This is a genomic window from Metasolibacillus meyeri (assembly GCF_003049505.1).
Taxonomy (GTDB): domain Bacteria; phylum Bacillota; class Bacilli; order Bacillales_A; family Planococcaceae; genus Metasolibacillus; species Metasolibacillus meyeri.
Genome location: NZ_PYWN01000034.1, coordinates 1 through 57,671 on the forward strand (window position 1 = coordinate 1; position 57,671 = coordinate 57,671).

Genomic DNA, 57,671 nt, shown 5'->3' on the forward strand with positions numbered 1-57,671 from the left:
TACTGTTTTAAATTATTTAAAATATATTGAAATTTATTTAAAAAATAATAATTGATATATTATAATTTAAAATAAATGGAATTATAATTAAATTATAAATATATTTTATATTGATGTATTTTGATCTTCTTACTACTTAAAGTGATACATATATATGAAAAGAAGGTGATTTTATGAAAAAGGTAATTTTAACAATCGTTGCAGCTATTATACTAACTGTAGGTACTATGGCAGCTAGCTCTACTAATGAATCTGCTGAACCTGGATACTGCGTAGGGCCGTGCTTAAACACAAATTAATTTATTTTTATAAATTTAGATGATTCGAATATTTTTAAAGTGATAAGTAGTTAGAAAAATACTCAATGAAAATATATTTAAAATTAATATGCTCTCCAATAGATAAACAGATTAAATGATAAAATCTATCTATGGGAGGGCTTTTTATCATGGATTAGTAATGTTTTTCCTATTACAACAGCAGCAGATACAGCTACAGAAAACGCTCAACTTTATAGTGAGTGAGATGAATAGCTATATTGTCTTTTACTCAGCAGATGTCTCAACACTTGTTAGGAAAAAGGAACTCAGTCTATGAATATCACGCTATGTGAGCAATGAATGTATGACTAATATCATGTTGTTCCAAAGCTTATGATAGATGTCACATATTTTGAAAAGAGGTCTGTATAGTGTAGGACAGGTAACAGATAGATGATGAGCTTTAAATCTAGCGTGTGGTTTTATCCAATCGTTGTGACTAAGTAATGTTGGCTTGGGAAATGAAATTGAAGTATAGTTAAGTAAAATTTATAATGAAGCAAAATAAATGGCTTAAGCTCTATATTTTCAGAGCTTAAGCCATATAAAACTAAATTTTTAAACGTTCTGCTAAAAATTTGCCAATACCATCCTCATTGTTGGATAGTGTGATTTCATTCGCGATATTTTTTAATGGCTCGATTCCATTGCTCATTGCAACGCCTATGCCAGCATAATCAAGCATTTCTAAATCATTATCCTCATCACCAAAAGCAATAATACGTTCTTGTGGAATTTGCATTTCATGTGCAACACGAGAAATACCTACTGCTTTATTTAAGCCTTTACGAACAACCTCGATGACATTGAATGGGGCTCCCCAACGGCGATGCTCGATTAATTCAGCATGTACATCCTCTAAATGCTGTCGAATTGTTGCGACATGTTCATCTGTTGCTTGAATAAGTAAGCTAGTTGGGTCTTGTAATAAATGTGTTTTTAAATTACCAGTTGTAATACGGGGGTTACCCATCCCTAAAATATGCATCATTTGTTCGTCTTCATTATGCAAATATACGTCGTCTATTATTTCAGCAATTAAATTTTCATAATTAAATTTATCAACTGAATCAACGACATCATGAACAACGCTCATTGCAAGTGGTGAGTGTAATTGTTGCCAAGCGCTATCCGTAGGGTGGTGCACATAGGCACCATTAAAATTAACAATGGGCGTTTTTAAATTAAGCTCTTGATAGTAGATTTCACTTGCACGATAAGGGCGCCCTGTTGCAATCATGACAGCATGTCCTTGTTGCTGTGCCTTCATCAAAATATCCTTTGTATATGAGGAGATTTGTTGTTTATCTGTTAATAATGTACCGTCTAAATCTAAAACGATTAAATGTTGCTTCATAATAATTTCAGTCCCCTTTCATTAGCATGAACAGGTAAAAATACTTGTAAAGCTAAATGGTGAAAATAAATAATCAGTATATACCGATTAAAGTGTCATTTTATTTTACTTTGAATACCTATGATACGTCAAAGTTTTGTCATATCATTCAATTTTTGTTACTCTAAATAGAGATATTGTTTGTGGGAGTGAAATCGAGTGATTGTACAACGTGAAGTATGGGAGCACATACCATTATTACATGTGCATACGAAAGAAATGACAGTGGAAAGCCCTAGCGTTATTTTTATTCATGGCTTCGGTAGTGCGAAGGAGCATAATTTACATTTTGCTTATCAATTAGTGGAAAAAGGAGTACGTGTTATTTTACCTGATGCTCATTTACATGGGGAGCGTGCAAAACCGAATACGAGCACACAGCAACTAGAGCCAGCATTTTGGGATATTGTTACACGTACAGTTGGAGAAGTTGAAACCATTGATAAAACGCTTCAAAATAAAGGCCTACTTGCGAATAATACAATTGGCATTGCAGGTACTTCAATGGGAGGTATCGTGACGGTGGGCTGTTTAAGCCAATATGACTGGATACGAGCAGCGGGCGTTTGTATGGGCGCGACAAGCTATACAAAATTTGCTGAACATCAGCTGACACAGTTTGCAAAGGCGGGCGTGAAATTACCTTTTACAGATGAACAGCTTGCTGATACATTGTCCGCCCTAGCAGCATATAACCTAGAAAATAAAGGCGATGTTTTACAGCGAGTACCGACGATTTTTTGGCATGGCAAGGAAGATCAAGTTGTACCGTTTGAGATGAGTTATCCCTATTTTGAAAAGCATGGAGAAAACTCGCGCTCTGCATACATGATAGATGAAAAAGCAGGACATGCTGTATCAAGAGTGGGGATGCTTGCTGTCACGGACTGGCTTGCGCAGCATTTGGCATAAGCTTGGAGTTCTGCTATCATTAAATGTGAAACGAAAGGAGTGTTGAGAAATGGCAATTGATCAAGATATGAAAGATAGCATGTACGGTGCTTTAGAAAACGTAATTGACCCCGAGTTAGGAATTGATATTATTAACTTAGGTTTAGTATATGATGTAGATTTAAATGAAGAAGGTTTGGCAACAGTAACGATGACATTAACTTCAATGGGGTGCCCACTTGCGCCTGTGATTGTTGATCAAGTAAAAACAGCTTTAGGTGAGCTACCTGAAGTAAAGGAAACAGAAGTAAATATTGTGTGGACACCAGCGTGGTCAAAAGATATGATGTCACGCTATGCGAAAATGGCGCTAGGCGTTCGTTAAAACAAATGTAAAAGTCGATTTATACCAAAAAAATTTGGTGTAAATCGACTTTTTTAGTGGTGTAATTTAGAAAGCCCAAACAATGCAAAATCCTATTTTATTTATTCCATATTAGGAGGCAGTACTTCTATATCGAAAGCATAGCGTTAGGTACATATTTCTATACAGCCCTTAATCAATCCGACAAACCATTAATGGGCAATTTTCGCAATTAATTTCATTTTTTAAAAACTGCAAATCATGTACTGTAATATGACCTTTATTAAATGAAATGATGTTACGCTTTTTCAAATCATTAAGCATGCGGTTAATCAACTCGCGGCTTGTAGCACAGAGGTTGGCTAGCTCTGTGTTCGTTAAAGTGAAATTAATAAAAATAGAGCCATCCTCTTGCGTTTTACCATACGTATTTGTTAAGCGAATTAATGTTGAAAAGAGCGCACCTTTTTTTCCATGCAGCATTAAATCACGTAAGCGGCTTTGGTGTTTCATCGCTTCAATTTGTACCCATTGTAAATACTCCATCATTAATTTAGGGTGTTCTGTTACTAATAATTCAAATGTCTGCTGCGAAAGTGATAATAATGTTGCGGGCTCTACTGCTCTGGCACTAACCATATGATAGTTCAAATGACAAAATGGTGAGCTTTCTCCAATTAATACACCATTGCCACAAATACGCAATGTTAACTCTTTACCTTGTTCTGTCTCTTTACTAAGTTGAATAATGCCGCTTTTAATTAAAAATATGCTGTCAGCTTTTTCTCCTTCTTGGAAAAGCTGATGACCTTTATCTATTTTTACGGATGCACCATGTTCCTCAAAGAGCTGATAAATTTCGGTTGGAATTGTTTGAAAAGGCATGTATATACACTCCTTTCTTACATCAGTCTATAAACGATAGATGTCATTTTCTTCATTTGATTAAGGTTATAATAACATAATATGTATAAGGAAAATACAGCTTATTATTAAAATATAAATACTTAACTAAAGGTATGCATGATTCATCATTTGTAGAGTATTTTTTTGCAAAGTTTTTCGTAAAGATTTATAATTTTATTAGTCAGTAAAGGTCAAACTTTTTGGAGGGATATTTTATGCAATTTAAACAAACTGAAGATAACCGTCCTCCTTTAGAGCAATTTGGACGTAATTTAATTGAAGAAGTGAAAAAAGGGAAAATGGACCCAGTTATTGGGCGAGATGAAGAAATTCGCAATGTGATTCGCATTTTAACACGTAAAACAAAAAACAACCCTGTATTGATAGGGGAGCCAGGTGTTGGTAAAACGGCAATCGTCGAAGGCTTGGCGCAGCGCATTGTGCGTAAAGATGTACCGGAAGGGCTAAAAGATGCAGAACTATATGAGCTAGATATGAGCGCATTAATTGCTGGTGCGAGCTATCGTGGGCAATTTGAGGAGCGCTTAAAGGCTGTGTTAAAGCAAGTAAAGGATTCCGAAGGACGTATTATTTTATTTATTGATGAAATTCATACGATTGTTGGGGCTGGCAAAACGGATGGCGCGATGGATGCAGGCAATATGTTGAAGCCGATGCTAGCGCGTGGTGAATTGCATTGTATTGGGGCAACGACGTTAGATGAGTATCGCATGTATATTGAGAAGGATCCTGCGTTAGAACGCCGCTTCCAGCAAGTGCTAGTGCGTGAGCCTTCTATAGAGGATACGGTGTCTATTTTGCGTGGTTTGAAGGAGCGCTTTGAATTACACCATGCTGTACGCATTCATGACCGTGCTATTATTGCGGCGGCAGAATTATCGAATCGCTATATTACAGAGCGTTTTTTGCCAGATAAAGCGATTGATTTAATCGATGAGGCATGTGCGATGATTCGTACAGAAATCGACTCGATGCCACAGGAGCTTGATACAAGTAAGCGTCGTTTAATGCAGCTCGAAATTGAGGAGCAGGCGTTGCAAAAGGAAAAGGATGAGGCCAGTAAAAAGCGCCTTGAAATATTGCGCGATGAAATTACAGCATTAAAAGCCTCATCAAACGATATGATTAAGCAATGGGAAGCTGAAAAGGCCAGCTTGCAATCCATTCAAAATAAACGAGAGCAGCTTGATAAATACCGCCGTGATTTAGAGGATGCAGAAAGCAAGTATGATTTAAATAAAGCAGCAGAGCTACGCCATGGGAAAATTCCTACATTGGAAAAGGAGTTAGCTGAGCTTGAAGCATCATTAAATGATGAGGAAGCACGCTTATTACGTGAGGAAGTGACAGCTGAGGAAATTGCAGCAATTGTTGCACGTTGGACAGGCATTCCTGTAACGAAGCTTGTAGAGGGCGAGCGCGAAAAGCTTCTGCGCTTAAAGGATGTTTTACATGAGCGTGTCATAGGGCAGGACAATGCTGTGACGCTTGTTACTGAAGCGGTATGGCGTGCACGCGCAGGTATTAAAGAACCGACAAAGCCGATTGGGTCCTTTTTATTCCTAGGGCCTACAGGTGTTGGTAAAACGGAGCTAGCAAAAGCTTTAGCTGCACAATTATTTGATTCAGAAGATCATTTTATTCGCATTGATATGAGTGAATATATGGAGAAGCATAGCGTATCAAGGCTTGTTGGTGCACCTCCAGGCTATGTTGGTTATGAGGAGGGTGGTCAGCTAACAGAGGCAGTACGCCGTAATCCATATGCGGTTGTGTTGTTGGATGAAATTGAGAAAGCTCATCCAGATGTAGCGAATATTTTATTGCAGGTATTAGATGATGGGCGTATTACAGATAGCCAAGGGCGCAATGTTAACTTTAGCAACACGGTTATTATTATGACATCGAATATCGGTTCTAGCTACTTATTAGAAAATAGTGAGGAGGCAGAATCGCTTGTTATGACGGCACTGCGCCAGCATTTCAAGCCAGAGCTGCTGAATCGTGTCGATGATATTGTTACATTCCATGCATTAACGGATGAACATTTTTACGCAATTGCTTGGAAATATATTCAGCAGTTACAAGCACGTATTGCAGAGCAAGAAATTACGGTGAATGTGGATGATGCAGTCGTGCATTGGGTTGTGAAGGAGGGTGTCGATGCACAATTCGGCGCACGCCCATTGAAACGCTTTGTACAACGCCATATTGAAACAGCAGTTGCTAAGGCATTGTTGCAAGGAGATGTATTGCCGGGAGATACGTTGGAAGTAACTCTTGAAGAAGGAACTTTGCATATTGAGAAAAAGTAGGAAGTATTAAGCTCTATGTTATTTTCCTTTAAATATGGTAGTATAGCTTTTTATTCTTTGATATTAATAATAAATTGTATTAAGTAGTAGAGCACACGATTTTGAATCGTGTGCTCCTTTGTCTTTAGTCATTGGTATTATTTTGAAATGAGCATATTACAAAATAATTGATTAGCTGTTGCTTTAAGTGATAAAAAGAATATAGGAGGTGTTTATGTGAGCTTGGAACTAGAAATTTTAAATGAAACTATATTAGATGAAGCGAATAAAATCCTTTATAAATTAGGGCTGCATGATTTGTTGGGGAAATACGGAAATCCACATGTGAGTGGAAGTTATTTGTTGAACATGATGACATGGAGAGATTTAGATATTTACCTTGAATCAGACGAGATAAGTCAGGCTGATTTTTTTGAATTAGGTAAGGAGATTTCTATTAAACTAGAACCATTAAAAATGAATTTTAGAAATGAAAGAATTGGGAAAACATCTCATTTACCGCATGGGCTATATTGGGGGATTCATACACATCTTTTTGGTGAGCAATGGAAAATTGATATTTGGGCGATTAGTTCTGACGAAGTGAAGCAAAAACAAGAAAGTGTAGAAGAATTAAATAGGCAAATGGATGAGGATAAAAGAAAATCAATATTGACACTAAAATATCATCTACATCATCATCCTAAATATCGTAAAGAGTTTTTCAGTGTGGATATTTATGAAGCGGTCGTACATCATCAAGTGGTGACAGTGAAGCGTTTTGAAGAGTGGCTTTTTCAGAAGAACGGTATAATATTGTAATCAATTATAGCAATGGTTTGAAAGGTGATGTCTTGTGAGCATCCCCCGATTGTCTTGGCGTCCGTAGAAGCAATCGATCTGTTTCTAATTGTAGCGGTATATATAATAAGATAGGATTCATTATAACTATCACTTCCTTCACTTATTACTAAAAATTAATGAGAAGAACGACTATAAAAATAAAAGGGAGTGCCAACAAGGCATCCCCCTTTTATTTTTATTAATGACTATCAGTATCTGCTACTGGAGCGTTTGGAATAATTGCAGCAATGATAAATACTAGAATACTTACAGCTACAGAAAGAACTGCTGCTAAAGCGAAGTCAGGTGTAACACCTAAAATCGAGCTTACTACATAAGTTAACATTGATACAAGTAGGAATGACCAGAAGAATGTCATAATGTATTGCATTTGTTTCACCTCTATTTAGACTTTGTATATCGTTTCATTAAATCACATCTTAAATATAATACCACACGTTACGGAAAAATAAAATTACTGTTTGTTAAACATTTGTGAAGGTTGTTTGAAAAAGAATTTCTTGCGATTCGAAAAATTGTTAGCTATAATTAGTACCAAGTATTAATAATTAGTGTTAACCAAGAAAGGGGACGCTGTATGAATGCAGGGATTATCGGTATCGGAAAATACGTGCCAGAAAAAGTAGTGACAAATGAGGATTTAGAGAAAATTTTAGATACAAGCGATGAATGGATTCGTACACGTACAGGCATTGAAGCACGTAGAATTGCAGCTGACAATGAAAATACGTCGGATATGGCATATAAAGCAGCTTTAGCAGCAATAGAAAATGCAGGAATTACTGCTGAGCAAATTGGTTTAATTTTAGTAGCAACCGTTACACCTGATCAAGCATTTCCAACTGTAGCGTGTCAAATACAGGAGGCGTTAGGAGCGAAAAATGCAGCGGCAATGGATATATCTGCGGCTTGTGCAGGGTTTATGTATGGTTTAATTACAGCGAAGCAATTTGTAGAAAGTGGTAGCTATGACTACGTACTCGTAGTTGGCGTTGAAAAGCTGTCGAAAATTATTGATTGGCAAGATCGCAATACGGCCGTGTTATTTGGTGATGGTGCAAGTGCTGCTATCGTATCAAAAGTGTCTGAGGGGCGTGGCATTTTATCATTTGAGCTTGGAGCAGATGGTACAGGTGGCAAGTATTTATGTTTGGATGAACGCAAAGCGATTGCAATGAACGGTCGAGAAGTATTTAAATTTGCAGTTCGTCAAATGGGTGAATCTGCAATGAATGTTGTAGAGAAAGCAGGCTACAATAAGGAAGATGTAGACTACTTAATTCCACATCAGGCGAATATTCGCATTATGGAGGCAGCGCGTGAGCGTTTAGGTTTACCAGAAGAAAAAATGTCTAAAACAATTCATAAATATGGCAATACATCCGCAGCTTCTATTGGGATATCTTTAGTAGATGATTTAGAAGACGGAAAAATTAAAGACGGAGACTTAATCGTCTTAGTTGGATTTGGTGGCGGCTTAACTTGGGGCGCTGTCACACTACGTTGGGGTAAATAATACTTGAGGGGGAAGAGACATGACAAAACGTAGAGTTGTAATAACAGGAATTGGAGCAGTAACACCACTTGGAGCTAATGCTGAAGCAACATGGGACGCTATTAAAGCAGGTAAATCTGGAATTGGCCCATTAACACGCGTAGATGCGGAGAAATTTACGGCGAAAGTAGCGGCTGAAATCAATGATTTTGATATTGAACAATTTGTAGAGCGTAAAGAGGCACGCAAAATGGACCGCTTTACACAATATGCAGTGGCAGCATCGATGATGGCTGCTAAAGATGCTGATTTAACAATTACGGAGGAAATGGCACCGCGTGTAGGTGTTTGGATTGGCTCAGGTATCGGTGGTATGGAAACATATGAGCAGCAATTTTTAACTTTTCAAGAGCGTGGCGCTCGTCGAGTAAGCCCGTTCTTTATTCCGATGCTTATTCCAGACATGGCTTCAGGTCAAGTATCGATTTATTTAGGGGCAAAAGGACCAAACTCATGTTCAGTAACAGCTTGCGCATCTGGTACAAACTCAATTGGGGATGCGTTTAAAGTGATTGAGCGCGGCGATGCAGATGTTATGATTTCGGGTGGCGCAGAGGCACCGATTGTGAATTTAGCAATCGCAGGTTTTACAGCAAATACAGCATTGACAACAAATGATGATCCAGCAACAGCAAGTCGTCCATTCGATAAAGATCGCGATGGTTTTGTTATTGGTGAAGGTGCAGGCATAGTTGTTTTAGAGGAGCTAGAGCATGCTTTAGCACGTGGTGCAAAAATTTATGGTGAAGTAGTAGGTTATGGTGCAACTGGAGATGCGCATCATATTACAGCGCCAGCACCAGAGGGTGAAGGAGCTGCTCGCGCAATGAAGCAAGCATTGAATGATGCAGGTATTGAGCCAAATGTAGTTGGCTATATAAATGCCCATGGTACAAGCACACCATACAATGATTCATTTGAAACACAAGCAGTAAAAGCTGTCTTTGGAGAACATGCCTATAAGTTAGCGATGAGTTCAACAAAATCAATGACAGGCCATTTATTAGGCGCTGCTGGCGGTATTGAAGCCATCTTTACTGTTTTAGCATTACATGAAGGCATTTTACCACCAACAATTAATTTACACACGCCAGACCCAGAATGTGATTTAGATTACGTAGCAAATGAAGCAAGAGAAGCATCTATCGAGTATGCATTAAGCAATTCGTTAGGCTTCGGCGGGCATAACGCTTGTTTATTATTTAAGAAATATAGCTAATAGCTACAGGGCTTGTCCGAAAAATTCGGATAAGCCTTTTTATCGGACGAATGGCAGCGGTGTTCGGGCAAAATCCACTGCTTTTTGGATGAATTGTTATTTTTGAACTAGGAAGTGAACACGCCATAAAAAAATCTACTATGCTTTTCAGCGAAAGCTCTGAAAAAAATAGCTTAATGATCAATATAAAAAATCGATTTACATCAAGATTTTACTGTAAATCGATTTTTTAAGTACCTATGCTTTTTTGTGATGCATTATTTTCATCCTTACCGAATATCTCTGTATGGAAAGGATGGTGTTATCGTACGTTTTGTCTTGTTTTTGTTTTGCTACGGAATCAGTGTCGTATCCATTAGCAATTGTATTTTATACTTAAATTATCGTACGCTTGGTTACTCGTGGTCAGCAGTAGGGATTTTTCTGCTTAATACATACGAGCTATATATAGCGATCGCTTCACTTTGCGTGCTATTTATCGTCGTTTTCGACCTAAACCCATGGCGTTCTCCATCTTCTTAAGCGTTTTTGCCGCAATTGCGTTCGCTTTTTCTGCACCTGCATCTAAAATCTCATCTAATTCCGGTGAGTCAATTAATGCATAATAGCGCTCTTGAATCGGTGCTAAATGTTCGATGACTGCAGCAGCTACACCTGCTTTAAAATCGCCGTATCCTTTACCTTCATATTTCTTTTCTAATTCTGCAATGGAGACACCAGTTAAAGCAGATTCGATTGTTAATAAGTTCGCTACACCTGGTTTATTTTCCACATCAAATTTCACGATACCATCTGAATCTGTTACCGCTGATTTAATTTTCTTTTCAATTTCCTTTGGCGTATCTAAAACACGAATTGTCGCTTTTGTATTCGGGTCGGACTTGCTCATTTTTTTCGTTGGCTCTTGCAATGATTTAATGCGTGCGCCTTCTTTTGGTAATTGAATATCGGGAATTGTCAAAATTTCATTATAACGTTTATTGAATCGCTCTGCTAAATCTCGCGTTAATTCAATATGCTGCTTTTGGTCTTCACCAACAGGTACGATATTTGTATTGTATAGCAGAATATCAGCTGCCATTAATGGTGGATACGTTAATAATGCAGCAGATACAGATTCTTTGCCGTGTGATTTATCTTTGAATTGCGTCATACGCTCCAATTCACCGATAGAGGCAACACATTGTAACATCCATGCTGCCTGTGCATGTGCAGGAACTTCGGATTGAATAAATAAAATTGATTTCTCTGGATCGATACCAACTGCAATATACATCGCAGCAAGGCTTCGGATGCTTTTACGTAGCTCTAAGCGATCCTGTGGTACAGTGATGGCATGCTGGTCAACGATGCAATAAATCGCCTGCCCTTGATCTTGCAATGCAGGGAATTGTCTTATTGCGCCGATATAGTTACCGAGTGTGATTGTACCTGTAGGCTGAACGCCTGAAAAAATAGTTGTCATTTGAATTCCTCCTTAAATTTAAATCAAAATAAAAAACATCACGCGTCCTACTTAAAAATAGTAGGGACGAATGATGTTTGGAATCCGCGGTACCACCCAGCTTGCTCAAAAATCTGAGCCTCTTGACCTTCGTAACGTGAAGTATATCGAGCTTCGCTACTACTACCTTAACTCAGCTTTAGCTGAATTAATATAATTGTTCACAAAGCTAACTCAGAAGCCCATTCTGTTTGGATAATGGTCTGTTTGCACCAACCACAGACTCTCTAAACATCACGCTCAAACGTACTCTTCTTCTTCATTGTTTTTTTTAATATATTGATTATGAATGACATTATAGTATATGTGGATAAAAAAACGCAATACTTTTGTATAAAGTAAATTCAAAAAGGTTAATCTTAATTTATCCCGTATCAGCCATCTTTTTGTATCGAAAGCGGCAGGCTGTGAAATCGATTACTTTTAAAGCGAAAATATTTAAGTGGGGCATCGACAGCCTGTAAAAAATCCCCATTTTTTACTAGCACGATGTTAGTTACACAAGCGTATTCACCGGATGTAAGGCTCTTAGCTAGTAGTAGGAGACGAAGAGAAATTCCACTGATTGAAGGCTCACCTTATAAGAAAGAGGAACTTTTTTGCATAATAAACGTATTTGTTAATAGACAGAGTCATTTTTTCTCGATTATTTACAACTAATTGAGAAAAAGAATTGAACACATGTTTTGTTGTACCACAGTTTGGGTATAGGGATACTGTTATAAACGTTAGTTCATACACAAGTAATATTTTAACTTAGTTACATTTCATTATTTTTCTATATTGAAGGGGTTTTTTATTGACATCCTATATTCAAAGTAAGTGTAATAGTGTATAATAACCGTAGTACTCAAATTAAATTAATTCTAAATTAAGAATCCATAATATAGTTGATTCCAAAAAGGAAGGATGTGTTACTAATGAGAGTTACGTTATTTACATCACCAAGCTGTACATCTTGCCGTAAAGCAAAAGCATGGCTTGAAGAGCATGATATAGCTTATACGGAGCGCAATATATTTTCCGAGCCATTAACAATAAGCGAAATTAAAGAAATTTTACGTATGACGGAAGACGGGACAGATGAAATCATTTCTACTAGATCTAAAATTTTCCAAAAGTTAAATGTAGATGTGGAAAATTTACCGTTACAACGTTTGTATGAGCTTATACAAGAATATCCAGGGCTATTACGTCGTCCGATTATTTTAGATGAGAAGCGTTTACAGGTCGGTTATAATGAAGATGAAATTCGACGTTTCCTACCACGAGGTGTCCGTGCTTTCCAATTACAAGAAGCGCAGAGAATGGTTGACTAACAGCGCTACTTAGTGCGAAGAATAAGTACAAGCTTTTAGCAAATAGTTAATATACAGTGGAAGGGTGTTAAGAAAGGTTTTGCCTTTCCTAACACCCTTTTTTGTAGGACTTGCTTTGAAAATTATAAAATAGTACAATATAAATTCAAATATTCTAATAAATTAATTGCGCTTTGGCATAATGGTGTCGGAATTTTGAATAGTGCATGCATTTACGTAGAAGTGAATCTAAAAGTATCACGACACGCGTCAGCGGCTAACTTATCTACGTTGTACAAAAGTCTCTGGTATCCGCTGTAGGCTTAATCTGAAGCTGAATCAAGTTAAAATACTAACTTTCAGTAATTTTAGTGTTTTTGGTGTTTTTCCTTTTCATTTTCTAAGGGAACATCATACAATAGAATTATAGAAAAGTATTGGCGCTTTCTATAAAAGTTTGTGGCATGTTCCACTGTTATGAACATGTATGAAAAAGCTTCAAAAGATGAATGATAATTTTACATGTTCTTTTAGCAAATGACTGTGAAGGGAGTTGAGGTCGAATGGACATCGAACGCATCAATGACAATACATTAAAGCTGTTCATTACGTATAGAGATATTGAAGATCGTGGTTATAGCAGAGAAGAAATATGGTATAACCGTTCTAAAGGTGAAGAGCTATTTTGGGATGTCATGGCTGAAGTCAATACAGACGATTATTTTGATTTAGAAGGACCAATTTGGATCCATGTGAACGCATCAGAACAAGGGCTTGAAGTAATTGTTACACGTGCCAATATGAGTAGCGATGGTGAGAGTTTAACAAATGGTTTCGAAGACAATCAAGATATCGCAGCACAGTTACGCGAAATGGAAGAAACACTTTTAGAAACGATAGAAAATGAAGATAATGAGGACAGCACAAGTTTATTGGGTGCTCGCTATAAATTTAAAGATATTGATGAATTAATACCAGTTGCCAAGCGTCTAGTCACATACGGAGCGGCATCATCACTATATAAGATGGACAATGAATACTATTTATCAGTCGATTTCTCGGAAATGGCAGATGCTTATGAGCGCCGAAATGCGATTGCTATTTTAAAGGAGTATTTACAGCCAACAAAATTAACAATTCACCGCATTGAAGAGTATGGGCAACCTATTATGCCAGAGGATTGTTTCGAAACTGTTATTCAATATTTCGCATAAGGAAGAGCTGTCAGGAAAGCAAGTTAACGCGTCACTTTCCCGACAGCTTTTTGCTGTTTTGTGGAAATGATACTTATTATATAAAAAGTATCTTTCTTGTAAAGGGTTGAAGACACTGGAACGAACACTTTGCTTTTAAAATTAAATTGAATAAGAGAAACTTAAATTTTTCGCTTTGTTGCGACAATTTTGACGTATGGGACAGCTTCTTAAATTTTTTATTTTGAAAAATCTGATAATTGATTTATAATGGAAGGAGGAAAGGAGGTTGCATTTTGTTAGTTGCTCATACTGAACAAGGACAACTAATTACGATTACGCTAGGTACATGTTTAAATCACTTACAGCAATTGCGTCAAACAACCACATTTTATTGTCCACAATGCAAACAACCACTGCAATTAAAAATTGGACGAGTTAAAATCCCACATTTTGCACACAAACAACTAAATGATTGTGACGCTTCTTTTACAGAGGGCGAATCCCCTATGCATCTATTAGGGAAACAGCAGCTATTTTCCTTTTTTCAAAAACGAGTAGAAAAAGTAGTACTTGAAGGTTACTTATCTCGATTGCAGCAAAGACCCGATTTATTTATTACACATCGTCAGCAGCATTATGCGATCGAATTTCAATGTAGCACCATTCCATTTGAACAGTTTAATGAAAGAACGACAGGCTATGAAAAACATGGCATTATTCCGTTATGGATTGCAAAAGCTCCGAATAAAATCCCCACATTTGGCATAAGAAAGATATCATTAAGCCAATTTTACCAACAATTTTTCAAACGCTATCAAAATGAGCTTTACTTAATCACATATGACACCGTGCATAGTCGCTTTATTTATTTTAGTAATTTGCAATATGTGCAAGGGCGTACTTGGCTTGCTAATATTCAGCCACTGCCACTAGACAGGCAACATTTTCCCTTTTTTGTACCAAAGCGATTAACAGAAGTATATTTGAAGGAAATGCTTGATTTATACAAGCTGCAACGAGTTAACTTTTTACGAACGAAAGTCATTTTTAATCGTAAAGGCTTAAACGATTTATTTTTGCGAGGGCTTTATGAACAGCGTCTCACTTATGAGCAACTACCGAATTATATTGGTATACCTATTTGTAGGGGAGAGGCGATACCTCTATTTAGCGCCGAGTGGCAAAGCCATGTATTTTATTTTTTACGCATTTTTAATCTCAAGATTTCACAGCTGGATGAAGTGAAAATATGGGCCTTTTTAAGATGGTCTAAATTGCCACAAACAACAGAAGCACTTTTAGCAGTGGAGCGTTATATTGATTTTTTATGTATGCTAGGTGTTGAGTCAATTATTAATAAAATTGAAGATACGACGTTATTTCATCATTTAGCTAGCGAATTGATTGCATTTTCTGAAAAGAATTGAGAAAATGAAAAAGTATTTCGTAATATGATTTTTGGAGGCATTTATAATGGCAAAACAAGTGTTAACACGTGAAGAGGTTCCTGTAGAGTTAACTTGGGATTTAACATCTATTTTCCCGACAAACGAAGCATGGGAGCAAGAATTTGCAGAAATTCAAAGTTTATTAGAGCAAGCGAGAGAATATAAAGGGAAAGTAGCGACAGGAGCACAAGGGTTATTTGATACATTACAATATAGCGATTTAGTTAGCCAACGTCTTAGCAAGCTATATGTATACAGTCACTTAAAACACGACCAAGATACAGCAAATGGCACATATCAGGCGATGGATAGCCGTGTAAAATCACTTGGTGCAAAGCTTAGTGCAGCACTATCATTCATCACACCAGAAATTTTAGCGTTAGATGAAGCAACGATTGCTGCATATGTTGCAGAGTATGATGAACTAAAATTATATGAACAAAGTTTAAAAGAACTGAATTTAGGTCGCCCTCACATTTTATCTGCTGAAAAGGAAGAACTACTTGCACAATTGTCTGAAGTTTCAAACGCATCAGGTGAAACATTCGGTGCATTAAACAATGCGGATATTGAATTCCCTAAAGTAAAAAATGATGATGGAGAAGAAGTGCCATTAACGCATGGTTCTTATATTTCATTTTTAGAAAGTGATAACCGTGAAGTACGTGAAGGTGCATTTAAAGCAATGTACAGCACTTATGGCAAGTTCCGCAATACATTTGCATCGACATTAGCTGGTAACGTAAAGGCACAAAATGCCAATGCGAAAGTGCGCAATTACGAATCAGCTCGCCATGCAGCGATGAGCAATAACTTCATTCCAGAAAAAGTGCATGATCAATTAATTTCAACAATCCATGATCATTTACCTGTACTACACCGTTATATCGAATTACGTAAAAAGGTGCTTGGCTTAGAAGAGCTGCATATGTACGACTTATTCACGCCGCTTGTGAAGGAAGTCAAAATGGAAATGCCATACGATAAGGCGAAAGACCTGATGGTGAAAAGCTTTGCGCCACTGGGAGAAGAATACCAAAACATCGTACAACAAGGTTTAGATAGCCGTTGGGTGGATGTTCTTGAAAATAAAGGGAAGCGTAGCGGTGCATATTCATCAGGTACGTTCGGTACAAACCCATATGTTTTAATGAACTGGCAAAATAATATGGATAACTTATTTACGCTAGCACATGAGTTTGGTCATAGCTTACATAGCTATTATTCTCGTGCGAACCAACCATATCCATATGCAAGCTACTCGATTTTTGTAGCGGAAGTTGCGTCAACGTGTAATGAGGAACTATTATTTGATTACTTATTAAACACGCTAGAAGATCCACAGCAAAAAATTTATTTATTAAATCACTGGTTAGATGGATTCCGAGGTACAGTATTCCGTCAAACAATGTTTGCTGAGTTTGAACATATTATTCACGAAATGGATCGCAACGGTGAAGCATTAACTGCAGAAAAATTAACGGAAGTTTACTATAACTTGAACAAGCAATACTTTGGTGATGCAATGGTAGTAGACGAGGAAATTGGCTTAGAGTGGGCACGTATTCCACACTTCTACTACAATTACTATGTGTATCAATATGCGACAGGTCAAAGTGCGGCAACAGCATTAAGCAAGCAAATTTTAGAGGAAGGTCAACCAGCAGTGGAACGTTATATTAATAACTTCTTAAAAGCGGGTTGCTCAAACTTCCCAATCGAAGTATTAAAAGCGGCAGGTGTTGATATGGAATCACCGGCACCAATCGCAGAAGCATGTAAAGTGTTCGAAGAAAAATTAAACGAGCTAGAGAAATTGCTTTTAGCTAATTAGTTTAAATAAGGGCTGTGGAAGTGTCTGAGGAGTGGTCTAATGTACCATTCTTCGGGCACTTTTTGCTGTTTTGTTGAAATAATAGCTTATTGATAAAAAAGTATCTCAACCTTTCAAAGAACAGCCCCACTTTCCTAAAAGGTTAATATTTTTAAAAGTAGCAAAATAAAACTGTCAAAAAAGCGGCACATCAGACCGCTTTTTATTAGAGGGTTAACTAAAGTAATATGCACCTGCAGTGACTACGTCACCCTCGTTGCAAAGGACCGAGCTATACATATACTCTGAACAACGAACAATCTAGTTCAATTACCTCTTTTTAAAATGAAACAAAGAGGCTTTAAAACAAGTGTTTTTAAATTTTCAAAAATCAGCCCCACTTTTCTAACAAGTAAAACATTTTAAATAGTAGCACATAAAACTGTCAAAAAAGCGGCACGTCAGACCGCTTTTTTGACAGCCCCCCTTTGGAACCGCTTACTATATGACGATTTTGTGAAACAAGCTGTAAAGCGTTGCAAGTGCTGATATTACGTGATAAAGTAATACATGTGAAATACATCACATAACAAACATACACCCCTTTGTTTGAACGTGAACATTTCTCCCATCCCCTTTTGTGTAAGAGGCGCCCTATTGTCGAGAGTAGGGCGTCTCTTTTGTTTTTTTATCAGGCATAAATGAAACTTTCCTTTAATTTTTTTCGTATAGTAGTCTAAATATAAAGTGAATTTTCAGTCCATGAATTGACTGAACGTGAGGTTTTACAGGCTGTTTAAACTTCCTTCTTTTTGAAGGGAGTGTTTTACAAGCCTGTTGATACGAGATAAAGGACGTGAAAAAGATGGAAAGCCGAGCACAATTACAGCAATATTTGCAGGAAATTGAGAAATGGGAGAAGGAACAACAAGGGCTTTGGTTTTGGGAGAAGTTAGGGAGAATCCCTTTTGTATTACTTGATAAGCTAACACCCTCTTTTGTACAAAAGAAGATTGCTTTATTAATGGATGAGTTAGGGAGCTATATTCAATCGGGTGGTAAATATTTGATTAATGAACAAGCAATGATAGCAAAAATTAGACATTATTCATCGAATTGGACTATTAAAGATGTGCAAGATATTGGGCAAATTCCAGTCCACCATATGGTAGCGTTAAGTGAACAGTTACAGCAGGAGCGTGTGAAATTAGCTACTGTGCAAGGAGCTTCCACAGGGATTGGTGGTATTTTCACATTAGCAATCGATATTCCATTTATTTTAGGTGTAGCATTAAAAACATTACAGGAAATTGCAATTATTCATGGGTACGATCCAAATGATAAAATGGAGCGTGTATTTATCATTAAATGTTTGCAGTTTGCCAGCGCTGATATCGTTGGGAAGGAAGCGATTTTAAAGGACATTTCCTCCATGCATAATGCTGAACATACATCCGATACAATGATTGCTCAATTACAAGGGTGGCAGGAAGTGTTCAACACATACCGAGACCAATTTGGCTGGAAAAAGCTATTTCAAATGATACCGGTTGTCGGGATTGTGTTTGGTGCATATGCGAACAAAGGGATGATACAGGACATTGCTGAAACAGGAAATATGTTGTACAGAAAAAGAAGAGTTTACGAAAAATTAAAAGAGGCTGATGGAAAAATAGGTTAATACCTATGTTTTCTGTCAGCCCCTTTTTGAGTATATAAAATGAAATAAAAGTGCGAATTGGTTAGATTGTATTTGCTTTTAGACGCCATAAGGCGATGTCGTCTGTCACTAGACGCTCAACTTTTTGCTGTAGCATACGCTTCTTTAATTCGCGTTCTGCTACTTGTTCAGCGATTTGATAAATTGATGCGACTTCAGCTGTTGTGAGTGTTTGGAAACGAATGAATAGTTCATCTAGTGTAGGAAGTGGTTGGCGCACAAGCTGATCTTGAATCATTTCTCGTAAAATGTGCTCATATACTTCGTAGTCATATAAACCACCTACTTTTAAGCCTTCATCTTCCACATTTTCGTTGAAAAAGACGATACTTGGTACTTCATTAACTTCCATTTCACGGGTAATGTATAAATCACATTGAAAGGCATGTGCTGCTTCCTTTGAGCCAAAATCAACAGTAAATTCATTCATATCTAATTGTACTTCAGATGCAATTTCGGTCAGTGCAACATGTGAAAGTATATTTTTTGTTTGTAATGTAGCATGCTCCTGTAATTTTGATAAATAGCGAGAGCCAGCTCGTTTGCCTTGTAATTCTGCAGCTTTAATAGCTATTGAAGGCAATGCAGGGTGCGTAATATCTAGTTCATCTCCAGATAAACAACCTTTAATACGATTGCTTAAGCAGTTTAATGATGTTAATTCAGTACTTAATACGTAGCGCCAAGAAAAATAATGCTCGTACTCCAATTGTAGCTTCCGTAGCACTGACTGCATCGCAAAGGAGTTTGGACATAATGGGTCGATGAAAATATACAGCTCAACTGGTTTGTTTATCGGTAAAGAGGCAGTAGGCTGTGATATCATCTGAATATTATTCACTCCGTTTCCTCCTCTTCGTTTGGTGAATTGACCATATGATGAGCAGTTAGCACAAGACGCTGATAATAAACTTCACGGAATTTCCCGTCTAAGCCTACTTCATCCATTGCCTCTGCCATACATTCAAGCCAAGCCTGTGCTCGATCAGGTGTTATTTTGAACGGCGCATGTCTGGCACGCATCATTGGATGACCATGTTCCTCGGTAAATAAGTTAGGTCCACCTAAGTACTGTGTTTGAAATTGGATCTGCTTGCGAGCTGTTTCGGTTAAATCCTCAGGGAAAATAGGGATAAGCTTCGGATGTTTGGCTACACGAGCATAAAAAGCATGAATGAGCTCAGATAGCTTTTCAGCACCAAGTTCCTCGTAAGGAATCGTATATTTTCGATTCATAGTGATACTCCTTTGTACTTACAATTACATTTTCTATGTGAAAGCATGTGTTTTTACTATGACATTATATTTATTCTAACAACGTCTATCCTTTTTCTCAAACAAAGCGCTCTTTAACAATTTTAGGAAAGTGTTAAGCGTTGTAATATTTTAGAACTTTTTGTACGTAGCTTTGTGTTTCTTTGAATGGTGGAATGCCGTTATATTTTTTTACATTGCCAGGTCCGGCATTATAAGCTGCTAACGCGGTTTCGAGATTTTGACCGAATTGGTTTAGCATTTGACGTAAGTATTTTGCGCCTCCCATAATGTTTTGCTCCGTATCAGTAGGGTTTTGTATGCCTAAATACTTTGAAGTGCCTGGCATTAATTGCATTAAGCCGACAGCGCCTGCTGTGCTAATGACTTCAGGATTAAAATTAGATTCCTGTTTCATCACGGCTGCAATTAATTTTTCAGGTAAGTTATAGGTTGCTGCAGCTTTAGCAATTGTATCTTTATAACGATTTGCACCTGTTAACGAATCATTAAATGCCCCTTGTCCTGTGTATTCAGTAACGTATTGCTCAAGCGGTGAGCTCGTTACAGCACTCCCATATAAAAAAGCATCTAAATATTTTGTTTGTGTTCCTACACCACCTGTTTGCATGAATGTCTGCTCATTGCTTAAGCTTTCAGTCAACCCAGATTGTTGTGATTGTAAAATATCGCCGAGCATTTCATTGAATAACGCACTGTTTGAATCATTAAACGTCGTGTTACCAACAGATTGCATTGCCTGTATTTCCATTAATATTTTCATTGCTTTAATATCCATCGTTACGCTCCTTCTCCTTTAGCGCTGCTGCAAAACGGGCAATTTTCTTGTCTGCATGTGCAATTGGAATATTGTGATTTGCTAAAAATTGTTGGAAAACTGTATGTCCAACGGTTTCGTCTGTTGCTTCATATTCTACCTCATAATCATCGCGCTGCAAATAAAAAGAGTGATCTAGTACGAGTAAACCTCCTTCATATGGGATTTCTACACGCGCTGTTGCAAGTGTGCCGAACAGCGCAAGTTGCTCTATTGCAATGTTACGCTCTTGTAATCTTGCAATAACAGTCGGTGCTGTTAATTGTCCACCTTGTAAAATTTGCTTTGCTTCTTCCTCTGTTAGAATATCGGTTGTTTCGATATGTGTATAATCATTTGTTTTTTCTTTTAATGTACATTCAATTTTATTCGGTAATATGCGAATTCGCAATCCGCTTTCAATTGACTTCAATTGAAAATCAGCCGTGTCGAAATAATGATTTTCCTGCCGAACGGCTTCTTCCTCTCGAATGTCGAATGCTGCCAGTAATTCGTCGTATTTTGTTTTCGACAACATATTTTTAAATTCGATTTCAATTTCATGATTCATCATATTTCATCCTTTTTTTCATATTTAGAGTTTATTCATTTTCATAGTTTGACATCAACTAATTTTGCAATGCCCTCATAATTCATTGCTATTTTAAATATTTTGCCTGTCTTATCTGCCGATTTCACCTTTCTGCACAACAATGCTGTTGTTGCTAATATCTTTTGCTGAAGCATATATATGCAAAAACATTGGGGAAACTGAATAAAAAGCACACTGCATCCCTTTTCATCGTATGGTAAAATAGGGAGAGAATGATATTTAGAAAGGAAGTACAAACAAGTGCGTAAAGTATATACAATACAAAAGTTTGAACAAATACATAACGATATTTATTTTAGTTTACACGATAGTGAGCAGGCGATTCAAATCCAACCGAGAGGACAAGTTATTGTCGATTCAGATAATATGGCGTTTATTTATATCGTGGAGGAGGATGGTGTATATAGTTATTTAAGTTTTCCGCAAACGATATGGGCGGCATTATTACAAATTGCGCAAAATAAGCGCGACCCATTTTTAGCCCCTAATTTGCTCTTGCCTAATTTTGCAGAGGAACTTGAGTATCTATTGTGGAATATTCAAGATAATGAAAACTACGGTAAAGAATTTGTTCAAGCTGTAGGTGAGGAATTTGCAGCTATTTATCTTGATTAAATGAAGAAGCGAGAAACGCCCATTGAATAAAGGTAGAGCTTTAGAGGGGAAAGATAATGATTAAAATTACTCATAATCAATAAATTCGATTGCATATATTACGATTTGTGGAGTAAATGAAAAGGCGTAATGTATTGCTGAAATAGGGATGCTATTTCATATGAGGAGGATGTTGTGATGGGCCAATGGGATGTTTTTTTAAGCCCTTATAAGCAAGCAGTAGAGGAGCTAAAAATAAAGTTAAAAGGTATGCGCTCGCAGTTTAATATTGTTGGTGGGAATTCGCCAATTGAATTTGTCACAGGGCGCGTAAAGCCTTTAGCGAGCATTTATGATAAATCATTAGAAAAAGGAATCGTATTTGAGCCTTCTCAGCAATTGGCAAAAGAGTTACAAGATATTGCAGGACTGCGCATTATGTGTCAATTTGTCGATGATATTGCGACAGTGACCGAGCTTATTCGACAGCGTGAAGATTTTACAATTGTAGAGGAAAAGGACTATATTACACATAGTAAACCAAGTGGTTATCGATCACATCATATGATTGTCGAATATCCCGTTGAAACGATACATGGCAAACAAGTGGTTTTAGCGGAAATTCAAATCCGAACATTAGCGATGAATTTTTGGGCTTCAATTGAGCATTCATTAAACTATAAATATAAAGGAGCTTTTCCAGAAGAGATTCAAGCTCGCTTGCAAAGCGCCGCTGAAGCAGCATTTCGCTTAGATGAGGAAATGTCACAAATTCGCAATGAAATCCAAGAGGCACAAGTCTACTTTAACGAGGTAAAAGAAGCGCCAAGTGTAAAGCTACACGCTGAAAAAGATAAGGGGGGAAGCTTATGACATCATTTGCAATTCAATCACGTCGCGATGCACAATCCAATGAATTAGCAGAGCTAGCAACAGCATATTTACAAGAATTCGGTTTAACACATGATGAAGAAGAACCCGATATTGTACTTTCTATCGGAGGAGACGGAACGCTTTTACATGCTTTCCATCGTTATATCCACCGCTTAGATAAGGTTGCATTTGTCGGAATCCATACAGGACATTTAGGCTTTTATGCTGATTGGAAGCCATCTGAATTGGAGAAGCTTGTATTATCGATAGCGAAAAAGGATTTTAATGTTGTCGAATATCCATTGTTGCAAGTAAATGTCAATCGTCATCATTCAGAAACAAGTCATTATTTAGCCTTGAATGAGGCGACGATTAAATCACCTGATGTGACGCTGGTGATGGATGTAGAGTTAAATGGAACGCAATTTGAGCGCTTCCGTGGAGATGGCTTATGTGTTTCTACACCTTCTGGTAGTACCGCTTATAATAAGGCATTGGGGGGAGCTATTATTCACCCGACATTACCTGCATTCCAGTTAACAGAAATGGCATCGATTAATAACCGTGTGTTCCGTACGGTAGGCTCTTCACTCGTATTTCCAGCGCATCATACATGCGTGTTAAAGCCAGTAAATGACCAACGCTTTACGATTACAGTTGACCATATTCAATTGACAGAAGCCGATGTTAAATCAATTGCGTTCAATGTCGCAACAGAGCGTGTACGTTTTGCAAGATTCCGCCCATTCCCATTTTGGGAGCGTGTGCATGATTCGTTCATTTCAAATGAATAATATGGAAAATCGTTTTACATTACAGTTTGAAGTACAGCAAGAAATGCTTTTACGCGAGGCGATTGCATTATGGGGCATTTCCAAGCGCACATTAACAGCGATTAAGTTTGATGGTGGAGAAATTCTTGTTAATGGCGTAGAGCGCAATGTACGTCATGTAGTTGTAGCGAGCGATATTATTACGATTGTCTTCCCATTGGAAGATGTGAGCGATGGGCTTACTCCACAGTATGGGGAGTTGACGATTGTTTATGAGGACGAGGCTTTTTTGGTTATTGATAAACCGGCCTATATGAGTACAATTCCTTCCCGTGAACATCCGGATGGTAGTGTAGCGAATTTTGTGCTTGGTTATTTTCAGCAAAAGGGGCTTGCTTCAACTGTACATATTGTGACACGGCTTGATCGAGATACATCTGGTTTGCTTTGTATTGCTAAAAATCGACATATTCATCATTTAATGAGTGTGGCACAGCAGCAGGGTAATGTACATCGACAATATGAGGCGATTGTTTCTGGGGAGGCAATAAGTCAATCCATTGTGGAGCCGATTGGGCGTAAAGAGACGAGCATTATTGAACGAGAAGTGCGTCAGGACGGACAATTTGCACATACGGACGTTGAAGTGATAAAATACGGTAGATTAAATGGTTGTAACGTTTCCCATGTTCGTCTAACATTGCACACAGGTCGTACACATCAAATCCGAGTACATATGGCATATGTGGGACATCCACTTGTTGGAGATGGGCTGTACGGTGGCGATCAACAAGTAATTAATCGTCAAGCATTACATTGTGTATCATTAACATTCCAGCACCCATTGACAAAGGAAGTGCTATCTTTTTGCAGTGAACTACCACAGGAATTGAGCAATTTGTTAAAGTAGGGAATATTGATTGTTGAAAATCCACGTAGACGCTAACGGTTTAACCGTAAATCGAAGTGGATTTTTATTATTTTAACTTTATGTAGCGGCAATTGTAAATTTTACATGTGTTTTTGAAATAATGATTTACGAACTTACTACATTGCTTGTATGATGAATTTTGAGAGGAGGGGACAAGAATGGTGGAACAAAAACGAGAAAATAATGAAGTGCGTTACAATGAAGAATTTTTACAAATGCTTTTAATGGAACAAGAAATTGATGCTTTCCGAGAGCATTTTTTAGCACTTCATCCGTATGATCAGGCTAAATTTTATGAAAAGGTGGGACCAGACATACGTCAAACCATCTACTTATACTTGTCTCCTGAAGAAATGGCACTGATTTTCGAAGTCATCGATTTAGAAGATGATGAGTATGAGCAATTTTTAAGTGAGATGGACCCTGCATACGGTGCAGAAATGCTATCGCATATGTATACCGATGATGCAGTTGACGTTTTAAATGAGCTGGATAATGAGCAGCGCGAAAGCTTTTTAGAAATGATGGATAGCGAAACCGCTGAGGAAATCAATGAATTATTAGGCTATGCGCAGTATACTGCCGGTGCGATTATGACGACCGAGTATGTAACGATTTTAGAAAACTCCACAGTTCGTTCAGCGATGGCTGTATTACGGAAAGAAGCCCCGAATGCAGAGACGATTTACTATATTTTCGTTGTCAATGACCAACGACAATTAGTTGGTGTTATGTCACTACGTGATCTAATTATTGCGGACGAAGACATATTGATTCATGATATTATGAGTGAACGTGTCGTTTCAGTCAAGGTTGGCGATGATCAAGAGGATGTTGCGCAAATTATGCGAGATTATAATTTCTTAGCTATTCCTGTTATTGATGATAACAATGAATTGCAAGGGATTATTACGGTCGATGATATTATCGATGTAATCGATGAAGAAGCATCGGATGACTATTCTAAACTTGCCGGTATTTCAGACGCAGATGATTTTGATGCAGGGCCGTTTAAAGCGGCGATGACTCGTTTGCCATGGTTAATTATTTTGCTATTTTTAGGGATGTTTACGGCCAATTTGATGGGCCAATTTGAGGCAACCTTAGAAAAGGTGGCATTACTCGCTGTTTTTATCCCACTGATTTCAGGTACATCCGGTAATAGTGGAACACAAGCATTAGCCGTTGCGGTGCGCGGTATTGCAACAGGTGAGGTTAATGAACAAAGCAAGCTGAAGCTGCTCATGAAGGAATGCTTAACAGGGTTGTTCACAGGTCTTGCTTGTGGTGTAACGGTTGTTGCAATTATTTTCTTATGGAAGCATCAAATTACGATTGGCTTATTAGTAGGCGCAGCGATTTGCTGTTCAATTTTAGTGGCAACAATTGCAGGCTCATTTATCCCATTATTAATGGATAAGCTAGGTATTGACCCAGCGGTTGCATCTGGTCCATTTATTACAACATTGAATGATGTAACAAGTATTTTAATTTATTTAGGCTTAGCTACCACATTTATCAATCAAATTATGTAACAAAGTTTAGCGATTTTGCATATGGTATGAAAAAAAGGTGGGCGATTGTCAATGAAGTATCAACCACTACTTTTCATTAGAACACCGTCTTATGCGGTAGAATTAACAGCAGCGGAACAGCAGGAGCTAGAAGAAAGCACTTCGATTTATGAGATGCCGCAAACAAATCAAATGACCAATTCTTTAATTGCACATCAATTACGCTATTTCGCACGTCCCGTGATAAGAAATCGCGTACTCCTTGTCGTGCTGAAAAACGGCGAGCGTCTTGTTGGCACGATTGAGCATTTGAATGGAGCTGATGTTGTCATGAAGGTGTTTGAACAAAAAACAGTTATTTCGGTGAAGGATATTGTAGCAATTCATACATCAAAATGAAAAAACGCATGAAATCAAATTTGGTTTCATGCGTTTTTTTATTGTTCTAATATATCACTTTATGATATATTGTTTTTAGATATATCATAAAGTGATATAATTGGAGGTAATAAAATGAAATCAATGGAGCAATTAACAGATTCCGTATTTTACATAATGGCCGCTTTTACACAGCCTCGACACGGTTATGCAGTGATGAGTTTAATTGAAGAAACAACAAAAGGTACATTTATGATTGGCCCAGCTACGCTTTATACAATTATTAAAAAGCTATTAGAGCAAGAGCTAATTGTTTTGGACGATGCTTCCGATTCGAGGCGTAAAATTTATTTACTAACAGCTAAAGGACGTGCGATTTTAACAGAGGATATTGAACGAAGAAAAGTGATGATTCAACTAGCAGAAGCAGGGTTAAGAGGTGAGGAATGATGAAAACAAAATATATGATGTCAGGTGGTTTAGCTTTTAGCGAGCAGAAGGATATGGAGAGGCTACGCAAAAAATCACAACAAGGATGGCATGTGAAGAATTTTAAATTTATGGGTTATGGATTGGAACAAGGGGAACAAGAAGATTGGATTTACAGCATAGATTATCGCTTAGTAACACCAGAGGATGAGGATGAATACTTTGATATGTTTACATTTTCAGGATGGACACATATATGCTCAGAAGCGGGTATGCATTTATTCAAGGCTCGCCCAGATACAGTACCAATTTATAGTGATTATTCGTCAAAAATAGATAAATTTTCACGTCAAGGGATGTATGTGAACCAAAGTGTATTATTTTTAGTCATTTTAAGCGCTGTATGTTGGGGATTATGGGTATTTGGTCCACAAAATATAACAGGTATTTTTCGCATCGTATTTTTATGCTTACTTGTCATAACGATTCCAGCGATTATGACATGGGGTGCGATTCAGTGGCGTAAAGTGAAGGAGCGTAGCGATGATGAGTAAATGGTTAACACCTAAAAATAGTACAATTGCTTTTGGAGTGTTTACGATGATAAGTTTATTGCATCCAGCGTTAAAGGGTTTCTTATTGGTTGAAATGAGCCTTGTTGCTATGTTTACGATTATTTTGCTACACGAATGTGGACATCTATTATTTGGAAAGTGGGCTGACTATGAGTTTATTTTTCTCATCATTGGGCCATTCAGTATTGAAAAAACGGAGCATGGTATTAGCATAAGCGAAAATAATAACTGGTTATTATTTGGTGGGGTTATATCGATGATACCTAAAATGGCAGATATGCAGCAAATACGCAAACAGCATATGCTATTTACGGCAGGTGGTCCCATTACATCACTTGTTCTGGCATTGTTTGCTTTTTCCATGAGTTTTTTTACAGAGAGTGAGCTTTGGTTTTATTTTTCGCTAGGCAATGTCATTATTTTTCTTGTGACAGCCATGCCATTAAAGCTTGGAATGGATACAGATGGTCGTGTTATTTTACAACTATTGCAAGGTGGACAACAAGCAGAAAAACTATTGCAAGCTATCACATTTAGCAATGAACTTCTAAGCAAAAAATCGCCGCTTGAATGGAACCAAGCGTATTTGCAAATAGCTAAAGCGCAGCCTGCTTCGACAGAAAATATGATTTATGCTAGCTATGTATTTTACGTAACATTTATGCAAAAGGACTATGTGGCGGCATCTGACAGTATTGCACATTTTAAAATGATTCCTGTAACGAAGGATAGTAAATATCAAGTAGCACTGATGGTACATATTCAACAACTTGACCAATTTTTTAGTCAAAATAAGGATGCACAAAAAATCAACGAATTACAGCAAAATTTGACAAAAGTAGAACCTGTGTCGTTTTATCGAGGGCAAGCAATTATATATGCGTGCCAAGGAAATAAAGCGCAAGCAGAAAAATCTATTCAAAAAGTGGAACACTACATAACAAAGGGTGAATCGTCATATGGTTTTTATCAAGCAGAAAGAAAGTTAACTGAATTAGTTAAAGAGCATATACGACAAGCCTTATAAAAGATGTGCGCAAACCCCAAACAATTAAGGAGTTTGCGCACCATTTTTATTGAATTGTGTGAGAATTGTTTGGGTGCCTGGCACTCAAGCAATTAGTTACAAATGCCTAAATTCACATCGGCTACACACTGTACAGCACAGAAGCAATTTAAGTCAACTGTAATACAGCTATCTGTGACAGCAAAGTTTGTTACATCACAAATAGCGCGCAATGATACAGCTGTACCATCGCTATTTAATAAATCAACTGTATCGCCACCACGGTCTAATGGCAATAATACACGTAATGTTGCACAGCAATCATCGAATACATCTTCTACGCGGAAAAAGACAGATGCACAGTCCATACAGTCATCTACGCTAAATGTAGCGACGAATGGTGTGCCGTTTTTTGTTAATAACATAAATACTCGTGTGTCTACATTTGATCTTCCTGGGCTAACGATGCCACCTAAAGGCTCCAAAAAGCAATTTGTTGTACAACGAGAGCATTCGTCACGCACAGATTGATTTTGAATGTCTAAAATCGCACGAACTACTTCGCAAACGCAACCTTTACTAGAGCTTGGGCTAACTGGTTTACCACAACCCATACTCTTTCACCTCCTAATATAAGTTCTCTCTACAATATGAGCTGATTCTTAAATGAACAGGGCGTTCGCATAGAAATGAATGCCTATTTTTTGTATAAAGTAAAAAAATCTGCTCATACTAGATGAAATGAATGATGTATATAGACAAAGAAAAGAAGGAGGCATGAAATGGTAAGGCGTTTTTTTAGTGTGGTAATATGTGTGCTCTTACTATCTGCCTGTGGCGCGAAAGAACGGATTGTCGCATATGATGAGCAGGATGCAAAAACAATAGAAATTAAGCAAGAAATTGAGAAAATGAATAACATTCATAAAGCTAAAATAATTGTTGCTGGCAATGATATACTTGTCGCAATTGAAGTAAAGCCGTTGCACGCATTTAAAGAACAAAAAATTGCACGTAATTTACAAAAAGAATTGGAGAAAAAATGGGAACATAATGATGTACTTGTTTCTTCAGACTTCAAGCTGCTATGGGAAGCAGATAAATTAATGGCAGAACAAAATGAGCAGAAGGTCACTGAAAAAATAGAGAAGTTAAAGAAATTAGCGAAGGAGGAAACATAATGAAGGAATCTCAATATGAAACGATTGAACAGCAAATGACACCAACACCACCATACGTCGTGAATGTCTTAAAGGCATTTTTTGTCGGTGGGTTTATATGTGTTATTGGTCAAGCCATTTCCTTCTTTTATATGATTTTTTTCGACTTTACTGAAAAAACAGTTGGCAATCCAACCGTTGCAACAATGATCTTTATTTCAATGCTTTTGACTGGCTTTGGGTTATATAGAAAACTAGGACAATTTGCAGGTGCTGGTAGCGCAGTCCCTGTGACAGGTTTTGGTAATGCTGTTGTTTCTGCCGCTATCGAGCATCGAACAGAAGGCTATGTATTAGGTGTAGGTAGCAATATGTTTAAGCTAGCTGGCTCTGTTATTGTATTTGGTACAGTGTCTGCTTTTGTTGTCGCTTTAGTGAAGACGGTGCTCGTTATGCTGGGGGTTGTCACATGGTAATTATCTTTCAGACGAAGCCAGCTTTATTAGCTGGAGCCGCGGCAGTTGGCCCGTTAGAGGCGAGGAGTGTCTTCCGTTCTTATTTTGATTTAATAGCAGATGATGAACGTTTTCAAGAAAAGACGAATGAGCAAGGACAAACACGCTTGATTACGAACACTTGTCAGCTCGTGCTGGACAAGGCAAAAATAAAAAATTTAGATATCGATTATTTTTTAAGCGGTGATTTGGTTAACCAAATGACGCCAACCAATTTTGCAGCGCGAGAATTAGCGGTGTCTTTTATCGGGATGTTTTCAGCGTGTGCGACATCTGTTTCATCTGTCATTATTGCTGGCTTATTAACCGAGTTAGGTGCATCAAAGCTAGCAATTGCTGGTTCGTCAAGCCAACATAATGCGACAGAGCGTCAATTTCGCTATCCAGTGGATTATGGTGCGCAGAAGCCTGCAACGGCACAATGGACGGTAACCGCAGCAGGCTATGCATTAGTTGGTCAACATCAACCGGATTTTCCTTATATGGTGGCGGCTACAGTTGGCAAAGTGATTGACTATAAGGAAACAGATCCATTCCATATGGGTGGTGCAATGGCGCCGGCTGCTTATGACACGATTAAAAAGCATTTACAACATCGAAAGCAAAAGTTAAGCGACTACGATATGGTGATGACAGGCGATTTAGGGAAGATTGGATTGAAGCTGATAAAGGCGATGTTAGCTGAGGATGGGATTAAAAATGATGAATTACAGCGAATTCGTGATGCAGGTGCTGAATTTTACGGGGATGACCAAGCCTTTCAAGCTGGCGCAAGCGGAGCGGGATGCTCAGCGGCAGTATATTATAGCTATGTTTTAAGTCAATTTATGACAGGACGTTATAAACGTGTTTTGCTCGTAGCGACAGGTGCTTTATTATCTCCGATGTCCTATCAGCAAGGAGAAACGATACCATGTACAGCCCATGCGATTGAAATTGCAATGAATTGAGGGAGATCGATGTATACTTTTATTTTTGCGTTTTTAGTTGGAGGCATCATTTGTGTAATTGGGCAGCTGTTAATGGATGTTGCCAAGTTGACACCAGCGCATACGCTGTCGACATTAGTTGTAGCAGGCGCTATTTTAGATGGATTTGGTTTATATGAGCCATTGATTGATTTTGCGGGTGCAGGTGCGACGATTCCAATTACTTCATTTGGTAATGCGTTAACACATGGTGCGCTAGCAGAGGCAGAAAAGCATGGCTTAGTCGGAGTCGTGACAGGGATGTTTGAGGTGACGAGCTCAGGTATTAGCGCGGCAATTATTTTCGGTTTTATTGCGGCACTTATTTTTCATTCAAAAGGAAAAGTGAATTAGGGCATTTACCCCTCCTATGACAGTTGGCTTAGCATAAACTACACTGTAGAAAGGAGGGGTTATTCATGTCTGGATACGGATGGAATCAATGTGGAAATGTGCAACCAGATTATTGCGGTGGAGGCGGTGGCTACGGCTCAACATTTGTGTTAATCGTCGTATTATTTATTCTACTAATTATTGTTGGTACTGCATTTTATTAAGGAGGGCGAGCAATGGATAAGGGTTTTTTTAAACAGTTCGAGCGAAAAACCGGTGTTGAAATGGATGAGGTCTTCGCATTAGCTCGCGCCATACAATATGCAGATTTCTCTAGTGAAAAACAAGTAAGAAAAATTGTACAAAAGGTTAGCAAAGTAGCAAAACGTAAAGTGTCACCGCAGTTGGAAGAACAAATTGTACAATCGATTTTAAAAGATGGCAAATCACTTGATTTAAGCAAAATTGAGCGAATGATGCGCTAGAAAACTAGGCTATCAGAACAGCTATAAGCTGTTCTGATAGCTGATTTTTTGCAACGTAGAATGAAACCTCAAAAACGTGGAATAAAACAGCAAAAGGGTGTCTAAAAAGTAGCGTGTTATGCTACATTTTAGACACCCTGTTTAGATTAAATTGATTTCTCCATTGCGCGATGTGGAATGCCTGCATCTAAAAACTCTGGAGATGTTACTGTATATTGTAGTTTTTCATAAAATGGAATCGCATAGCTTTGCGCATTGAGCTTTAATTTTTTCCAGCTCTTTTCTTTTGCTGCTTGTTCGATTTGTTCCATTAATAAAATTCCTAGTCGCTGTCCGCGGTATTCATTTAATACACAAACGCGTTCAACTTTCCCTACAAGCGGCTCATATTCTCTTAAACGTGCCGCGGCGATTGTTCGTTCACCATCCATTACGATAAAATGATCCGAGGTTTTATCGTATTCATCTAGTTCAAGGTGGATGGGTACGCCTTGTTCTTCTACAAATACTTTTGTGCGGATATCAAACGCACGCTGTAATTGTTCTTCGGTTAGTGCAGAGTGTACTTCAAACATTATCTTATTCAGCTCCATTAAGTCTAAATGATTCAATGATTTCCCATTTGCCATCTTGTTCTTGTACTAAATGGATTTGCTGAATTTCTTCCTGTACATCAACACCAACCATACGCATCTGACCTAAAATATCATCATGCTCAGAGGCTGTTAGCTTTTGAGCAATTGTAATATGTGGAACAAAAACATGTTTTTGTTCTCCAAAAGTAACATTTTCTTGAATAGCATTTTGAATATTTGCTAACTGCTCTGTGGGCTCAATGCGGAAATAAATAGCATTCGTCGTAGGGAAAAACGAGCTAATACGTGATGCATGGATTTTTAAAGGAGCGAAATTAGCAACTACCTCTGTTAACTTGGCGGCAATGTCCTGCACTGCGCTTTCATCAGCTTCAAACGCATCCTTTAATGTTATATGAGGTGCGATTTGTGCATAATGTGGATCATAGCGTTTACGATAATTATTCGCTAAATCTTGTAAATTTTTAGAAGGAAAAGCAACGATACCATACTTCAAATTCAAAACCTCCCGAAACAATTCAATTTTATTCTCCATGATAAGTATAACAGAATTTAAGTATTTACTACATTTATTACGCCGTTTTTATCCGAAATTTTCTATAAGTGCTCGTCTCAAGTCGGGCTTCCAATGTTTCCAAGTGTGGTCTCCGTCAAATTCCTCATAAAAAGTAGGAAAGTTTTTTTCAAGAAATAATTGATGGAGTGTTCTATTCGGTGTAAGGAAATTCTTTACTTCCTTGCTCGTTGTAATGACTTTATCCTCACCTTTACCAATAATATGATAAATGGATATTGCGCTATAATTTGCAGCATTTGCTACAGTTTTAAGCACTAGCTCATCGACATAGGGCGACTGTAAAATGGCTTTACCAAAAACATTTGGATATTTTAAAGCAACCATTAATGCGGCTGTCGCAGCCATGGAATCACCAATCATGCCACGCGTTTGACCAAGCTGGAAGGTTGCATAATTTTCGTCTAAATAAGGTACAAGCTCATGTGCTAAAAAGCGTAAAAAAGCTTCATGTTGTTCGCCAGAGGGAATATATTTTTTTTGACGATCCTCCACATTTTTATATGGAACACCTACAATAATCGTGTTTTCCATTTCGTAATTGTCGATTAATTCATCGGCAAGGCGTGTAATACCACCTAATTGAAAATAGTCTTTACCGTCTGTTGCAATGAGTAAATTATATTTATATAGGGGCGAATAATTTGCCGGAATATAAACAAGTAGCTGTAGTTCTTCCTGAAGTGCGTCACTATAAAAATTTAAGTCCTTTACTGTTCCTTTATCCAAAACACTCATTCCTTCTCAAGTTAGATGTAACGAAATTGTATCATAATCCCCTCGAAAGGTGTAATATGGTGTAGGAAGAAAAAACATTAATAGAGGTGTAGAATATGCATAATCAAACAGTTCGTGTTCATTCCGAAAAAGTAACAGCTGCTACTTTTTCTGCTCTAGAGCGTAGAGGAGTAACAGTCGAAGATATTGCAGAAATCGTTTATGAAATGCAAAGCCCTTATAATGAAGGCTTACTAATGGAACATTGTGTTAAATCAGTTGAGCGAGTGCTACACAAACGTGAAGTACAGCATGCGATATTAGTTGGAGTTGAGCTAGATGAACTAGCAGAAAAGAAAATGCTATCAGAGCCATTACAATCAATTGTTGGTTCAGATGAAGGGTTATTTGGTGTTGATGAAACAATCGCCTTAGGTTCAGTATTTACTTATGGAAGTATCGCTGTGACGACATTTGGTCATTTAGATAAGAAAAAAATTGGTATTATTAATAAATTGGATACAAAAATAGGTGGATCTGTTCATACATTTTTAGATGACTTAGTGGCGAGTGTTGCGGCTAGTGCAGCATCACGTATTGCTCACCGCATGCGTGACTTAGAGGAAGAAGGCGAAACATTTGCAGCAATTTCACCGAAGATACTAGGTCCACAGCCGAAATCGACTGAGGATATTTAACTTGATTCAGCAATTAAAAGCCTGAGCTGCTATGAAACATTCCAAGTGAGAGTTTCATAGTGTAGCTCGGTTTTTTCTTTGACTAATTTTTCAACGGAAAAAGCCTTTTTTCAGACATTTTTATCAGAAGGAATATTTGATAAAATAGGAAGGATGTTAATTTAAGAAAGGAACAACACGATTATGAAACCAACAGATATTAAAACACTTATTACAAGTGGCACAATTATTATAGCAGTTGCACTTTATTTAATATTTAGTCCAGACCCGAAGGACAAAGAAGAAGAAACGAACATACCCCAAACACAGCAAGAGGAGAATACAACACTAGAAACGCAGTCAGCTAATATTTCTGCACAATATGCACAAGAAGTTACGGGGAATCAGCTACAGCCCGTAAAATTTCTATCTATCAATGATGGTGACACATTCAGTATAGAAATGAATGGAGAAAAGCGTAAAGTCCGTCTATTAATGGTAGATACACCTGAAATGAACTATGATACAGGACAACCAATGCCTTATGCGGAAGATGCAAAAGCATTTACGGAAAATTTGCTAAAAAATGCATCGAAAATCGAATTGCTTTTTGATGTTGGCCCAGAAACAGATAAATACGATCGACTTCTCGCCTATATTTATATAGATGATGTGCTATTACAGGAGTCTTTATTGAAAAATGGGCTTGCGGTTATGCGCTATATGAATAAACCCAATAACACACTAGAAGCAGAGTTGAATGAAATTCAAGCAAAGGCAAAAGAAGAGCAGCTTCATATATGGGCACATGAAGGCTATTTTGATGGCAAGCAATTTCATGAGGATGCTGTGAAGTAATCGTAGCGACGGCTGTTTGAAAAATGGGGCGTTTGTCTATTTTATAGATAACACCAATGTAGACTTTCAACTTGATATTATGACAATTCATTGAATTGATAAATTCTAATTGAGAATAATCCTCATTTGTGTCATAATTGTGGAGGAAATAATTATTTATAGGAGGACTAAAGCTGTGAAAAAGCTTTTTCTAAGTCTTTTTGTGCTTATGTTAGGAGCATTTCTACTTGCACCTAACTACTCTCATGCACAATTGGCTGATGGAACATATAACATTCCGTATCAGGTAAATAAGCCAAGCAGTATTTCGGCTTCTATGGCGAACGATTATTTTTTAAAGCCTGCTCAAGTCATTGTGAAAAATGGCAAGGCGACTGTACAATTGACGATTAAAAATAGTGCATGGGTAACGGAATTTACCCCACCAGGTGGCGCGACAGTTATTAGTCAAAATGCAGGTGCTGATACGCGCGTTGTGCAATTTGCTGTAGCAAATTTATCAAACCCCGTAACAGTAGCAATGAAAATCGATATCGATGATATTAATTATCATCATGGTTACAGTGTTGATTTTGTATTTGATGCAACAAGCATTCCACAAGCAAAAGAACAAAATACGCAAGCGAATACGGAATCATCAAAAGTTGTTAAAAATACAAGTAAGACACAAAACGCTTCAAATGCTGGCAGTAACGGAAATAAAGCTGACGAATCTGTGAGTGTGAATGAGCAAGTAGAGAATCCGCAAACAAGTGACTCACTACCATACCTTTTCATCTTCATGCTTATTGCTTCGGCGCTTGTATTTTATAAAGTAAGACAAAAAAATTAATCCTTTGGGGGAAATACTACATGTCAAAATTTCAATCTCGCACTTCAAAAATTGCTTTAGCTTCAGTATTAGCAACATCAGCAATCATACCAGCAGTAGCAGCTTCAGCAGCTGAAACAACACCATCACGCTCTATGCCAGATGGCAAATATACAATTGATTTCACAATTACAGATACGACACAGCAATTGGCGAAATACGTAAAAGGACCAGCTACATTAATTATTGACGGCGGCAAATTTGCGATTCAACTATCAGCAGATGCTACTGTTATGAATATGTTAACAAAAGTAGAAGTGAACGGTGAAAACGTTATCCAAGAAGTAAATGGACAAAAAGTAATTCTTATTCCTGTGGAACGCCCAGGCGGTACAGTAAAAGGTGAAGGTACAGTAAAGGTTGGGGATAAAGAAATTCCAACATCATTTGAATTAACACTAGACCCAACAACAATTAAAGCACCTGAGACAGCACCAGAAGAAAAGGTAGAATTTGTACCAGGTAAAACATTCAAGCAAGTTAAAGATGGCGAATATGCCATTACATTTGATGCATATGACCCAAAAACAAACAAAGGTGGCTATGCGGCAATTTCAAATCATCTTGAAAAAGATGCAAAATTAATTGTTAAAGATGGAAAATATTCAGTACAATTAACAGTTACTGAAAAAGGTAGCCCGATGATTGCTGACTTAAAAGTGGCTGGTGCAGAGGCGGAACTAGTATCAGAAGAAGGCAAAAAGGTTTATAACTTCGCAATTAACTCAATTAGCGATTTAGTAGAAGCAGAAATTCATGTTGTTGTAGCTGCTGCGAATATGGATAAATGGTATCAATTCGGCTTTGCAATCGATACAGCGAATCTTGAATTACCAGAAGTAACAGAAGAAACACCAAATGTTGAGCAGCCTGTAGAAGCAGGAGAAGAGCTTCCACTATACATTTACAAAGACAAAACAAATGAAATTTCTGTAATGGCGACATATGTAAAACCGACTGTAACAGTGACAGAAACAGAAAATAACTTCCTGGTAGATTTAACATTTGTACAAGGTCAATATTTAAATAAATTGACTATTCAAGGCGCAACAATTGCTGACGAAAAAGTTGTTGAAGCTGGCGATAACACAACAAAAATTTATACAATTGAAACGACAAACTTAGACGCAGTTTATACAGCGACAGTTGATGTATCAGTAGATGCTGGTCCTGTAAAGTATGATTCTGTATATCCTGTGCAATTACAATTTGGTGGTAAGAAAAATCCATTTACAGATATTACGAAGTTAGGTGACTATGGAAATATCGTAGCATTATATTCTATCGGTCTGTTCAAGGAAGCAGACAAATTCAATCCGAATGGTAAAGTAAAACGCTCACAATTTGCTTTAATGTTAAACCGTTACTTAGAGCTAGACACAACGGCGAAAAATCCATTTACAGATGTAACAAGCTTTGATGCAGAAACACAAAAAGCTGTGAATGCATTAAGCGCTTCAGGCATTATGAATGGTACATCTGCTACAACGTTTGCACCAACACAAGACATTACACGTCAACAAGCAGCGGTTATTATTTACCGCGTTTTAGAGAACGCAGGCTATAAAGCGACTGGTGCAAAAGTGCCGTTTAGCGATGTAAAAACTTCAAATAAAGAAGTGGAAACAGCGATTGCTGAGTTAAATGCATTAGGCATTATGACTGGTCATGAAGGCAAGTTTAACCCAACTAACACGTTAACACGTAGCCAAATGGCAAAAGTTATTTTAAATACACTTTATATGTTAGAATCTTAAGAGAATAGTGTAAAGAGCTGGCTTCCTCTCAATTTATGAGGGGGAGCCGCTGTTGTTATCTTGATTCAGCGGGTGTATATCAAGCTAAGAAACAATCCGCCCATTGAATCAAGGTAAAACAAAAGAAAGGAAGCTAAACATGAAAAAATACGTAGCATTTTTATTGCTTGTAGCGATTATGTTGCTTGCTGCTTGCGGTAATAAAGAAGAGGAACCAGAGCAGCAAAAAGACATTGCTACAGAGGAAAAGCCACAAGAGGATTACCGCATTGTAGCTGGAACAGTTGTGGTAGCAGATATTATGGATCAGTTAGAGCTTGAAGCAATTGCTGTACCAGATACAGTAAAGCAGTTGCCTACTCGCTTCGAGGGCTTACCGTCTATCGGCAATGCGATGCAGCCTGATATGGAAATCATTAAATCGCTAAATCCGACAGAGGTATTATCTGTTTCAACATTGGAATATGATTTAGCACCAATATTTGAACAGTTGAACGTTCCTGTCGATTTTGTTGATTTAACGAGTATCGACACGATGCTTTCTGAAATTGAGGAGCTAGGGAATCGCTATAATCGTATAGAGCAGGCGAAGGTGCTAATTGACAAGTTGAAAAATGAAATGGCACAAGTTGAGAACATTGCGAGTGAACATGAGCAGCCGAGCGTGCTAATTTTACTAGGTGTACCAGGTAGTTATTTAGTTGCAACGGAGCACTCTTATGCAGGGGATTTAGTGAAGAGAGCTGGCGCTGTCAATGTGATGACTGGTCAGGAAGCGGAGTATTTAGCATCGAATACAGAGCATTTATACAATAGCAATCCTGATATTATTTTACGTATGGCACATGGGATGCCAGATGAAGTAATTAAAATGTTTGATGAGGAATTTAAAACGAATGATGTGTGGAAGCATTTTAATGCGGTAAAAAATAATCGTGTATATGATTTAGATGAGGAATTATTTGGTACGACAGCGGCATTAAATATGTCGGAGGCATTGCAACATTTAATCGAAATCTTTTATGAACAGTAAGGTGTTGTGGCGTAATGAAAAAAATAATTAGCACTGTTGTCATTGCTATACTCTTAGTAGTGACAGCGATTTTCGCTGCAACAACAGGCAGCATTAAAATGGGATTTTGGGAATTTATAAGCGCATTATTTGATGTGAACAATGAAACGATGGCGGCGATTCGAGATTTGCGCTTCCCGCGTATTATTGTGGCTATTTTTGCGGGTGCTGCTTTATCTGTAGCAGGTGCTTTATTGCAAGCCATTATGCGAAATCCGCTTGCTGATGCAGGTGTAATCGGTATTTCTTCTGGTGCAGCGTTTACGAAGCTATTTATCGTGTCTGTTGTGCCAACATTGTTTTTTATGACACCGATTTTTGCATTTATTGGTGGAGCAATTGCATGCTTTTTAGTATTTGCGCTCGCTTGGAAATCTGGCTTAAATCCATTGCGCTTAATTTTAGTAGGTATCGCCATCAATGCAATGTTTACTGGACTAACGGAAGCATTTATTAGCTTTGGGGGCTCTTTAAATGCTTCAGCTAGCAGTGTGCTTGGCTCAAGCCTAGCATTTAAAACATGGGATGATGTAACGATACTTGCGATTTACGGCTCCATTGGCTTACTGCTTGCATTTGTCATGTACTCGTGGTGCAATGTGCTCGCGTTATCTGATAAAACGGCACAAAGTATCGGCTTTAACGTAACATTGGCACGTTTAGCAATTGCAGCAGTTGCTGTATTATTATCAGCCATCTCAGTCGTAGTTGCAGGCGTGATTGCCTTTGTTGGCTTGCTTGTACCACATATTGCACGTCGCATCGTTGGACATGACCATAAAGTGCTGTTACCTTTTACAGCGTTGCTTGGTGCATTTATTATTTTATTAGCAGATACAATCGGGCGTACAATGATTGCACCGTTAGAAATACCTGCCTCAACAATTATGGCGATTATTGGCGGGCCATTTTTAATATTTTTACTGAGAAAAGGGTGATGTTGTGGAATTGCAAAAAATTATGGTCTCACATGATGGTAAAAAGCAGCATTTACAAGATGTATCAACATCGATACAGCGTGGCAAAATAACGACGATTATTGGACCGAATGGCTGTGGCAAATCAACGTTATTAAATGTAATGGCACGCAATCATTCTCCGTTACAAGGCAAGGCGATGTTGGATAATAAAGATTTAGTTCATTATAAACCAAAGGAATTTGCCCAAAAGTTTGCGATTGTTTATCAGCAAAATGACATTCCGCAAGATTTGACCGTAGAAAAACTTGTGAGCTATGGGCGTATACCTTATCATTCCTTGATGAAAAAAAATGAAGCGAAAGATCAACAAGCGGTCGATTGGGCATTAGCATGTACAAGTTTAAGTGAAAAGCGTGATTGCGATTTATCGGCATTATCAGGTGGAGAAAGACAGCGTGTATGGATTGCGATGGCATTAGCGCAGCAAAGCGAACTATTATGCTTAGATGAGCCGACAACTTATTTAGATATTTATTATCAGCTAGAACTGTTAGAACTAGTGAAGGAATTGAATGAGCAGCACGATTTAACGATTGTGATGGTGTTACATGATATTAACCAAGCGATTCGCTACAGTGACCATATACTTTTAATGAGCGCAGGGCGCATTGTGGCAGAGGGCGCACCACATGATGTTATTACAAAGCAAACGATAAAGGACGTATATGGCGTTGAGGCAGTTTTTCATGAAGATACGGAGCTCGGTTTGTATATGGTACCAATCGGTATTTAAGGAGGACGATTATATGAAGGGGAAAGTGATTCAAACCATTTGTATAATCGTTTTTATTGTTTCTACTATAGGGCTTGTACGCTATTTTTATAGCTATAAGCAGGTTGAGCAGGAGCTTCGGCAAGTACAGGAAGTGTATGAAGAGGCGTCTAGTGAAGAAGTTGAGGTCGACACAAAGTTTATCGAGTTGCAAAAAATCAATTCTGACATTGTTGGCTGGCTGCGTTTAGAAGGCTCACAGCTCGATAACCCTATATTACAAACAGATAATAATGATTTTTACTTATCTCATAATTATGCTGGTGAAAAAAGCCGTGCGGGTAGCGTGTTTATGGATTATCGTAATGGGGTAGATGCGCGACATACGATTTTGTATGGGCATGTGATGCGCAATGGAACAATGTTTGGAGAGCTTGCGAAATTTGCTGAGCAGCAATATGCGGAAGCACATTCTTATTTTATTTATGAAACACCGAAAGTAAGCTATCGACTTGAAGTGTTTGCTGCCTATGAGACGACAATTGATTTTTATTATATTGAAACAGAATTTACGGATGCGTCATATGCAGAGTTTTTGCAGACAATTCAACAAAAATCGCTAATCGCTATGCCTGTTACGGTGACAACAAATGACAAAATTATGACCTTGTCTACATGTACGACATCGCCAAATGACCATGAACGTTTTGTTGTACATGCAAAAATAGTTGTAGAAAAATAAATCTCGAATTCGAAATATTTTTGTTGACGCACAGAAAAGCATGGACTATACTAAAATTACAAATAGAAAGTCATAAAGTTCAGCCGTTTTACATATATAACTTATTGTATGATGTTTAACATCGAAACAAAAAGGGGATATGCAAGTTGTAGGCTGCTTTATTTTTAAACTATATCTTGAATTCGAGATAAAAACAGGAGGGTTTTATTTATGACAAACTGGACAGTAGACCAATCACACTCAAGTATCGGATTTAGCGTAAAACACATGATGGTATCAAAGGTAAAAGGAGGATTCGATTCTTATTCAGCACAAATTGAAGCGGCTGATTTGGCGGACTTATCAACTGCTAATATTTCATTTACGATTGATACAGCGAGCATTAACACACGTAACGAAGATCGTGATAACCATTTAAAATCAGCAGATTTCTTTGATGCGGAGCAGTTTCCAACGATTACATTCCAATCAACGGCAGTCGAAAAATCAGGTGATGATTATAAAGTAACAGGTGACTTAACAATTAAGGATGTAACGAAGCCTGTCACATTCGAAGTGGAATTCAACGGCAAAGGCACAAACCCTTGGGGACAAGAAGTATATGGCTTTGAAGCAGAAGCGAAAATCAATCGTGAAGAATTTGGCTTAACATGGAACGCAGCACTTGAAACAGGTGGCGTGCTTGTCGGAAAAGACATTAAAATTTCAGTTGAACTAGAAGTGAATCCTGCGTAAATTATAAGTCGAAAGTCGTGTTTCGCTCATAAGATGGAGAAACTCGCTTATTGAACTTGTATATTCGCTCATGAAAATGAAAAAGCGAGGAATCTAACTGGAGATTCCTCGCTTTTTTAATGCTGCTCATAATTTTTTGCAATTGAAGCTAAATTATTATGTGTTACTGTGGAAAGCTGGTCAAGCCCAGCACGGTCAAATGTCATGGATAGTGCAATTTGATTTTTATTTTTTACAGGCTGCTGCCAAATAAATGTGAATTCTGCAATTTGTGATTCATCAGCTATTTTGACGAGCATATTGTAGCTATCCTTTAGTAATGTATCGAGTGACATAAACTCGGAGCTTTGCATTTCGAGCATGACCGTTTCGCCATCTGGCTTTGGCGTTACTTGGATATCAAGAATCGCATTTTCCAGTTGCTGGTCCTTTGTCATTTCCTCAATGGTGCGCATCGTTGCATAGCCTGGTGTATTTTCTAAAGCGAGTTCTTCAACGGCTTGTTCAGGGTTTTCATTTTTGGAGAAAGAAAAGCCTGAAATGCCGACTATAATAAAAACAACTAATAAGAATAAGTAAATGTTAACGAACTTTTTCATTGTAACCATCCCTTACACTTGAAAGAATATGAAAAAGACCCCACAGCAATCCGTGCCGTTCAAAGGGGTCTTTTGTGTGTACTAGTTGTTCCGACTAATACACTAGGTTTGGCACCTAGTGACAAATTATAAGGGATTTTGTAGAAAAAATCAATGAAATATAGAAAAAGAACTGTCCATTTTGGATAGCTCTTTTATATGTTGAGGGGAAATTCCATCCCGTATTAACAGTTTTTTTGTATTGAAAATAAAGTGGCAGGTATAAGACCTCTACTTCAAAATTAGAAATGGAGTGAAGGGGGAGACAGTCCGTGAAGGACGTGCAAAAATTTCCACGGACTGAAAATTCACTTTATAATGATTGCAGTTCTTCTTGTTGTAAAGGCGGCATAGTAAAATATAAAAATGATTCATCTTCAAGTTCTAGCAGCTTTTGTTCATTAACACCGATTGATAAAGGTCCCGAAAAAATTGCTTCCCACCATGTTTCAGTCATAATCATTGAAATTGCCTCCTTGTCGATGTAAAAATAAATAAGAGAATGCTTATCCTAAGTTTAGTCATTGAACTAGTGTAGCTGCGGAAAAAATTTCTTGATTGCTTTAGGAACAACTACATTATAGTGTGATTGATTTATCAAAATTCAGCAAATATCCAAACGCTCGCTGAAAAAAGGAAAATTCCTTTAAGAATGCCACACGCACAACGACTGAATAGGGATGTCTAGATTGAATAACAAAAATCTAGTTTTACTGATTCGCTTTAAATTTTAAAAAGTGTATCCATTTCTCTAAATGGTGAACAAATGCTTTTGTACCGAAAGCCAAGCGGCAACAACAGTAGGTACAGGTGTGTTTTGTACGATAGCATCAGTTCTTATTGTTGCGAAAACATAGCAGCAACAACAATACTTCAACGAAACAGCATCCCGAATTGTCATTGATTTTTAATCAATTTAAAGGATATTGAGCAATCGTTATAGTAGTTAATATGTGTGGCAATGATGAAATTATGCATAAAAATTAAAAATGGAGAGGAAGTTTTTTATGAATTTTACAGTACAAGATGTAGAAAATATGATAACAGCACAGCGTAGTTACCATTTTTCACGTGCTACCAAAAATCTAGAATTTCGCAAGCAACAATTGGTAAATTTAAAAGAGACAATTAAAAAGTATGAAAAGGAAATTACAGAGGCTTTAAAGTTAGATTTGAACAAAAGTGAGTTTGAAGCATATGCAACAGAAATTGGCATCGTCTTAGATAGCATTACGCATATGGTAAAAAATATTGACGAATGGGCAAAACCAATTACTGCAAAAACACCTGTTCAATTCCAACCAGGCAAAAGCTATGTTGTCCGTGAGCCCTATGGAGTAGTATTAATTATTGGACCATTTAACTATCCATTCCAGCTTGTGATGGAGCCATTGCTCGGCGCAATTATCGGTGGTAATACGGCTATTATTAAGCCGTCTGAGGCCACTGTTTATACAACAAAAATAATCAAAAAAATTATTGAAGAAACATTTGAAGAAAATTATGTGCGTGTTGTAGAGGGCGAGAAGGAAGAGGTTGAGGCATTAATTCATGCATCTTTTGATTTTATTTTCTTTACAGGTAGTGTATCGACTGGCAAGGTGATTATGCGTGCTGCTGCTGAAAGGTTGACGCCAATCGTATTAGAGCTAGGTGGGAAAAGCCCTGCAATTGTTGATCAAACTGCCAATTTACAAGTCGCAGCAAAGCGTATTGTTTGGGGGAAATTTACGAATAACGGACAAACATGCGTCGCTCCTGACTATATCTTGGTGCATAGCTCTGTTTACAAAAAGTTTATTAAAATTTTAAAGCAAACGATTACAGCCTTTTACGGAGAAAACCCGCAACAAAGTGATGATTATGGTCGCATTATTCATACGCGTCATTTCGATAAGCTGAAGGCGATATTGGATGCAGATGCTGAACGCGTGACGTTTGGAGGCACAGTAAATCGAGAAGATTTATATATCGCGCCGACAATTATCGAAGGTGCTGACTGGGATAGCAAAGTAATGGAAGATGAAATATTTGGACCGATTTTACCTATTATGGCGTATAATGATTTAGCAAATGCGATTCATGCAATTCGTCGTCTGCCAAAGCCTCTAGCAGCGTATTTATTTACGGAAAATGATAATGCACGTGAATATTTCCTAGAAGAGCTACCATTTGGTGGAGGCTGTATCAATGACATTATGGCACATGTAGGCAATACGCATTTACCATTTGGTGGTGTAGGGCCATCAGGAATGGGCGCTTATCATGGGCAAGCAAGCTTTGAATGCTTTACACATCAAAAGGCGATTTTACAGCGTTCAACAAAGCTAGCAACAAATATACTATTCCCGCCATATAAGCAAAAAGTAAAATTGATTCGCAAAGTGATGAAGTAGCAAATAGAGTAAAGGAAATGATCTACTAGAAAAATAAGAAAGGCGCATGAAAATTTCATGCGTCTTTTTTGAGGTGGTGAAGCGGGATTTTAAGTGTGATTGCTGTCCCAACGTGTTCTTCACTGTGAAGATGGATGGTTCCGCCATGTTCACAAATAATTTTATTGGAAATCATCATGCCTAAACCTGTGCCAGTCGTTTTGGTCGTATAAAATGGCTCGAAGACATAGTCGATTAGATGGTGTGGAATACCTTCGCCCGTATCGGCAATTTCAATATAGGCAAAATGATGGTCGTGACAGCTAATTAATGTAATCGTCCCGTTTTGATCAATTGCTTCGATTGCATTTTTAACAATATTAATAAACACTTGTTTAATTTGATTCGTATTGCCATAAATAAACAATGTTTCCTCGCTAAGCTGCTGAATTAATTGAATTTGGCGCTGCTCTAGTTGAAACTCAAAAAATAGTATAATATCCTGGATTATTTCAGATAAATTCAATCTGTTTTTTTGCTCAGCAAGAGGCTTAGAAAGCACTAAAAATTCAGAAATAATTAAATCGATGCGTTCGATTTCAGATTGAATAATATTTGTATAGGTGTGGTATGGCGATTGTGGGTCTTCATTCATCATTTGAACAAAACCTGATATGACCGTCATGGGATTACGAATTTCATGCGTTACGCCTGCTGCTATTTCCCCAGCTAATTTTAATTTCTCTGACTGCAAAGTAAGCCTTTCATTTTCCTTTAGGTAGGAAATGTCACGTGAAATAACTGAAACGGCTAGCATATCTCCATCAGAATTATAAATAGGCGATAGCGAAATTTGTGCATCAAATATAGAGCCATCTTTACGCATATCTTTCGTTTCAAGTAAATGGAAGCGCTCACCTTGTAGCAGTTTTAAAAACCTATTCTGTGCTGCTTCAGCATTTTCAGGTGCTACGAGCTGTGGCGATTGACCAAGACATTCCTCTCTTGTCCAACCATACATTTTTTCGAAGGCGGCATTTACTTCGATGATTTTATTATTTAAATCGAACACCGCCATTGCATCTTCAGCGTGGTTAAAAAATAGCTTTAAATAAGCTTCGGCTGAGGAAAATTTCATCTGCTTATCCATATTTCTTTTTTCTTCATAAAGCCAAAGCTTTCGAACGTAAATCGTTTGCAAAATGCCAACGATACATAAAAATACTGTAAAGAAAATAAGGCTTTGCACAGGGTATACTAGATAAATATCGAATTTTTTTAAGGCAACGATAAATGCGATTTCTAGAACGATTATGATGGTAAGTGTTGTATTTAGTCTATAGGACTGATAAGCATTGATAATTAATAATAAATATAAAAAGCCAAATAAAAACCATAATTGTTCACTGTCGATTGTTAAAATAATGAGCACTGTATTCCATGTTACAATTAAAAGAACTTGAACGAATCGCGCATGTACTTTTTTATAAAGTAAAAGTCCAATGAGTGCTACAACCGTAATCATTAATAATGTATAGCAATGCGAATAGTGCACAATATCAAATAAATTGAGCGCAACAAAGAATATGGAACAAAGGAAGAGCGAACAGTAAATAAATAAATTGCGTTTATGTATGATGGTGAGTGGTTGCATCGTTTTCTCCTAGTATATTAGTTAAAATTTGTTTCCCCTCATTGTTGATAGACATCAATTTTTGATATGATAAAGTGAAACTTCAATTTAGAGGAACTATTCCTCTGCTGATTGTATCGCGCTTTTACGGCTACAGTCCATTTATGCGTGATAAAGGATATTAGGAGGGTTTTTATGACGAATCTATTTAATCAACAAGAAACATTATCATTATTAGAGAAATTAGTAAAAATTGCAAGTCCATCTGGTTATACAACAAATATTATGCGCTTTATGGGCGATTTTTTAAAGGAGCATCATATTCCTTATACAAAGACAAATAAAGGAGCAATCATTGTTACATTCGAAGGGGAAAATAATGACCAGCATCGTCTGCTAACAGCGCATACAGACACGCTAGGAGCAATGGTGAAGGAAGTGAAGTCAAGCGGTCGTTTAAAGCTCGCAATGATTGGTGGCTTTAATTGGAATGCTGTAGAGGGCGAATACTGTACAATTCATACAGCGGATGGCAAGTCGGTGCGTGGCACAATTTTAATGCATGAAACGACGGTGCATGTATATCGTGGTGCAGATAGTTTAAAGCGCGATGAAAACCATATTGAGGTTCGTATTGATGAAAAGGTGTTGAGTGCACAGGATACGCGTGCTTTAGGCATTGAAGTTGGTGATTTTGTATCGTTTGATGTGCGCTATGAGGAAACGGCATCAGGCTTTGTCAAATCGCGTCATTTAGATGATAAGGCGAGCACAACATTGTTATTGCAATTAATGAAATATATAAAAACACATAATGTGAAACTGCCTTATACGACGCATTTTTATATTTCAAACAATGAGGAGATTGGCTATGGTGGCAACTCTAATATCCCCGCACAAGTTGTTGAGTATATTGCAGTAGATATGGGGGCAATTGGTGACGGTCAAACGTCTGATGAGTATACAGTTTCAATTTGTGCGAAAGATGCGACAGGTCCGTATCATTATGAATTAACACAGCATTTAGTACAGCTAGCAAAGACAAAGAGCATTCCTTATAAGCTAGATATCTATCCATATTACGGCTCAGATGCTTCAGCGGCCATTCGAGCAGGTTTTGATATTCGCCATGCTTTGTTTGGACCAGGCATTGAGGCATCACATGCGTATGAGCGTACACATGTTGATTCATTACAGGCAACAGCTGCATTATTATATGCGTATGTGACATCACCAATGGTGGAAATGGAGGAATAGTGAATGCGCGTAGAGGAATTATTGAGTGCCATTCCACAAAAGAAAATACTTGGCGTATTGCCTAGCTATATTGAAGATATTGCGGTTGACTCAAGAAGTGTACAGCCGCAAAGTGCGTTTATTTGTATAAAAGGCTATACAGTAGATGGGCATGACTATGCGCAAAAGGCGGTTGATGCTGGTGCGACGCTGCTTGTCGTAGAGCGAGAATTACAGCTAGTAGGCAATGTAGCGCAGCTGATCGTACCAAGTACAGAACGAGCACTTGGTTTACTTTCAGCTCGATTTTTCGGCTATCCATCTGAAGAGTTGCTCATGATTGGTGTAACAGGGACAAACGGCAAGACGAGTGTTACAGGGATACTCCATAATATTTTGATGGGACTAGGTAAAAGATCAGCACTTGCAGGGACAATTGGCTTTAATTTAAATGGCACGCTTTACGAATCTGCCAATACGACAAGTGATGCACTAAGCACACAACAAATGATTTATCGTGCAAAAGCAGAACGGTGTGACGCAATGGTAATGGAAGTGTCGTCACATGGCTTAGCGTTAGGTCGCTTAGCAGGCGTTGATTATGATGTAGCAATTTTTACGAATTTAACGCACGATCATTTAGATTTTCATGGCACGATGGAGGCGTATGGTAATACGAAAGGGCTGTTGTTTGCACAGCTAGGTCAAGATTTGCGCAAAGATAAGCATGTTGTATTAAATGCGGATGACGATTGGTCAGCACATTATGAAATGTTAACACCGTTTCCTGTTTGGACATATGGACTACATAGCGATGCTGATTTTCATGCTTCAAATTGCCGTTATGAGGATGGGATGACGCATTTTACAATGCAAACGCCTGAAGGCAGCTACGATGTTTCGATGCATTTGCTTGGAGAGTTCAATGTTTATAATGTCTTAGCGGCAACTGCCGCTCTATATGCACGCCAGTTTTCATTATTTGAGATTGTTCAGCAAATCGAGCAACTTCCACCAGTGAAAGGACGCATGGAAAAGGTGCATACCGATTTGCCAATTCAAATTTTTATCGACTATGCACATACGCCAGATGCGATTGAAAAAGCCATTAATGCGGCATTGCCGTATAAAGGTGAAAACAGCAAATTAATTTTCTTAATTGGCACAGGCGGCAATCGTGATAAATCAAAGCGCCCAACAATGGCAGCAAAAGCATCCGTTGCAGATTACGTGATTTTAACGACAGACGACCCACGCTATGAGGAATATAGCAGCATTACAGGTGATTTAGCCAAGGGGATGTTGCATGAGCAATACGCATGTATCGGCGATCGTGCGGAAGCAGTGCGCCACGCAATTCATATAGCAGAAGCAGGTGATATCATCATTTTTGCTGGTAAGGGTCATGAAGATTACCAAATTATCGAAAATACAAAATACCCACATAGCGATACGGAAATTGCGATTGCTGAAGGGAAAGTGAAATTTGTGTAGGTGCCAGGCACACACACAATTTACACACAATTTAAAAGGCTATCTGGAAATTTGTTTTCAGATAGCCTTTTGAATTAACGCTGCCAATTACGCAAAAAGGCAGGGAGTAATGGATGATTTGGATTACAGCGTTTGGCTGACGATATTTCCAACCTTTCATCATCAGCATCATCTGTCACTGAAATAAACGTAAAGATCTGTTCATCAATAACACCTTCTTGCTTTAATTCATACATCGTATCGCTCATTACCTTATGAATGGACGCTTTATGTATGGAAAATTGTTCATCAGCAGTTAATGCTCTGTCTAATAGCTCACGGCTGACTTTTTGCAATAAATCTGTATCATCTTCATGTAAAAATTCATCTTTCAAAAAGCGATAATCTTCAGGATTATCCTCATAGCTTTCTCCAATTTGAATAAGGGATTTTTCCGTTCCCAGCGTTAAATAGAGGCTACCACAATCACTATCTGTTACTAAAACAGCTGCGTATATTTGCTCATCCTTTAGCGCATTGTACATCGCAGTATAGGCTTCATGTACGGCTAATTTGATTTTCTGCTTCATCTATACATCACTCCTTATCCACTTTATAATTAAACTATAACATGGTCGTGGGAGGGCTGAATGTGAAAAAGGTGCTAATGATTTCGTTTCTTGCTGTTATATTATCTAGCTGTCATGGGGTTCCTTTATTGAAACAATGCCCCCCAAATACGATCATTGAATGGGTCGATGTATTAATGATTGATGATATAAAGTATGAGCATTATTTTCCAGATTCAGTGGATGAAAGTCTCTCAGTAACAATTGAAAAGGGCGAGGAAATTGGGCAAGTGACATACAAAATGGCAGATCATGCATGCAGCAATCATAAAATGCAAAATGGGCATGCTGCTCATTTAGAGGAGGGCACAGTGATTTATGAAGTAACAGGCTATCCGTCAGAATTGTTAGTTATGGCTAATAATGTTGCATATATAGCGCAAACGAATAAACAGGCCAAGACGGTAGGAGAACTTTACCCGATGGATCAGCTTGTGAAAAATATTTATATTGAAAGCTTGGAAGATGGGCGTAGAATACATACATTCTCACAGTCTTCTAAGGAGCGATTTTTAAATGCATTTTATTTATTACCATTGGGGGATTGGCAGTCCATGGATGGCGAACGTGTATTTTTAGAGATTGAGCTGAATAACGGTGTATCATTCAGACAACTATATTGGGCTGATTCAAACGTATTCCACAACGGTGCAGTTGGGAACGATGAGGTAAAAGAAGTGATTCAAGAGGAATTAGCGCAAATGGAATAGTTGCTTACTGGAAACTTTTTGTACATATGCATCGTTTTCTCTTAGAGAGTAATTAAAGGAGCAGTATATATGATTCAATCTTTTTTAGTCAGCATGCATTTATATTGTATGCTGACACTTCCGATTTATGGATTATTGCGTTTTCTTTGGATGAGAAAACGCCCTGTGAATAAGCAATATGAAATAGCAATGCTATTATTTTTTTGCTTCTGCATTAGCATTTTTTCGCAAACGATTTTGCCTGAATATTGGTTTGAAAATGGTCATATCGTTTTGCAATTAGAGCCTACTTTCTTACGTCATAATTTCACCCCCTTTCGTACCATTTCTTTGTACATGGCTGAGCTACATGGACCAATCGCAGAAATTGCTTTTTACAATTTAGCAGGTAATATTATTTTGTTTATTCCGTTTGGCTTTTTTATTCCTTTACTATGGACAAACATGCGTAGCGCATGGAAAATGCTGCTTTTGGCATTAGCCATTCCGCTGTTTATAGAGAGTTGTCAGCTTTTTATTGGACGTAGCACAGACATAGATGATGTGATATTAAATGCAATTGCAATTGTGCTAGGCTATATTTTCTATCAGATTACACAATTTCTAAGAAAAAAGGTTGTAACAACAAGGGAAAGTCTTTTAAAATAAGTTAGGATAGAAAAAGGAGACGGAAAAAATTATGACTTTAGAGCAAGATATATTAGCACGTCGCACATTTGCGATTATTAGTCACCCGGATGCTGGGAAAACGACGATTACAGAAAAGTTATTATTATTCGGTGGTGCAATTCGTGATGCGGGTACAGTAAAAGGGAAAAAATCCGGGAAGTTTGCAACTTCTGACTGGATGGAAATTGAGAAGCAACGTGGAATTTCGGTTACATCTTCTGTCATGCAATTTGATTATAATGGACATCGTGTGAACATTTTAGATACACCAGGACACCAAGATTTCTCGGAGGATACGTATCGTACATTGATGGCAGTGGATAGTGCTGTCATGGTTGTAGACGCGGCAAAAGGGATTGAGGCACAAACATTAAAGTTATTTAAAGTTTGTAAAATGCGCGGTATTCCGATTTTTACCTTTATCAATAAACTGGATCGCCAAGGGAAAGAGCCTTTAGAGCTAATCGAGGAGTTGGAGGAAGTACTAGGCATTAACGCTTATCCAATGAACTGGCCAATCGGTATGGGGAAAGAATTCCTTGGTATCTATGACCGCTATAATAAACGTGTGGAGCAGTTTCGTACAGAAGAAGAAGAGCGCTTCTTACCGCTTGATGAAGAAGGTGGATTAGCAGTTGACCATCCAATGAAGGTTACTTCTTATTATTCACAGGCAATGGACGATATTTTATTGCTGAATGAAGCAGGTAATGAATATTCAGAGGAGAAAATTCGCCGTGGTGAGTTGACACCTGTATTTTTCGGTTCAGCTTTAACGAATTTTGGTGTGCAAACATTTTTAGAAACGTATTTACAATTTGCGCCGACACCACAGCCACGTATAACAGAGGATGAGCAATTTATCGACCCTGTTGAGTACAATGAATTCTCGGGCTTTATTTTCAAAATCCAAGCGAATATGAACCCAGCACACCGTGACCGTATTGCCTTTGTACGTATCGTATCAGGGAAGTTTGAGCGCGGAATGAATATGACATTAGCACGTACTGGAAAATCATTTAAAGTAACACAGTCGACACAGTTTTTAGCGGATGATCGTGAAATAGTAGATGAAGCGGTTGCTGGTGATATCATTGGTTTATATGATACAGGCACTTATCAAATTGGCGACACGGTTGTTGGTGGTAAGAAAGCATTCCAATTTGAAAAACTACCACAATTCACGCCAGAACTATTTATGCGTGTTAGTGCGAAAAACGTCATGAAAGCGAAGCAATTCCATAAAGGGATTTTACAGCTCGTGCAAGAAGGCGCTATTCAATATTATAAAACATTACACACAGAAGAAGTATTGTTAGGTGCGGTAGGACAGTTACAGTTTGAAGTGTTTGAGCACCGTATGAAAAATGAATATAATGTGGAAGTAAAAATGGAGCCAGTCGGCAACAAGATTGCGCGTTGGATTGAAAATGAGGATGATGTGAAGGAATCGATGTCTTCTGCGCGCTCAATGCTTGTAAAAGACCGCTTTGATAACTTAGTCTTTTTATTCGAAAACGAATTCGCAATGCGTTGGTTCTCAGAGAAAAACGAAAATATTAAATTATATAGCTTGTTGTAAAAAAAAGCTGCAGGGGCTGTCTGGAAAGGTATTACCTTTTCAAGCAGCCCCTGTTTTTGTGCGAATTTCACAGTTTAATGGGTGAAAACTGGCATTGGTTGGGCGATTACCTCTGTTCGCTGGGCGAATTTGGCGATTGGTTGGGCGAATTGTTACTTTTGAACTGATATAAAATCACTCACTTCACCGCTTTTGCGTTATTCTAGTTTTCCAGCCGCTTTAACAGGTAATCCCTCGCATCATGTCGAATAAATACAAATAAAGAAGGTGAAAATAGAGTAATTGAGATGAAGGAGTATATGGAATGAAAGTAACTGAGTTTTCTGTGAGGCGTCCTGTTTTTACAGTTGTAACAATGGCGCTTGTACTTATTTTAGGAGTTGTTTCGCTTTTTAAAATACCTGTGACCTTGATTCCGAATTTAAATCCGCCTATTGGTGTTGTTGTGACGAGTTATCCTGGTGCGAGTCCGCTTGAAGTGAGTGAAAAAGTGACGAAGCCTTTGGAAAGTAGCTTGGCAACGTTGCCAGGTATAAAGCGATTGCAATCTACCGCACAGGAAGGCGCCAATTTAACGATTATTGAATTTAGCTGGACGACGGATATGAATGTGATGCAAATGGAAATTATGCAGCGATTAGATATGGTTTCATTGCCAGATGGTGTAGGTAAGCCGTCCTTTATGAAATTTGATCCTTCGCAGTTTCCCATTATTCAGTTAGGCTTGCAAGCAGAGAGTGCAGATGTTGATTTACGGCAAATGGCAGAATCGTTAGAGCAAGAGCTGAAGCGAACAGAAGGCGTAGCAAGCGTTAATATTTCCGGAAAAATTGTTGAGGAAATTCGTCTTACTTTAGATGCTGATAAATTAGAGGAAAAAGGTTTAACACAAACGGATATTATCCAGCTTGTACAGGCGAATAATATTTCTTTGCCAGGAGAAACAGTGTCTGTAGAAGAGCGACAATTGACGACGCGCATTGTGAGCCTATTTACTTCTCCTGAACAAATAGCAGAGCTAATTATTTCCGTAAACCCATTAACGGGTGAATCACTGTTGTTGCGGGATATCGCTACAGTTGAACGCACAGAGCAGCCACAAACAACCATTACACGTGCAAATAATTATCCAGCACTATTAATTTCAGTGTTGCAGCAGTCAGATGCAAATACAGCACAAGTGTCGGATGCTTTTCAAGACGCTTTAGAGAAATTATTAGAGCAGCCACAATATGCAGACGTAACGGCACACTTATTATTTGATCAAGGAGATTATGTAAAGTTAGCCATTAATAATATTACGTCCTCATTATTGTTTGGTGGTCTCTTTGCGATGCTTACACTATTTGTCTTTTTACGAGGCATTACTAGTCCTCTGATTGTTGGCATAGCAATCCCTTATTCAATTATCGTGACATTTGTGCTCATTTATTTTGCGGATTTTTCTTTAAATATTATGACGCTTGGTGCACTAGCATTAGGGATTGGGATGCTCATTGATAATGCGATTGTAGTAATTGAAAATATTGAACGCCATATGGCACTTGGCAAATCACCGAGAGAAGCAACTTTATATGGTACGAAGGAAGTGAGCCTTGCCATTATTTCGTCTACATTAACAACGGTTGCTGTGTTTTTACCGGTTGTCTTTATTACAGGCTTAATTGGACAAATATTCACAGAATTTGCATTAACCATTGCCTTTAGCTTATTTGCCTCGCTCGTTGTCGCTTTAACAGTTATTCCGATGTTAGCGAGCCATTTATTAAAGCCTAAGATGACAAATTTAATCGAGAGACGCCAGCAATCTAAGTTTTATCAAGTATATGGTAAAATAATTCGCTGGGGATTGCGCAATCGAGCAGTTGTATTGATTACGACAGCACTGTTATTTGCTGTGACAAGTTTTATGCTTTATCGTACAGGTACAGAATTTATTCCAGCGACAGACGAAGGCTATGTGTCATTGCAAGTCCAGCTGCAAACGGGCTCTTCTATCGAAACGACAGAAAGCGTTGTAGCGGATATCGAGGATTACATACAGCCACTGCAAGAGGTAGATGTTATTGTTAGTGTTATCGGAGGAAACCAGCAATCAATGTCGCGCGGTACGAGCCGAGCAAATGAAGCGGAGCTGTATATTAAACTTGTGCCAATTGCAGAGCGTAACAAATCGATTTTTGAGCTTGTAGAAACGATGGAGCAGGACTTAGCCGCAATTGTAGGACAACGTGCAGAACTAGAATTTTCTTTAACTTCATCCTCTGGCTCAGCACCAAATACATTAACGTTTCGTGTAACAGAATCGAATGAAGTGCAATTACAAGAAGCGGTGTTAGCTATTCAACAAGCTATAGCGGAAATTGATACAGTGAGTGAAGTAACGACAGATTTAGATAGCACTGTGGAGGAGGTTCGTATCGAGGTTCAGCCAGAGCAAGCGAAGGAATATGGCTTGTTGCCTGCACAAATTGCCCAAACCGTAGGAAGTATGACGCGCGGTCTTTATACGACGCAAATTATCGCAGAGGATGGCGTTGTTTTACCTGTTATGACGAGCTTTGGTGATACATTTAATCAGAGTATTGAGGCGTTAAAAGGCATGAAGCTGCGTACACCAGCAGGTCTCTTTGTGGCGCTAGAAGATGTTGCGACAATTGAGCTGGCACAAAGACCAACATCGATTAGACGCTCAGATCAAGCTTCGGCTGTCGCCTTTTTCATTCAATATGCGACAACCGAATCGTTAAGTGGTATTTCAGCAAAGGTTGATCAAGCGATTGCGGGAATTCAATTAAAGGATACGACACGCGTTATATTTAGCGGAGATCGAGAGCTATTTGATAGCGCGAAAAACGATATGATACTTGCGATATTGTTAGCTGTTATTTTAGTGTATATCGTGCTGGCGGCACAGTTTGAATCATTTAAATATCCATTCGTTATGCTATTTAGCATTCCGTTAATGATTGTAGGGGTTGCCCTCGCCTTATTTATCACGAATACATTGCTTGGTATAACAGCAATTATCGGTATATTAGTCTTGGTAGGAATTGTTGTGAACAATGGGATTGTGCTAGTGGATTATATTAATCAGCAAAAGGAACAAGGGAAGCCATCCTATGAAGCTATTTTAATTGCTTGTCAAGATCGTTTGCGACCAATTTTAATGACAGCATTGACGACGGTGCTTGGATTAATTCCACTTGCCCTAGGTATAGGGGAAGGAACGGAACTCAACCAACCAATGGCGATTGTTGTAATTGGCGGACTTTTTGCATCAACAGTGCTTACTTTATTAATTGTGCCAATTATTTATAGCTTAATGGATAAAGAAACACGTTATATAAAGTGAAACTTCAATCAGTGGAGACTTTTCCATTCCCTACTGTTGGTTGAACGAATCAAGCGTTCATAGCTATCCTTTCGTGTATAAAATATTATGATAAAGAAAATGATTGCTAAACAATAGAGTTTCAAGTATAATGAAAATACAGTTGAATATCCATTGACATTATGTCAAAGGGGAGTAGCTATAAGAACTGAGGGACTGCGTTATGCAGCCTTAATGAACTTATTTCACATTCGTCATTACATGGTTGATAGCCATCGGGTGTGATAGCAATGAAATTTGCTTAGCAAGACCTTTGCCTGTTTTTTAGGCAGAGGTCTTTTTTGTTGCCTAAAAAGAATGAAAATGGGTATACAATAAGTAAAGGAGGAACAGAGAATGGAGACAATATTATTAGAATACGCATGGGTACTTATCGTACTTGTTGTATTGGAAGGTTTGCTGGCAGCAGATAATGCGGTAGTTATGGCAGTAATGGTAAAGCATTTACCACATGAGCAACAAAAGAAAGCTTTATTTTACGGATTATTCGGAGCGTTTGTTTTTAGATTTGCTGCGCTATTTTTAATTACAGTGCTCGTGAACTATTGGCAAATTCAAGCACTTGGAGCAGCTTATTTATTGTTTATTTCAGCGAAAAATATTTACGATACGAAATTTAAGAAGGATGAAGAAGAAGAAGAAGGAAAGGAAAAGAAAGGCTCTGGCTTCTGGATGACTGTTGTAAAAGTAGAGTTAGCTGATATTGCCTTTGCAATCGATTCGATGCTTGCAGCAGTAGCAATTGCCGTGACATTACCACATTTGACAGAATACGATATTGGCGGTATTAACGCAGGTCAATTCTCTGTTATGTTCCTAGGTGGTTTAATTGGTTTAATCATCATGCGATTTGCAGCACAATGGTTTGTAAAAGTATTGAACAAGCTACCATCTCTTGAAACAGCAGCATTTCTAATTGTTGGCTGGGTAGGGGTAAAGTTAGTTGTGTTAACATTAGCGCACGACAAAGTAGCATTAATTCCACATGACTTCCCACATTCAACACTGTGGAAG

General features: G+C 38.0%; 59 protein-coding genes and 1 other annotated feature (1 of these 60 running past the window's edge). Of the genes, 43 read left to right on the top strand and 16 right to left on the bottom strand.

The window, feature by feature from the left end:
* Positions 1-870 precede the first annotated feature (870 nt).
* On the bottom strand, positions 871-1,677 hold the full coding sequence (locus tag C9J34_RS05160) for a Cof-type HAD-IIB family hydrolase (RefSeq protein WP_107838799.1): 807 nt from the start codon (positions 1,675-1,677) through the stop codon (positions 871-873).
* A 198-nt stretch (positions 1,678-1,875) separates the two neighbouring features.
* Here C9J34_RS05160 and C9J34_RS05165 point away from each other — a divergent pair, with 198 nt between their 5' ends.
* Together C9J34_RS05165 and C9J34_RS05170 are read left to right on the top strand one after the other, a co-directional pair.
* Positions 1,876-2,628 carry a prolyl oligopeptidase family serine peptidase gene (locus C9J34_RS05165; RefSeq protein ID WP_107838800.1) on the top strand — a complete coding sequence of 251 codons (753 nt, stop codon included), beginning with the start codon at positions 1,876-1,878 and terminating at the stop codon, positions 2,626-2,628.
* Between the two features lie 49 nt (positions 2,629-2,677).
* Positions 2,678-2,992 (top strand): metal-sulfur cluster assembly factor, encoded by a 315-nt coding sequence (locus C9J34_RS05170; protein ID WP_193768893.1) that lies wholly within the window; start codon positions 2,678-2,680, stop codon positions 2,990-2,992.
* Positions 2,993-3,163: 171 nt separating this feature from the next.
* Here C9J34_RS05170 and C9J34_RS05175 read toward each other — a convergent pair whose 3' ends face one another.
* Complete coding sequence (locus C9J34_RS05175) at positions 3,164-3,856, bottom strand: Crp/Fnr family transcriptional regulator (protein WP_107838801.1); 693 nt, start codon at positions 3,854-3,856, stop codon at positions 3,164-3,166.
* A 236-nt stretch (positions 3,857-4,092) separates the two neighbouring features.
* Here C9J34_RS05175 and C9J34_RS05180 point away from each other — a divergent pair, with 236 nt between their 5' ends.
* On the top strand, positions 4,093-6,213 hold the full coding sequence (locus C9J34_RS05180; protein WP_107838802.1) for an ATP-dependent Clp protease ATP-binding subunit: 2,121 nt from the start codon (positions 4,093-4,095) through the stop codon (positions 6,211-6,213).
* 222 nt (positions 6,214-6,435) lie between these two features.
* A complete protein-coding gene (locus C9J34_RS05185) occupies positions 6,436-7,014 on the top strand; it encodes a hypothetical protein (RefSeq protein ID WP_153062607.1) in 579 nt (192 codons plus the stop codon).
* Positions 7,015-7,234: 220 nt separating this feature from the next.
* On the opposite strand, the gene C9J34_RS05195 is transcribed toward C9J34_RS05185, so the two are convergent.
* Positions 7,235-7,426, bottom strand: coding sequence for a YjzD family protein (locus tag C9J34_RS05195; protein ID WP_107838804.1), 192 nt, complete (start codon positions 7,424-7,426; stop codon positions 7,235-7,237).
* Between the two features lie 207 nt (positions 7,427-7,633).
* Here C9J34_RS05195 and C9J34_RS05200 point away from each other — a divergent pair, with 207 nt between their 5' ends.
* Together C9J34_RS05200 and fabF are read left to right on the top strand one after the other, a co-directional pair.
* Positions 7,634-8,572 (top strand): beta-ketoacyl-ACP synthase III, encoded by a 939-nt coding sequence (locus C9J34_RS05200; protein ID WP_107838805.1) that lies wholly within the window; start codon positions 7,634-7,636, stop codon positions 8,570-8,572.
* 19 nt (positions 8,573-8,591) lie between these two features.
* Positions 8,592-9,830, top strand: coding sequence for a beta-ketoacyl-ACP synthase II (fabF, locus tag C9J34_RS05205; protein WP_107838806.1), 1,239 nt, complete (start codon positions 8,592-8,594; stop codon positions 9,828-9,830).
* A gap of 475 nt (positions 9,831-10,305) precedes the next feature.
* On the opposite strand, the gene trpS is transcribed toward fabF, so the two are convergent.
* Positions 10,306-11,295 carry a tryptophan--tRNA ligase gene (gene trpS / locus C9J34_RS05215; RefSeq protein WP_107838807.1) on the bottom strand — a complete coding sequence of 330 codons (990 nt, stop codon included), beginning with the start codon at positions 11,293-11,295 and terminating at the stop codon, positions 10,306-10,308.
* 59 nt (positions 11,296-11,354) lie between these two features.
* Positions 11,355-11,606, bottom strand: a binding site (T-box leader).
* Positions 11,607-12,254: 648 nt separating this feature from the next.
* Here trpS and spxA point away from each other — a divergent pair.
* The 5 genes from spxA (at position 12,255) to C9J34_RS05240 (ending at position 18,770) form a co-directional block, all read left to right on the top strand.
* Entirely contained in the window at positions 12,255-12,653 is a 399-nt protein-coding gene (gene spxA, locus C9J34_RS05220; RefSeq protein ID WP_107838808.1) for a transcriptional regulator SpxA, read from the top strand.
* Between the two features lie 542 nt (positions 12,654-13,195).
* Positions 13,196-13,846 carry an adaptor protein MecA gene (gene mecA / locus C9J34_RS05225; RefSeq protein WP_107838809.1) on the top strand — a complete coding sequence of 217 codons (651 nt, stop codon included), beginning with the start codon at positions 13,196-13,198 and terminating at the stop codon, positions 13,844-13,846.
* A 275-nt stretch (positions 13,847-14,121) separates the two neighbouring features.
* The gene (locus C9J34_RS05230; protein ID WP_193768894.1) at positions 14,122-15,255 is read left to right on the top strand and encodes a competence protein CoiA; all 1,134 of its coding nucleotides are present in this window, start codon (positions 14,122-14,124) and stop codon (positions 15,253-15,255) included.
* A gap of 46 nt (positions 15,256-15,301) precedes the next feature.
* Positions 15,302-17,110, top strand: coding sequence for an oligoendopeptidase F (pepF, locus tag C9J34_RS05235; protein ID WP_107838811.1), 1,809 nt, complete (start codon positions 15,302-15,304; stop codon positions 17,108-17,110).
* A gap of 844 nt (positions 17,111-17,954) precedes the next feature.
* Positions 17,955-18,770: an EcsC family protein gene (locus tag C9J34_RS05240; RefSeq protein ID WP_107838812.1), complete on the top strand. Its 816-nt coding sequence runs from the start codon at positions 17,955-17,957 to the stop codon at positions 18,768-18,770.
* Between the two features lie 61 nt (positions 18,771-18,831).
* Here C9J34_RS05240 and C9J34_RS05245 read toward each other — a convergent pair whose 3' ends face one another.
* From C9J34_RS05245 to C9J34_RS05260, 4 genes are all read right to left on the bottom strand, one after another.
* Entirely contained in the window at positions 18,832-19,650 is an 819-nt protein-coding gene (locus C9J34_RS05245) for a DsbA family protein (RefSeq protein WP_107838813.1), read from the bottom strand.
* Positions 19,647-20,045: a globin domain-containing protein gene (locus tag C9J34_RS05250; protein ID WP_107838814.1), complete on the bottom strand. Its 399-nt coding sequence runs from the start codon at positions 20,043-20,045 to the stop codon at positions 19,647-19,649. Before C9J34_RS05250 ends, C9J34_RS05245 begins: the two co-directional genes overlap by 4 nt.
* Before the next feature lie 133 nt (positions 20,046-20,178).
* A complete protein-coding gene (locus C9J34_RS05255; RefSeq protein ID WP_107838815.1) occupies positions 20,179-20,862 on the bottom strand; it encodes a lytic transglycosylase domain-containing protein in 684 nt (227 codons plus the stop codon).
* Entirely contained in the window at positions 20,852-21,451 is a 600-nt protein-coding gene (locus C9J34_RS05260; RefSeq protein ID WP_107838816.1) for a CYTH domain-containing protein, read from the bottom strand. Before C9J34_RS05260 ends, C9J34_RS05255 begins: the two co-directional genes overlap by 11 nt.
* Before the next feature lie 282 nt (positions 21,452-21,733).
* On the opposite strand from C9J34_RS05260, the gene C9J34_RS05265 reads away from it, so the two are divergent.
* The 9 genes from C9J34_RS05265 to C9J34_RS05305 all read left to right on the top strand — a co-directional run bounded on the left by C9J34_RS05265 (position 21,734) and on the right by C9J34_RS05305 (position 28,587).
* Positions 21,734-22,108, top strand: coding sequence for a UPF0738 family protein (locus C9J34_RS05265; protein ID WP_107838817.1), 375 nt, complete (start codon positions 21,734-21,736; stop codon positions 22,106-22,108).
* A 177-nt stretch (positions 22,109-22,285) separates the two neighbouring features.
* Positions 22,286-22,960 (top strand): GTP diphosphokinase, encoded by a 675-nt coding sequence (gene yjbM, locus C9J34_RS05270; protein ID WP_107838818.1) that lies wholly within the window; start codon positions 22,286-22,288, stop codon positions 22,958-22,960.
* The gene (locus C9J34_RS05275) at positions 22,957-23,754 is read left to right on the top strand and encodes an NAD kinase (protein WP_107838819.1); all 798 of its coding nucleotides are present in this window, start codon (positions 22,957-22,959) and stop codon (positions 23,752-23,754) included. Before yjbM ends, C9J34_RS05275 begins: the two co-directional genes overlap by 4 nt.
* A 1-nt stretch (position 23,755) precedes the next feature.
* Complete coding sequence (locus C9J34_RS05280) at positions 23,756-24,643, top strand: RluA family pseudouridine synthase (RefSeq protein WP_107838856.1); 888 nt, start codon at positions 23,756-23,758, stop codon at positions 24,641-24,643.
* A 179-nt stretch (positions 24,644-24,822) separates the two neighbouring features.
* Positions 24,823-26,199, top strand: coding sequence for a magnesium transporter (gene mgtE / locus C9J34_RS05285; RefSeq protein WP_107838820.1), 1,377 nt, complete (start codon positions 24,823-24,825; stop codon positions 26,197-26,199).
* Between the two features lie 51 nt (positions 26,200-26,250).
* Positions 26,251-26,577, top strand: a complete 327-nt coding sequence (locus C9J34_RS05290) for a 4-diphosphocytidyl-2C-methyl-D-erythritol kinase (RefSeq protein WP_107838821.1) — start codon at positions 26,251-26,253, stop codon at positions 26,575-26,577.
* Between the two features lie 114 nt (positions 26,578-26,691).
* On the top strand, positions 26,692-27,006 hold the full coding sequence (locus C9J34_RS05295; RefSeq protein ID WP_107838822.1) for a PadR family transcriptional regulator: 315 nt from the start codon (positions 26,692-26,694) through the stop codon (positions 27,004-27,006).
* A complete protein-coding gene (locus C9J34_RS05300) occupies positions 27,003-27,539 on the top strand; it encodes a DUF2812 domain-containing protein (RefSeq protein WP_107838823.1) in 537 nt (178 codons plus the stop codon). The genes C9J34_RS05295 and C9J34_RS05300 overlap by 4 nt, the downstream gene beginning before the upstream one ends.
* Positions 27,532-28,587 carry a M50 family metallopeptidase gene (locus tag C9J34_RS05305; protein WP_193768895.1) on the top strand — a complete coding sequence of 352 codons (1,056 nt, stop codon included), beginning with the start codon at positions 27,532-27,534 and terminating at the stop codon, positions 28,585-28,587. The genes C9J34_RS05300 and C9J34_RS05305 overlap by 8 nt, the downstream gene beginning before the upstream one ends.
* 92 nt (positions 28,588-28,679) lie before the next feature.
* Here the strand turns inward: C9J34_RS05305 and C9J34_RS05310 are convergent, their stop codons facing one another.
* Entirely contained in the window at positions 28,680-29,180 is a 501-nt protein-coding gene (locus C9J34_RS05310) for a CotY/CotZ family spore coat protein (RefSeq protein ID WP_107838825.1), read from the bottom strand.
* A 168-nt stretch (positions 29,181-29,348) separates the two neighbouring features.
* Between C9J34_RS05310 and C9J34_RS05315 the strand changes: the two genes are divergently transcribed.
* From C9J34_RS05315 to C9J34_RS05340, 6 genes are all read left to right on the top strand, one after another.
* Complete coding sequence (locus tag C9J34_RS05315; protein WP_107838826.1) at positions 29,349-29,747, top strand: YhcN/YlaJ family sporulation lipoprotein; 399 nt, start codon at positions 29,349-29,351, stop codon at positions 29,745-29,747.
* Positions 29,747-30,202, top strand: coding sequence for a stage V sporulation protein AC (gene spoVAC, locus C9J34_RS05320; protein ID WP_107838827.1), 456 nt, complete (start codon positions 29,747-29,749; stop codon positions 30,200-30,202). Before C9J34_RS05315 ends, spoVAC begins: the two co-directional genes overlap by 1 nt.
* Complete coding sequence (locus C9J34_RS05325) at positions 30,196-31,191, top strand: beta-ketoacyl-[acyl-carrier-protein] synthase family protein (RefSeq protein WP_107838828.1); 996 nt, start codon at positions 30,196-30,198, stop codon at positions 31,189-31,191. Before spoVAC ends, C9J34_RS05325 begins: the two co-directional genes overlap by 7 nt.
* 9 nt (positions 31,192-31,200) lie before the next feature.
* Positions 31,201-31,563, top strand: a complete 363-nt coding sequence (gene spoVAE / locus C9J34_RS05330) for a stage V sporulation protein AE (protein ID WP_107838829.1) — start codon at positions 31,201-31,203, stop codon at positions 31,561-31,563.
* 65 nt (positions 31,564-31,628) lie between these two features.
* Positions 31,629-31,766 carry a YjcZ family sporulation protein gene (locus tag C9J34_RS05335; protein ID WP_107838830.1) on the top strand — a complete coding sequence of 46 codons (138 nt, stop codon included), beginning with the start codon at positions 31,629-31,631 and terminating at the stop codon, positions 31,764-31,766.
* A gap of 12 nt (positions 31,767-31,778) precedes the next feature.
* The gene (locus tag C9J34_RS05340) at positions 31,779-32,027 is read left to right on the top strand and encodes a stage VI sporulation protein F (RefSeq protein WP_107838831.1); all 249 of its coding nucleotides are present in this window, start codon (positions 31,779-31,781) and stop codon (positions 32,025-32,027) included.
* Between the two features lie 146 nt (positions 32,028-32,173).
* Here C9J34_RS05340 and C9J34_RS05345 read toward each other — a convergent pair whose 3' ends face one another.
* The 3 genes from C9J34_RS05345 to C9J34_RS05355 form a co-directional block, all read right to left on the bottom strand.
* Entirely contained in the window at positions 32,174-32,602 is a 429-nt protein-coding gene (locus C9J34_RS05345; RefSeq protein WP_107838832.1) for a GNAT family N-acetyltransferase, read from the bottom strand.
* Positions 32,603-32,606: 4 nt separating this feature from the next.
* The gene (locus C9J34_RS05350) at positions 32,607-33,119 is read right to left on the bottom strand and encodes a 2'-5' RNA ligase family protein (protein ID WP_107838833.1); all 513 of its coding nucleotides are present in this window, start codon (positions 33,117-33,119) and stop codon (positions 32,607-32,609) included.
* An 87-nt stretch (positions 33,120-33,206) separates the two neighbouring features.
* A complete protein-coding gene (locus C9J34_RS05355; RefSeq protein WP_107838834.1) occupies positions 33,207-33,926 on the bottom strand; it encodes an alpha/beta hydrolase in 720 nt (239 codons plus the stop codon).
* 104 nt (positions 33,927-34,030) lie between these two features.
* On the opposite strand from C9J34_RS05355, the gene C9J34_RS05360 reads away from it, so the two are divergent.
* The 9 genes from C9J34_RS05360 (at position 34,031) to C9J34_RS05400 (ending at position 42,318) form a co-directional block, all read left to right on the top strand.
* A complete protein-coding gene (locus tag C9J34_RS05360) occupies positions 34,031-34,612 on the top strand; it encodes a phosphatidylglycerophosphatase A family protein (protein WP_107838835.1) in 582 nt (193 codons plus the stop codon).
* Positions 34,613-34,795: 183 nt separating this feature from the next.
* Positions 34,796-35,449: a thermonuclease family protein gene (locus C9J34_RS05365; RefSeq protein WP_107838836.1), complete on the top strand. Its 654-nt coding sequence runs from the start codon at positions 34,796-34,798 to the stop codon at positions 35,447-35,449.
* Positions 35,450-35,624: 175 nt separating this feature from the next.
* Positions 35,625-36,281: a heme uptake protein IsdC gene (gene isdC / locus C9J34_RS05370; RefSeq protein WP_238600573.1), complete on the top strand. Its 657-nt coding sequence runs from the start codon at positions 35,625-35,627 to the stop codon at positions 36,279-36,281.
* 20 nt (positions 36,282-36,301) lie between these two features.
* A complete protein-coding gene (locus C9J34_RS05375) occupies positions 36,302-38,077 on the top strand; it encodes an NEAT domain-containing protein (protein WP_107838837.1) in 1,776 nt (591 codons plus the stop codon).
* A 139-nt stretch (positions 38,078-38,216) separates the two neighbouring features.
* Positions 38,217-39,110 (top strand): heme ABC transporter substrate-binding protein IsdE, encoded by an 894-nt coding sequence (gene isdE, locus C9J34_RS05380; RefSeq protein ID WP_107838838.1) that lies wholly within the window; start codon positions 38,217-38,219, stop codon positions 39,108-39,110.
* Between the two features lie 14 nt (positions 39,111-39,124).
* Positions 39,125-40,087 carry a FecCD family ABC transporter permease gene (locus tag C9J34_RS05385; protein ID WP_107838839.1) on the top strand — a complete coding sequence of 321 codons (963 nt, stop codon included), beginning with the start codon at positions 39,125-39,127 and terminating at the stop codon, positions 40,085-40,087.
* 4 nt (positions 40,088-40,091) lie between these two features.
* Positions 40,092-40,862 carry an ABC transporter ATP-binding protein gene (locus tag C9J34_RS05390; RefSeq protein WP_107838840.1) on the top strand — a complete coding sequence of 257 codons (771 nt, stop codon included), beginning with the start codon at positions 40,092-40,094 and terminating at the stop codon, positions 40,860-40,862.
* 13 nt (positions 40,863-40,875) lie between these two features.
* The gene (gene srtB / locus C9J34_RS05395; protein WP_193768896.1) at positions 40,876-41,583 is read left to right on the top strand and encodes a class B sortase; all 708 of its coding nucleotides are present in this window, start codon (positions 40,876-40,878) and stop codon (positions 41,581-41,583) included.
* A gap of 210 nt (positions 41,584-41,793) precedes the next feature.
* Positions 41,794-42,318: a YceI family protein gene (locus tag C9J34_RS05400; protein ID WP_107838842.1), complete on the top strand. Its 525-nt coding sequence runs from the start codon at positions 41,794-41,796 to the stop codon at positions 42,316-42,318.
* Positions 42,319-42,434: 116 nt separating this feature from the next.
* Here the strand turns inward: C9J34_RS05400 and C9J34_RS05405 are convergent, their stop codons facing one another.
* Together C9J34_RS05405 and C9J34_RS21835 are read right to left on the bottom strand one after the other, a co-directional pair.
* Positions 42,435-42,917, bottom strand: coding sequence for a hypothetical protein (locus C9J34_RS05405; RefSeq protein ID WP_107838843.1), 483 nt, complete (start codon positions 42,915-42,917; stop codon positions 42,435-42,437).
* 352 nt (positions 42,918-43,269) lie between these two features.
* Entirely contained in the window at positions 43,270-43,419 is a 150-nt protein-coding gene (locus C9J34_RS21835) for a hypothetical protein (protein WP_193768897.1), read from the bottom strand.
* A 544-nt stretch (positions 43,420-43,963) separates the two neighbouring features.
* Here C9J34_RS21835 and C9J34_RS05410 point away from each other — a divergent pair.
* Positions 43,964-45,352 carry an aldehyde dehydrogenase gene (locus C9J34_RS05410; RefSeq protein WP_107838844.1) on the top strand — a complete coding sequence of 463 codons (1,389 nt, stop codon included), beginning with the start codon at positions 43,964-43,966 and terminating at the stop codon, positions 45,350-45,352.
* A gap of 55 nt (positions 45,353-45,407) precedes the next feature.
* On the opposite strand, the gene C9J34_RS05415 is transcribed toward C9J34_RS05410, so the two are convergent.
* Positions 45,408-46,985, bottom strand: a complete 1,578-nt coding sequence (locus C9J34_RS05415; RefSeq protein ID WP_107838845.1) for a PAS domain S-box protein — start codon at positions 46,983-46,985, stop codon at positions 45,408-45,410.
* 174 nt (positions 46,986-47,159) lie between these two features.
* On the opposite strand from C9J34_RS05415, the gene C9J34_RS05420 reads away from it, so the two are divergent.
* Both C9J34_RS05420 and C9J34_RS05425 read left to right on the top strand, forming a co-directional pair.
* Positions 47,160-48,221 carry a M42 family metallopeptidase gene (locus C9J34_RS05420; RefSeq protein ID WP_107838846.1) on the top strand — a complete coding sequence of 354 codons (1,062 nt, stop codon included), beginning with the start codon at positions 47,160-47,162 and terminating at the stop codon, positions 48,219-48,221.
* Positions 48,222-48,224: 3 nt separating this feature from the next.
* Positions 48,225-49,694 carry a UDP-N-acetylmuramoyl-L-alanyl-D-glutamate--2,6-diaminopimelate ligase gene (locus C9J34_RS05425; RefSeq protein WP_107838847.1) on the top strand — a complete coding sequence of 490 codons (1,470 nt, stop codon included), beginning with the start codon at positions 48,225-48,227 and terminating at the stop codon, positions 49,692-49,694.
* A gap of 74 nt (positions 49,695-49,768) precedes the next feature.
* Here the strand turns inward: C9J34_RS05425 and C9J34_RS05430 are convergent, their stop codons facing one another.
* A complete protein-coding gene (locus C9J34_RS05430; protein WP_107838848.1) occupies positions 49,769-50,263 on the bottom strand; it encodes a DUF4303 domain-containing protein in 495 nt (164 codons plus the stop codon).
* A gap of 62 nt (positions 50,264-50,325) precedes the next feature.
* On the opposite strand from C9J34_RS05430, the gene C9J34_RS05435 reads away from it, so the two are divergent.
* The 5 genes from C9J34_RS05435 to C9J34_RS05455 form a co-directional block, all read left to right on the top strand.
* The gene (locus tag C9J34_RS05435) at positions 50,326-51,012 is read left to right on the top strand and encodes a hypothetical protein (protein WP_238600574.1); all 687 of its coding nucleotides are present in this window, start codon (positions 50,326-50,328) and stop codon (positions 51,010-51,012) included.
* 69 nt (positions 51,013-51,081) lie between these two features.
* A complete protein-coding gene (locus C9J34_RS05440) occupies positions 51,082-51,660 on the top strand; it encodes a VanZ family protein (RefSeq protein WP_193768898.1) in 579 nt (192 codons plus the stop codon).
* A gap of 31 nt (positions 51,661-51,691) precedes the next feature.
* Complete coding sequence (locus C9J34_RS05445; RefSeq protein ID WP_107838850.1) at positions 51,692-53,263, top strand: peptide chain release factor 3; 1,572 nt, start codon at positions 51,692-51,694, stop codon at positions 53,261-53,263.
* Positions 53,264-53,567: 304 nt separating this feature from the next.
* Positions 53,568-56,618 carry an efflux RND transporter permease subunit gene (locus C9J34_RS05450; RefSeq protein ID WP_107838851.1) on the top strand — a complete coding sequence of 1,017 codons (3,051 nt, stop codon included), beginning with the start codon at positions 53,568-53,570 and terminating at the stop codon, positions 56,616-56,618.
* 375 nt (positions 56,619-56,993) lie between these two features.
* Positions 56,994-57,671, top strand: the 5' portion of a protein-coding gene (locus tag C9J34_RS05455) for a TerC family protein (RefSeq protein ID WP_107838852.1). 84 nt of this gene lie beyond the right edge of the window; the window shows 678 of its 762 coding nt (coding positions 1-678); the start codon lies at positions 56,994-56,996; the stop codon falls past the right edge of the window.

Coding starts and splice junctions, on each gene's coding strand:
- C9J34_RS05160 (WP_107838799.1), bottom strand. CDS start 1,677: ATGAAGCAACATTTAATCGTTTTAGATTTAGACGGTACATTATTAACA.
- C9J34_RS05170 (WP_193768893.1), top strand. CDS start 2,678: ATGGCAATTGATCAAGATATGAAAGATAGCATGTACGGTGCTTTAGAA.
- C9J34_RS05175 (WP_107838801.1), bottom strand. CDS start 3,856: ATGCCTTTTCAAACAATTCCAACCGAAATTTATCAGCTCTTTGAGGAA.
- C9J34_RS05180 (WP_107838802.1), top strand. CDS start 4,093: ATGCAATTTAAACAAACTGAAGATAACCGTCCTCCTTTAGAGCAATTT.
- C9J34_RS05195 (WP_107838804.1), bottom strand. CDS start 7,426: ATGCAATACATTATGACATTCTTCTGGTCATTCCTACTTGTATCAATG.
- C9J34_RS05200 (WP_107838805.1), top strand. CDS start 7,634: ATGAATGCAGGGATTATCGGTATCGGAAAATACGTGCCAGAAAAAGTA.
- fabF (WP_107838806.1), top strand. CDS start 8,592: ATGACAAAACGTAGAGTTGTAATAACAGGAATTGGAGCAGTAACACCA.
- trpS (WP_107838807.1), bottom strand. CDS start 11,295: ATGACAACTATTTTTTCAGGCGTTCAGCCTACAGGTACAATCACACTC.
- spxA (WP_107838808.1), top strand. CDS start 12,255: ATGAGAGTTACGTTATTTACATCACCAAGCTGTACATCTTGCCGTAAA.
- mecA (WP_107838809.1), top strand. CDS start 13,196: ATGGACATCGAACGCATCAATGACAATACATTAAAGCTGTTCATTACG.
- pepF (WP_107838811.1), top strand. CDS start 15,302: ATGGCAAAACAAGTGTTAACACGTGAAGAGGTTCCTGTAGAGTTAACT.
- C9J34_RS05240 (WP_107838812.1), top strand. CDS start 17,955: ATGGAAAGCCGAGCACAATTACAGCAATATTTGCAGGAAATTGAGAAA.
- C9J34_RS05250 (WP_107838814.1), bottom strand. CDS start 20,045: ATGAATCGAAAATATACGATTCCTTACGAGGAACTTGGTGCTGAAAAG.
- C9J34_RS05255 (WP_107838815.1), bottom strand. CDS start 20,862: ATGGATATTAAAGCAATGAAAATATTAATGGAAATACAGGCAATGCAA.
- C9J34_RS05260 (WP_107838816.1), bottom strand. CDS start 21,451: ATGAATCATGAAATTGAAATCGAATTTAAAAATATGTTGTCGAAAACA.
- yjbM (WP_107838818.1), top strand. CDS start 22,286: ATGGGCCAATGGGATGTTTTTTTAAGCCCTTATAAGCAAGCAGTAGAG.
- C9J34_RS05275 (WP_107838819.1), top strand. CDS start 22,957: ATGACATCATTTGCAATTCAATCACGTCGCGATGCACAATCCAATGAA.
- C9J34_RS05280 (WP_107838856.1), top strand. CDS start 23,756: ATGGAAAATCGTTTTACATTACAGTTTGAAGTACAGCAAGAAATGCTT.
- mgtE (WP_107838820.1), top strand. CDS start 24,823: ATGGTGGAACAAAAACGAGAAAATAATGAAGTGCGTTACAATGAAGAA.
- C9J34_RS05290 (WP_107838821.1), top strand. CDS start 26,251: ATGAAGTATCAACCACTACTTTTCATTAGAACACCGTCTTATGCGGTA.
- C9J34_RS05295 (WP_107838822.1), top strand. CDS start 26,692: ATGAAATCAATGGAGCAATTAACAGATTCCGTATTTTACATAATGGCC.
- C9J34_RS05300 (WP_107838823.1), top strand. CDS start 27,003: ATGATGAAAACAAAATATATGATGTCAGGTGGTTTAGCTTTTAGCGAG.
- C9J34_RS05305 (WP_193768895.1), top strand. CDS start 27,532: ATGAGTAAATGGTTAACACCTAAAAATAGTACAATTGCTTTTGGAGTG.
- C9J34_RS05310 (WP_107838825.1), bottom strand. CDS start 29,180: ATGGGTTGTGGTAAACCAGTTAGCCCAAGCTCTAGTAAAGGTTGCGTT.
- C9J34_RS05315 (WP_107838826.1), top strand. CDS start 29,349: ATGGTAAGGCGTTTTTTTAGTGTGGTAATATGTGTGCTCTTACTATCT.
- spoVAC (WP_107838827.1), top strand. CDS start 29,747: ATGAAGGAATCTCAATATGAAACGATTGAACAGCAAATGACACCAACA.
- C9J34_RS05325 (WP_107838828.1), top strand. CDS start 30,196: ATGGTAATTATCTTTCAGACGAAGCCAGCTTTATTAGCTGGAGCCGCG.
- spoVAE (WP_107838829.1), top strand. CDS start 31,201: ATGTATACTTTTATTTTTGCGTTTTTAGTTGGAGGCATCATTTGTGTA.
- C9J34_RS05335 (WP_107838830.1), top strand. CDS start 31,629: ATGTCTGGATACGGATGGAATCAATGTGGAAATGTGCAACCAGATTAT.
- C9J34_RS05340 (WP_107838831.1), top strand. CDS start 31,779: ATGGATAAGGGTTTTTTTAAACAGTTCGAGCGAAAAACCGGTGTTGAA.
- C9J34_RS05345 (WP_107838832.1), bottom strand. CDS start 32,602: ATGTTTGAAGTACACTCTGCACTAACCGAAGAACAATTACAGCGTGCG.
- C9J34_RS05360 (WP_107838835.1), top strand. CDS start 34,031: ATGCATAATCAAACAGTTCGTGTTCATTCCGAAAAAGTAACAGCTGCT.
- C9J34_RS05365 (WP_107838836.1), top strand. CDS start 34,796: ATGAAACCAACAGATATTAAAACACTTATTACAAGTGGCACAATTATT.
- C9J34_RS05375 (WP_107838837.1), top strand. CDS start 36,302: ATGTCAAAATTTCAATCTCGCACTTCAAAAATTGCTTTAGCTTCAGTA.
- isdE (WP_107838838.1), top strand. CDS start 38,217: ATGAAAAAATACGTAGCATTTTTATTGCTTGTAGCGATTATGTTGCTT.
- C9J34_RS05385 (WP_107838839.1), top strand. CDS start 39,125: ATGAAAAAAATAATTAGCACTGTTGTCATTGCTATACTCTTAGTAGTG.
- srtB (WP_193768896.1), top strand. CDS start 40,876: ATGAAGGGGAAAGTGATTCAAACCATTTGTATAATCGTTTTTATTGTT.
- C9J34_RS05400 (WP_107838842.1), top strand. CDS start 41,794: ATGACAAACTGGACAGTAGACCAATCACACTCAAGTATCGGATTTAGC.
- C9J34_RS05405 (WP_107838843.1), bottom strand. CDS start 42,917: ATGAAAAAGTTCGTTAACATTTACTTATTCTTATTAGTTGTTTTTATT.
- C9J34_RS21835 (WP_193768897.1), bottom strand. CDS start 43,419: ATGATTATGACTGAAACATGGTGGGAAGCAATTTTTTCGGGACCTTTA.
- C9J34_RS05410 (WP_107838844.1), top strand. CDS start 43,964: ATGAATTTTACAGTACAAGATGTAGAAAATATGATAACAGCACAGCGT.
- C9J34_RS05415 (WP_107838845.1), bottom strand. CDS start 46,985: ATGCAACCACTCACCATCATACATAAACGCAATTTATTTATTTACTGT.
- C9J34_RS05420 (WP_107838846.1), top strand. CDS start 47,160: ATGACGAATCTATTTAATCAACAAGAAACATTATCATTATTAGAGAAA.
- C9J34_RS05425 (WP_107838847.1), top strand. CDS start 48,225: ATGCGCGTAGAGGAATTATTGAGTGCCATTCCACAAAAGAAAATACTT.
- C9J34_RS05430 (WP_107838848.1), bottom strand. CDS start 50,263: ATGAAGCAGAAAATCAAATTAGCCGTACATGAAGCCTATACTGCGATG.
- C9J34_RS05440 (WP_193768898.1), top strand. CDS start 51,082: ATGATTCAATCTTTTTTAGTCAGCATGCATTTATATTGTATGCTGACA.
- C9J34_RS05445 (WP_107838850.1), top strand. CDS start 51,692: ATGACTTTAGAGCAAGATATATTAGCACGTCGCACATTTGCGATTATT.
- C9J34_RS05450 (WP_107838851.1), top strand. CDS start 53,568: ATGAAAGTAACTGAGTTTTCTGTGAGGCGTCCTGTTTTTACAGTTGTA.